A 56,169-nucleotide genomic window follows, 5' to 3' on the forward strand; every position below is an offset into this window, starting at 1 on the left:
GCCCCGACTCCCCCGGTCCCTCCCCGGACGCACCGCACGGCGAGAGCGTGCCCCAGCCCGACGGCGCGGCACCCACCGAGGGCGAGGCGCCGGGGCCCCGCTTCGGCTTCTTCGCCTGGATGCGCGGCATCGGACTGGTGCGCAGCGACGAGCGCTGGATCGCCGGCGTGTGCGGCGCCGTCTCCGAGCGCACGGGCCTGGACCCCCTGCTGGTGCGCGGGATCGCGATCGTCGTCGCGCTCCTCGGCGGACCCGTGCTCATCGCCTACGCGATCGGCTGGGCGCTGCTCCCCGACGGCCGGGACGAGATCGTGCTCGAGGATCTCTTCGCCGGGATCTTCGCCCCCGCGCAGATCGCGATCGGGGTGCTGTTCGTCCTGGGCCTCACCCCCTACGGTCAGGGCCTGTGGTGGCGGGGGGCGCCGGACTGGTGGAGCATGCCGGGCTGGCTCGAGACCACCATGCGCACCGCCTGGGCCCTCGTGCTCGTCGGCATCCTGTTCTGGCTCGTCGTGCTCATCGCACGCCGCACCGGCGACCACGCCGGCCAGGGCCCCGACCGTCCGCACGGGACACGCGGGACGCGCAGCGAGTCCGCCGGCACCGCGAGGACTGAAGGACCCTCGCAGGGTCGGCACTGGTCGTCCATCGGCTCATCCCTCGGCGGCGCGCCGCGCGCCGCGAGGGGCGCCGGGCACCACGGCTCATCCTTCCAGGAGAGGACGGCCGATCGGCGCGCCCACGAGGAGGATCTGCGGCACCGCCGCGAGGAGAGGCTCGCCGAGCGCGCGGCGAGATGGCGCAGACGCCAGCCCTCCGCCGGGTCCGTCGCGATCGGACTCGGCGCGGCCCTGGTGATCGGTGCGCTCGTCGCCCTCTCCGCCCAGGTTCTGCGGTGGTCCGACGCGCCGCTCATCGTGGGTCTCGCAGGTGCCCTCGCGATCCTCGCCATCGCCACCGTGGTGGCGGGGATCCGCGGACGGGAAAGCGGCGGCCTGGGACTGTTCTCCTTCCTCGCCGTGATCGCCCTGGTCGTCTTCGGGGTCGTCCCCGCCGGCACGCAGATCAGCCCCTTCGGCGATACCCAGTGGAGGGTGGACGGGCAGAGCACCGGCACGACCGAGCGCTTCGCGATGATCGCCGGGAGCCCCGGCCTGGACCTGCGCGACCTGTCGCCCGCTGATCGCGGAGGCGACGTGGAGATGTGGCTGGGAGCGGGGACCACCCAGGTGCTCCTGCCCGAGGACGCCCCCGTGCGCGTGGAGGTCGACGGCCTGGTCGCGGGGGTCCGCACCCCCGACGCTCGCGACTCACAACCCGACGGGACCCTGCTCGCCTCGACCGAGCTCGAGAACCCGGCGGCGCGCACCGCCGACGAGCAGGACATCACGACCGTGCACGTGCGCGTGCTGTTCGGCACCGCCGACATCGACATCCAGGAGACCCCGTGACCGAGCACCAGCCTTTCGACCCCGCACGAGCGCCCGACGCGAGCACCGAATCCGTCCAAGCTGCGCATCCCGAACCGGCTCCCGACGCGTCGGCCGAGACAGACCACTCGCCGTCGAGCGACGTCCCGCAGGATGCCGATCACGGGACCTCCGGCGCCGAGGACGTCGCATCACTCCCCCTTCGCGCCGACCATGACCCGGAGGAGACGAGGGATGGTCGCGACGCCGAAGGGACGGACGTTCGGGAACGGCGTGGACCCGTGTTCGGCACGATCTTCTGGGGAGCGCTGCTGCTGGTCATCGCGTTCATCGTCGGCATCCAAGCCGTCCCGGCCGTCTCCATAGATCCGACGGTGCTGCTGATCGGGGCGGTGGTGGCGCTGGGATGCCTGCTGGTGGTCGCCGGCGTCGCGGCTGCTCTGCGCCGGCCCCGCCGCTGACCGAAGTCGCCTGTGGTGCCCGGCTCGCGCACCCGAGCGCGCAGAGGTGACGGCCGGCCCCCGCGCTCATGCCACCGCGACGAACCCGCGGCCCGGTGCGGCGTTCCCGCGGGAAGGTCGCACCGGGCCGATCTCATGGTCGCGGCGGAGTCGGGGCTGCCGGGCGGGCCGCGCGCAGCGGCCCTTCACCGGCACCTGCGCAGTGGCCGCGCACTCAGTCCAACGGCCTCCGGGTCGCGCCGTATGTCGCCGAGCGCACCAGGTGCGCGTAGACCTTGAGCGCCTGGGTGACCTGGCGCTCGCGGCTCTCGGGACGCCAGGGCAGATCGCCCTTGGCCGCGCGGCGGCGGGTGAGCTCGTCCTCCGGCACGTCGAGCTGGAGCAGGCGCTTGTCGACATCGATGATGACCTTATCGCCGTCCTCGACCAGGCCGATGAGTCCGCCCTCGGCCGCCTCCGGGGAGATGTGGCCGATGGAGACGCCGCTGGTGCCGCCGGAGAAGCGCCCGTCGGTGATCAGGGCGCAGGCCTTGCCGAGCCCGCGTCCCTTGAGGAACGAGGTCGGGTAGAGCATCTCCTGCATGCCCGGCCCGCCCTGCGGGCCCTCGTAGCGGATGACGACGATGTCGCCCTCCTTGACCGTCTTGTCGAGGATCTTCTGGACGGCCTCCTCCTGCGAGTCGCACACCACGGCGCTGCCCTCGAAGTGGAAGAGGTCCTCGGTGATGCCGGCCGTCTTGATGACGGCGCCCTCGGTGGCGAGGTTGCCCTTGAGCACGCAGAGCCCGCCGTCCTTGGTGTAGGCGTGCGGGACCGCGCGGATGGCGCCGCCCTCGGCGTCGAGGTCGAGGTCGTCCCAGAGGTTCGCCTGGGAGAACGCCTGCGTGGTCCGCACCCCGCCGGGGGCCGCGCGGAAGAAGGTCTTGGCCTCCTCGCTGGTCTCGCCGCTGCGCACGTCCCACTCGGCGAGCCAGGACTGCAGGTCCGGCGAGTGCACGGAGTGGACCGAGTGGTCGAGCAGGCCGGCGCGGCTGAGCTCGCCCAGGATCGCGGGGATGCCGCCAGCCCGGTGGACGTCCTCGATGTGGTACTTCTGGCTGTTCGGGGCGACCTTGGAGACGCACGGCACGGACCGCGAGAGGCGGTCGATGTCCTCGAGGCCGAAGTCGATCCCGCCCTCGATCGCGGCGGCCAGGATGTGCAGCACGGTGTTCGTCGACCCGCCCATCGCGACGTCCAGGCTCATCGCGTTCGTGAACGCGGCCTTGGTGGCGATGTTGCGCGGGAGCACCGACTCGTCGTCGTCCCCGTAGTAGCGGCGGCACAGGTCCACGACGGTGCGGCCGGCGCGCAGGAACAGCTCCTTGCGCAGCGCATGGGTGGCGAGCGTGGTGCCGTTGCCCGGCAGCGAGAGGCCGAGCGCCTCGGTGAGGCAGTTCATCGAGTTCGCGGTGAACATTCCCGAGCACGACCCGCACGTGGGGCAGGCGTTCTCCTCGATCTCGGCGAGCTGGACGTCGGTGACGCTCTCGTCGGCCGAGATCGAGATCGCGTCCACGAGGTCCAGGCGGTGGTCGACGACGCCCTCGACGGGCTTGCCGGACTCCATCGGCCCGCCGGAGACGAACACGACCGGGATGTTCAGGCGCATGGCGGCCATGAGCATGCCGGGGGTGATCTTGTCGCAGTTCGAGATGCACACGATCGCGTCGGCGCAGTGGGCGTTGACCATGTACTCGACGCTGTCGGCGATCACGTCGCGGCTGGGCAGCGAGTAGAGCATGCCCCCGTGGCCCATGGCGATGCCGTCGTCCACGGCGATCGTGTTGAACTCCTTGGCGACGCCGCCGGCCTCCTTGATGGCGCCGGCGACGAGGTCGCCCATGTTCTTCAGGTGCACGTGGCCGGGCACGAACTGGGTGTACGAGTTCGCGATCGCGATGATCGGTTTGCCGAAGTCGGACTTCTCCATGCCGGTCGCGCGCCACAGGGCGCGGGCACCGGCCATGTTGCGGCCGTGGGTCGAGGTTCGAGAGCGCAGTTGGGGCATATGACCATTAGGCCACGGTGGTGCGGAACCCACCAAGACGCCAGCACTACTAGTGGTGGAACTGATAGTTTTCGGCGCGTGGACGAACCAGCACGCAAGGAGCTCGGTGCCCTCCTGCGCCGACGGCGCAACGAGGTCGAGCGCTCGGACTACGACTTGGGCCCCGTGGGCCGCGGGCGCACCACGGGTCTGCGGCGCGAGGAGATCGCCTTCCTCTCGGGCGTCTCCGTCACCTGGTACACGTGGCTCGAGCAGGGGCGCGACATCAACCCCTCCCGCCAGGTGATCGACGCGGTCGCGGTGAACCTGCACCTCAGCGAGGTCGAGCACGACTACGTGCTGGGCCTTGCGGGCTTCACCCCGCGCCCCCGCCCCGAGCTCGCCGAGCCCGAGCCGGTCCCCGCGCACGTCCAGCACCTGCTGGACGCCCTGGACCCGGCACCTTCTTTCGCGCTCACCGCGCACTGGGACGTAGCCGCCTGGAACCGCAGCTACGAGGGACTGTTCCCGGGCGTGCTCGATGCCGATCCCGCCCAGCGGAACCTCCTGCAGTTCATCTTCACCGACGAGCGCGTGCGGGCGATGCTGCCCGAATGGGAGCTCACCAGCAGGCAGTTCCTCGCCGAGTATCGCGCCGAAGCGGGCGGACGCGCCGGTGGTCCGCAGCATGTGCGCCTGGTCAAGCACCTGCGCGCGCTCTCCCCCGACTTCTCCCGCGCCTGGGACGCCCACGAGGTCGAGCGCTTCAGCTCGCGCGTGCGCATCTTCGAGCACCCGGTCGGCGGACGCCTGGTCTTCGAGCAGGTCAACATCGTCCCGCAGGACGCGCCCGACCTGCACATCGTCTCCTACCTGCCGCTGCCGGAGGGAGACACCCCCGCGGGCGTGCGCCGCCTCGTCGGCGAGGAGTGAGGGGCCGACGAGGCCCGCAGGCGGATCCGCTGCTCAGCGCCCGCCCGCGCGGAGGTCCTCCGCGCGATGGTCCTCAGCGCGGGGGTCCTCGAGGGTGATCGCGACGACGAAGGGGTCGCCGGGCAGGTAGCGCACGGCGACCCGGCGGCCGGGCACCAGGTGGCGCAGGCTGCCGGGATGCAGGAACGCACGGGTGTCCGCGTCCCACGGGGTGCGGACGCCGCTGGGCTGCACGCGCACGCTCACGGCGACCTCGACCTGGTCGTCCAGGCTCGTGCCCGTCGGCTGCGAGCGGATCACGCGGGCGGGGGCGAGCACGCCGTGCAGCCGCGCCGCCGCGACCTCCGGCGGGATCAGGCCCAGGGCGATCCGCCGGCGCAGCAGCAGCTCGCGCACCAGCGGGTCCGCCGCGTCCACGAGCTCCGGGAAGTCCCCTCCACCGGGGCCGAAGCGCACCGGGAACGGGACGCCGGGCACGAGCGCGGAGAGCTCGGCCGGGGTCAGGCGCACGCGCAGCGCGAGCAGCGAGGGCTCGCGGCCGTCGCCCTCGATGCGCAGACGCACCAGGTGCTCACGGGAGGGATCGGTGCGGGAGGAATCAGCCGGCGCGGTGCCGCCGACTCCCCCTTCGGTGCACCATAGGTCGAGCACGCTCGCGACCCCGATCGCGGACGACCGGGACGCGGAGGGTCCGGACGGCGCAGTTCTCGCGCGCCTCGCCCCGAGCAGTGCAGCGCCGAGGCTGAACCGTCCCATACCCGTCCGTCCTCTCCGCCGATCACGCGCCGCACCACGGTGCGGCGCGTGAACGCATGCTAGCGGCGGATCAGGCGACGGGCAGAGCCGGCTCGACCTCCGGGACGTCGGCGGTGCGCGCCACGGGATTGGGCATCGTCCCGGCGTAGAGCAGGGATTCGGCCTGGTTGCCGATGTCGACCATCTGCAGCGTGTTGCGCAGCTGCAGCCGGTTCAGGCACGAGTGCGCGAACTCCGCTGTGCGCAGATCCACGTCGCCCGCGAGCCCGCGAGCGAGCTCGGGGTGGCGCGCCTCATAGGCGTCCAGGGCCCCTGCGACCCGCTGCCAGAACACCTCGGCCGGCAGGACCCCGTCGGCCTCGAGGATCCCGGAGAGGTGGCGCAGCACGCCGTCGAAGACGTCCGTGAAGACGGACAGTGCCTTCTCGTCGCCCGGGACCACTGCGCGGATCCGCGCGATCCGCTCGGGCAGCTCGCGGTGGCCCAGCACGGCCGTCTCCTCGCCGATGTCCTTCATGAACGCGCCCACCACGCGCTGCTCGCGCACGCGCAGGATGAGGTTCTCGCCGTGCGGCATGAACACGAGGTCGTGGCCGAGGAGGGCGTGGACCAGCGGCTGCAGGTAGGCGGAGAGGTAGTCGTCGAGCCATTCCTCGGGGCTGAGGCCGGAGGCGCGGATCATCTGCGTCGCCAGGGCCGTGCCCTCGTGGTCGCGGTGCAGCAGCGCCGCCATGGTCATGGCCCGCTCGCCCTCGCCGAGCAGCGGCAGGGGGTTCTCGCGCCACAGGGCCGCGAGCATCTTGCGGTGGGGGTTGGTCGCGGGCGTGCGGTGGTAGACGTCGCCCGTGTACCCGAGCGCCGCGCGCTCGCGCAGCACGGAGAAGCCCTGCGCCGCGAACTCGGGGTCGCCCGTGACGACGCCGTGCACCCAGTCGTTGATGGCGGGCGTGTCGCGCATGTAGTGCGGGGAGAGTCCGCGCAGGAATCCCATGTTCTGGATCGCGAGCGCCGTCTTCACGTACGGGGCGCCGGGCCGGCTGAGGTCGAAGAAGGTGCGCAGGGACTGCTGCGCCTGGAACTCGTCGCCGCCCGCGCCGAGGGGCACGAGGTCCTGGCGGGCCATGTCCGCGGCGAAGGTGAGCGGCAGGCGGTGGTCGGCCTGCCAGGGATGCAGCGGCATGAGGTGATAGTCCGACGGGTCGAGCCCGCGCTCCCGGAGCCGGTCGGCGAAGGCCGCGCGCTCCTCGGCGCTGAGCGCCCCGGCCAGGTGATCCTCGAGGTCGCAGCCCTCGCCGAGGCTCAGATGGCTGAGCTCCCGGCGCACCGCGATCCACTGCAGGCGCGTGCGCCGGCCCTGCTCGGGCGCATAGGCGCGGTAGTCGCTGAGCGCGTAGCCGATGCGGCCGCTGCCCGCGAGGAAGCCCGGGTGCCCCTCGGTCATGGCGGACTCGATCTGCTGCAGATCGGCGTCGAGCAGCTGCCGGGCGGTGGGCCGACGGCCCTCGCGGGCGTCCTGCAGTTTCGCGCATGCCGCCGCGAAGGTCGAGGCGAGCTCCTCGAGGTAGGTCGAGAGCAGGTCGTCGGGGATGCCGAGCACGCTCTGGAAGGCGGCGACGAACTCGAGCACGTCGAGGCGGCCGTGGGCCGGGCGAGCGCCGCCGCCGGCCGACGTGCTGCCCGCCGGCGCGCCGTCCGTCGACGGGCCGTCCGCGGGCGTGCCGCCCGTCGACGGGCCGTCGGACGCGACCGGGTCCTGCGGCGTCTCGATCCGCACGATCGAGTCCTCGTCGACCAGCCAGTGCTCGAGCGGCAGCACGCGGGCGCGGAAGCGGTAGCTCGCCCCTGCGTCCGCGGGCTCGGCCAGCTCCCACCAGCCGTCCTCGAGATCGACGGGCGCCAGGATGCGCTCGTGCGAGAACTCGGAGATCGCCTTGGCGAGCAGGTGCCGGTGGACGGCCTCGGCGACGTCGGGCCGCAGGTGGGCGTGGGGATCCTCGGCATGCTCGCCGGAGTCGCCGCCGAGCGGGGAGGCCGCGAAGTCCTCCCGGGTGCAGACGCTGAGGGCGGCGCGCTTGCTGTGGCCGTCGACCGTGAGGTCGAGCTCGCGCAGCACGCGGAAGCCCGCGGCGGCGTTCTTGGCGAGGATGCGATCGTTGCGCACGTCGGGCTCGACGACGACGCGCTCGGCACGGCGCTCCGTGAAGCAGAAGCGCATAACGGCGGCCATGATCTCCGCCGTGAAGCCGTGGCGCCGCTCCCCCGCCGGCGGGCCGACGAGCACGTGCATGCCGAGGTCGCCCGCGCGGGTGCGCAGCACGTGCGACGGGATGAGGATCGCGGGGTCGTAGGTCTCGACGTAGACGACGTCGGCCCCGGCCCCGACCCCGGGCGCGTCCGCGCTCTCGAGGGAGCCGATCCAGCCGTCCTGGCGGGGATCGTCGGCGATCGCTCGGAGGTAGTCGAGGGTCTGGTCGCCGGTGTGCTCCGTCATCTCCCAGTAGCGGGCGCGGGGATCGGTGAGCCAGGTGTGGACGAGGGGCGCGTCGCGCGCGGGGTCGACGGGTCGGAAGGTGATCTGCACGGTGGTCTCCTGGTGGGTCAGGCGTCGTCGGCGGGGACGCCGAAGGTCTGGAAGGCGATGCGGCGCTCGATCGGGTAGGGCTCGCGGCCGGTGATCGCGTCGAGCACCACGGAGGCGCGCCAGGCGCCGAAGCCGAGGTCGGGGGCGGTGACGCCGTGCGTGTGCTCCTCGGCGTTCAGCACGTGGATCCGCTGCTGGTCGTCGATCGTGTAGTCGCGGGAGACGTCGAGCCGGCCGCGGGAGTCGCGGCGAATCCGCTCGCCCAGGGGCGCGAGGAGCGCGGGTGCGCTCGAGCGGTATCCGGTGGCGGCGACCACGGCACGGGTGCGGTGCTCGCGCCGGGTGCCCAGCTCGCCGTGCTCGAGGGTGAGCACGTGCTCGCCGGCCTCCGCGTCGTGGCGCGCGGCGGTCACGGCGGTGTCGGTGAGCAGCGTGGTGGGGACCTCGGCGCCGCCCTGGCTGAGCCGGTAGAGCAGCTCGTGGATGTCGTCGATCAGGTCGCCGCTGATGCCCTTGTACAGGGTCCTCTGCTCGCGGCCCAGGCTCTCGCGCCGCTCCTCGGACAGGGAGCGGAACAGGTCCGTGTACTCCGGGGACGTCATCTCGAGGGTGAGCTTCGTGTACTCCATCGGGAAGAACCGCGGCGAGCGGGTCACCCAGTCCACGCGGGTGCCGCGGGCGGCCGCGTCCTCGAGCAGATCGCGGTAGATCTCCGCGGCGCTCTGGCCGCTGCCCACGATCGTCACCGAGCCCGCGTCCAGCAGCTGCTCGCGCGCGGGCAGGTACTGCGAGCTGTGGATCACGGGCGGGGCCGACGCGTCCGCCGCCTCGGCGAGCTCGGCGAGGGCGGGAGGGAGCACGGGTCGGGTGCCGACGCCGAGCACCACGTGCCGGCCGCGATGCTCCTCGATGCCCACGACCGCGCCCTCCGCGTCGAGCACGTCGGCCACCACGAGGAGGTGCTCGTCCTCCTCCTGGACCGAGCGGACGCGGCGCCGCCAGCGCAGCGTGTCCAGCTGCTCGGCGACCCAGCGGCAGTAGCGGTCGTACTCGGAGCGCAGCGGGTAGAAGGACTCCCGGATGTAGAAGGGGTAGAGCCTGCCGGTCTCCTTGAGGAACTGCAGGAAGGAGAAGCGCGAGGTGGGGTCGGCCATCGTCACCAGGTCAGCGAGGAACGGCACCTGGATGGTGGCGCCGTCGAGCATCATCCCGGGGTGCCAGGAGAAGCCGGGAGCCTGGTCGAGGAAGATCGCGTCGACGTCCTCGAGCGGATCGCTGAGCGCGGCCATGCCGAGTCCGAAGGGGCCGATGCCGATGCCCACGAGGTCGTGGATGCGGGCGTCGTCCGCGTGGCTGGTCGCGGGGGCGGTCGAGGGGGCGGTCGTGCTCATCGCTCGCTCCCCTCGGCCGCGAGGCGGCTGCCGGCGAGCAGGCCGCGGCCCGTCGCCCGCACGAGGTCGAGCACGGCGGCGACGTCCGTGACGGTCGCCTCGGGGTTCAGCAGGGTGAGCTTGAGCCACGGGGTGCCGTCGATCGTGGTGCGGGCGACCATCGCGCGGCCGGACTGGAAGAGGATCCGACGGATGAGGGCGACGTGCCCGTTGGCCGTCCGGTCGTCCACGCCCTCGGGCTGGAACCGGAACAGCACGGTGCTGAGGTCGCTCGTGCCCAGCACGGTGAAGTCGCGGTCGGCGAGCAGCAGCGCGCGCACCTCGAGGGCGAGGTCGCAGACGGCGTCGACCATCTCGCCGAGCCGCGCGGGTCCGAGCGAGCGCAGGGTGGTCCAGAGCTTGAGGGCGTCGAAGCGGCGCGTGGTCTGCAGCGACTTGTCGACCTGGTTGGGCTCCGCCTCGGCCGACGCCGCCTCCGCCGCGGGGTTGAGGTAGTCCGCGTGCCAGGCCGCGGCGCGCAGGTCCGCAGGGTCGCGCACGAGGAGCGCGCTCGAGGAGACGGGCTGGAAGAAGGTCTTGTGGAAGTCGACCGTCACGGAGTCCGCGCGCTCGATGCCCGTGAGCAGGTGGCGGCGGCGCTCGGAGACGAGCAGGCCTCCCCCGTAGGCGGCGTCCACGTGCAGCCAGATGCCTGCCTCCTCGCACGCCTCGGCGACGGCCGGCAGCGGATCGATGATCCCGCGGTCGGTGGTGCCGGCGGTGACGGCGACGGCCATCGGGAGCTCCCCCGCCGCCTCGAGCGCGGTGAGGCGCTCGCGCAGGTCAGCGGGGTCCATGCGCCCGTCGGCGTCGGAGTCGACGGCGATGACGGCGTCGGCCGCGAGGCCCAGCAGGTGCGCGGAGCGGGCGACCGAGAAGTGGCTCGCGGCCGTGGTGAGCACGCGCAGGCGCGGCAGAGCGTCGGTCCTCTCTCGCAGGTCCGCACGCAGGGCCCGCTCCCGGGCCAGGAACAGCGCCTGCAGGTTGGACTGCGTCCCGCCCGAGGTGAAGACGCCGTCGCCGCTCTCGAATCCGACGAGGCCCGCGGCCCACCGCACCAGGCGCTGCTCCATGTGGGTCGCGACGAGCGACTGGTCGAAGGTGTCCACGGACGTGTTCACCGCGGCGAGCATCGCCTCGGCCGCGACCGCGGGGAGGACCACGGGGCAGTTCAGGTGCGCGAGGTACGAGGGGTGGTGGAACCAGACGGCGTTCCTCGCATAGAGCGCGTCGGCCTCGGCGAGGGCGGCGCGGTCGCCGATGCCCGAGCCGTCGAGGTCCACGTCCGCGACGAGACGCTCGAGGGTGTGCCGGTCGGGGCCGACGGAGGGGGCGTCGACGGTGCGGAAGCGCTCCGCGAGGGTGTCGACGACCTCGTGGAGGAGCTCCGCGTAGGCGTCGGCGGAGGAGCCGTTCAGCAGCGCGGTCGTCGTAGCGGTGGTCGCGGTGGCCGTCGAGGCTGTGGTCGCGGTGGCCGACGATCCGGAGGGCTCGGCGGCGGACGCGTCGGTGCCGGCAGAGGCCGGGAGCTCGTGCGCAGTGGTCTGCGGGAGCAGCTGGGACATGAGGGTCGGAACCTTCCTGCCGGTGGGGCGGAAGCTCGCCCCACGGTCGTTGAGGGTTGCCTACCCTAAGCGTGCTCGAGCGACTCTGCGCAAGCAGGCTCCCGGCCCGGATGAGATAGCCGACAGTTCCCGCGCATCGCTCGCCTGGCGAGGCGAACGCGCAGGCAGAGCGGATATTCGCGGTGCCCAATCACGGCGGGTCGTTGCCGACCAGCCCGTCGATCGCTTCGCGGACGATGGACGTCTGCCCTGTGTGCAGGAGGTTCTCCTCGAGGATGTCCACGAGCCGTCGCCGACGACTGACCCGGTACTCCGGGTCGTCCTGGACGAGCTCGTCGAGGCCGTCGTCCCGGACCAGCTCGCTCCACTCCTTGCGGCAGCATCCGATCGTCTCGTACCAGAGGGCGTAGAGCTCCTCGGGCGGACTCTCGGCGGCCGTGGCCCATTCCGCGTCGTAGGCCGTCCACGGCTCGGGGCCGGTGGTGGGCGGGCCGGGGGCGCGTCCGGCGGCCGAGGCGGTCCACATCTCCTCGACCTTCGCGAGGTGGATGATCGTGCCGGCGATCGTCACCCCCGAGGGCGGGTGGCGCGTGCCGAGCTGCTCCTGCGTGAGACCGCCGGACTTCCAGGCGAAATGGCGGTGCACGCGATCCAGGGCGAAGAGGAGCATCTCCCCCTCGCCGCCGCGCAGGCAGTCCTCGATGGGTACGTCGTTGTAGTCCATGCCGCGAGAGTAGACCTCACGAGAATGGCGATCTGGTCGACACCGGATTCGTGCGCGTTCTCCGAGTGCCACAGGCCCGCGCTCACAGATGCCGCCCCGGATTCATCCGCTGGTGGAGGATACGGATCACGTCGATGCGATCTCCGCGCTGGACGTAGAAGACGAGGTGGCTGCCGATCCCGTATCGACGGTAGCCCTGGCGGATGTCGTCGACGGGGCGACCCCGATCCGGGTCTGCGGCGAGGCGCTCGATGGCGTTCTGGATGTCGCGCAGGTAGGACTCCGCCTGCGAGGCGCTCCAGCGGTCTTCCGTGAAGTCCCAGATCTCGGAGAGATCCCTCTGCGCTGCCGGAGTGAGGCGGAAGCGTTTCATGCCTGCTTCGACGCGATGAAGGCGTCGAAGTCGAACGGCTGGGCCTCACCGCTCTCCTCGCCGACGACGAGGGCCTCGCGCAGGGCTGCCAGCTGCGTCTCCCGATCCTCGAGGAGGCGCAGCCCGGCACGGATCACCTCGCTGGACGATCGATAGCGACCCGAGGCGACCTGCTCTGCAAGGAAGCCGGAGTAGTGGTCATCAAGGCTGATCGACGTGTTCTGAGCCATGGCGTCACGATACCAAGAATGGGTAATTCTACGCCTCGACCTTGACATCGACCGTCCCGTGGTGCGCTCCAAGGGGCCCGTGAGAACAGGAGCGCCGCACCCCACGTGGGGTGCGGCGCTCCGGCGCAGAGCTGCGAGGGACGATCAGCCCTGGACGCCCAGCTTCTCCATGATGATCTCGCGCACGCGACCGGCATCGGCCTGACCGCGGGTGGCCTTCATGATGGGGCCGATCAGCGCGCCGATCGCCTGGACCTTGCCGCCCTGGATCTTGGCGACCACGTCGGGGTTGTCGGCGATCGCCTGGTCCACGGCACCGGTGAGCACCGAGTCGTCGGAGACGACCGCGAGGCCCTCCTTCTCGACGATCGCACCGGGATCACCCTCGCCCGCGAGCACCTTGCCGAGCACCTGACGGGCGATCTTGTCGTTGATCTTCTTGTCGTCGATGAGCTTCTGGAGCTCGGCGACCTGCGCCGGGGTGGCTGCCAGCTCCTCGAGCTCCACACCCTGTTCGCCGGCGGTGCGGGCCAGTTCGCCCATCCACCACTTGCGGGCGGACTGCGCGCTCGCGCCCGCGACCACGGTCGCCTCGATGGCCTCGAGAGCACCGGCGTTGATCACGTCGCGCATCTCGAGATCGCTGAAGCCCCACTCCTCGCGCAGACGCCGTCGGCGCGCCGCCGGCAGCTCGGGCAGGTTCGCCTGCAGCTCCTCGACCCACTCGCGGCTCGGCGCGACGGGCACCAGATCGGGCTCGGGGAAGTAGCGGTAGTCCTCGGCGTCGGACTTCACGCGCCCGGCGCTCGTGTGGCCGTCCTCCTCGTGGAAGTGACGGGTCTCCTGGACCACCGACTCGCCGGCGTCGAGGATCCCCGCCTGGCGGGAGATCTCGTAGCGCACCGTGCGGTCGATCGAGCGGAACGAGTTCACGTTCTTCGTCTCGGTCCGGGTGCCCAGCGGCGCATCGGCCGTCGGGCGCAGGGAGACGTTCACGTCGGCCCGGACGTTGCCGCGCTCCATGCGCGCCTCGGACACGTCGAGGGCGCGGAAGATGTCCCGCAGGGTCCGCACGTAGGCGGCGGCGACCTCGGGGGCCCGCTTGCCCACGTTCGGGATCGGACGGGTCACGATCTCCACGAGCGGCACGCCCGCGCGGTTGTAGTCCACGAGGGAGTGGGTCGCGCCCTGGATGCGGCCGCTGCCGCCCACGTGCGTGGACTTGCCGGCGTCCTCCTCCATGTGGGCGCGCTCGATCTCGACGCGCACGATCTCGCCGTCCTCGAGCTCCACGTCCACCCAGCCGTCGTGCGCGATCGGCTCGTCGTACTGGGAGGTCTGGAAGTTCTTCGTGAGGTCGGGGTAGAAGTACTGCTTGCGCGCGAAGCGGCAGGACTCGGCGATCTCGCAGTTCAGCGCAAGGCCGATGGTGATCGCGTACTCGACGGCCTTCTCGTTGACCACGGGCAGAGTGCCGGGCAGGCCCAGGCTCACCGGGGTGATCGCCGTGTTCGGGTCGGCGGCGAAGATGTTCGGCGCACCGTCGAACATCTTGGTCGCGGTTCCCAGCTCCACGTGCACCTCGATGCCCAGCACCGGGTCGTAGCGGTCGGTCGCGTCCTCGAAGTCGACGAGGTCGGTATCGATGGTCGTCATCACTTCACCTCTCCGGTCCGAGCGCCGGTCGGCGCACCGGTCAGCGCGGGGGCGCGGTCCAGGAGCGGGCCGCCCCAGGACTCCTCGAGCAGCGCCTCGAGCGCGCCGCCCACGCGGTACAGCCGCTCGTCGGCCCGTGCGGGGGCGAGGAACTGGATGCCCGCGGGCAGTCCGTCCTCCGCGAGCCCGCTGGGCAGGGACAGCCCGGGCACGCCCGCGAGGTTCGCGGGGATCGTGGCGATGTCGTTCATGTACATCGCCAGCGGGTCGTCGGTCTTCTCGCCGAGGCGGAAGGCGACGGTGGGCGACGTCGGCGAGGCCAGCACGTCGACCTGCTCGAAGGCGCCGGCGAAGTCGTTCTGCACGAGCGTGCGGACCTTCTGGGCGCTCCCGTAGTAGGCGTCGTAGTAGCCCGCGGAGAGCGCGTAGGTGCCCAGCAGGATGCGGCGCTTGACCTCGTCGCCGAAGCCGGCGCCGCGGCTGGCCTTCATGACCGACTCGGCCGTCGGATGATCCTCGGGCACTACGCGCAGCCCGTAGCGCATGCCGTCGAACTTCGCGAGGTTCGAGGATGCCTCCGAGGGCATGATCAGGTAGTACGCGCCGAGGGCGTACTCGAAGTTCGGGCAGGAGACGCGGATGATCTCCGCGCCGGCCCGTTCGAGGGCCGCGAGGGACTCCTCGAAGCGGGCGCGCACCTCGGGGGCGAAGCCGTCGCCCTCGAGCTCCTCGATGACACCCACGCGCAGGCCCGTGACGTCCTTGCGGCGAGCGGCCTCGCCGAAGGCCGGGACGGCCTCCGGCAGCGAGGTCGAGTCGCGCGCGTCGTGCCCCGCGATGAGCTCGTGCAGCAGCGCGGCGTCCTCGACGGTGCGGGTCACCGGACCGGCCTGGTCGAGCGAGCTCGCCATCGCGATGAGCCCGTAGCGGGAGACGGAGCCGTAGGTCGGCTTCACGCCGACGGTCCCGGTGACCGATGCCGGCTGGCGGATCGAGCCGCCGGTGTCGGTGCCGATCGCGAGCGGCGCCTCGTAGGCGCCGACGGCCGCGGCGCTGCCGCCGCCCGAGCCGCCCGGGATCCGCTCGCGGTCCCAGGGGTTGCGCGTCGGCCCGAAGGCGCTGTTCTCGGTCGAGGACCCCATGGCGAACTCGTCCATGTTGGTCTTGCCCAGGATCGGCAGGCGCGCAGCGCGCAGCTTCTCCACGAGCGTCGCGTCGTACGGGGGCACCCAGCCCTCGAGGATCTTCGAGGCGGCCGTGGTGGGCGTGCCCTTGGTGACCACGACGTCCTTGACGGCGATCGGCACGCCGGCGAGCGCGTGCAGCTGCTCGCCCGCCGCGCGCCGCTCATCCACGTCGCGCGCGACCTCGAGGGCCGCGTCCTCGCTCACGTGCAGGAAGGCGTTGAGGTCGCCGTCCACGGCCGCGATGCGGTCGAGGTGGGCGCGGGTGAGCTCCTCGGAGGAGAAGTCGCCGGAGGCGAGGCCCTGGGCCTGCGCGGCGGCGGAGAGGCGCGTGGGATCCGCGCTCGGGTGGCTCTCGGTGCTGCTCATGCTCACTCCTCCCCCAGGATCTGCGGGACCTCGAAACGACCGTCCTCCGCCTCGGGGGCGCCGGAGAGCGCCTCCTCCTGGGTGAGGGTCGCGGTGACGACGTCCTCGCGGAACACGTTCGTCATGGGGATTGGGTGGCTGGTCGCGGGCACGTCCTCCGTGGCGACCTCGGAGACGGATGCGACAGCGTCCATGATGGCGTCGAACTCGCCCGCATAGCGGGTGATCTCGTCATCAGTGAGCTGGATCCGTGCGAGGTCGGCGAGGCGTGCGACGTCTTCTCGTCCGATCGCTGGCATGCCATCCATCCTAGAGGCGATCGCGGGATGGGTGGACCGGCTGGAACCGGCGGCGCGCTTGCGGCGCCGGCGCTCAGCCACGGACTCGGTAGTGGTAGCCGCCCAGGCGCCGGAACCCGAGCTTCCGGTAGAGGGCGAGCGCCGCGGGATTGTCGGACTCGACCTCGAGGAGCGCGCGCTCTGCGCCCTGCACCTGCGAGGCCGCGAGCAGCGTGCGCACCACGGCCGTCCCCAGGCCCTCGCGGCGGTGCGCGGGATCGGTCGCGATCTGGTTGAGCACGGCGGACCGGGTGCGGCCGTGGTCGACGAGAGCCGCCCTACCCACCGCTGTGGGCTCCGCGAGTCCCTCCCCGTCCGCGGGACCGTCGGCCGGGATCCCGACGTGCACGGCCGGGGTCCCGGCGAGGATGTCGTGCATCGTCTCGCGCGCACCCTCCCCGCTGCGCGGGGAGAGTCGCCATGAGGCGGCGAACCAGTCGTCGGGCAGCGGGCCCGTGCTGATCGTCGCGCGCGGGTCGGGGGCGTGGGGCTTCGCGCCGAGCGGCAGCTCGAGCACCTCGCAGGGCGCCTCGACGGAGAATCCGCGATCGGCGAGCGCCTGGTCGACGGCGGCGTGGCCGCTGTCGGGATAGAGCCGGACGAGCACGGGATCGTCGGAGGCACTGGCGAGGCCGAGCACGCGATCGAGGGCCTCCGCGAGCGCCCCCGGATCCGTGGACGGGTCGACGGGGACGATGCTGTTCGCGCGACGGGTGACGCCGCGCGAGCGCAGGATGGCGAAGCCGTCCACGTCCAGCCTCGACAGCGGGCGCCAGCCGCCCACCAGGGTCTCCACGAGGGCCGTCGGCCCCAGGGGCTTCGGACCCGCACCTGCCGTGCCGGAGCCCTTCGCGGACCGGTTCTTCGCACTCTTCCTGGCCATCGATCGATCGTATCGAGGGCGTGCCGGTCCACGTGCACCGGGGCGTGATCCAGGACGTTCGCGCGAGCGTGTGCGTAGGATCAGGCATCTCGCCCCCGAGAGCCCGATACCTCTTCAGCGCTGAAGGTGATCGCATGTCCGTGGACCCCCACATCGACTTCCACTCCCATGATCCGGAGGACGGCGAGGAGCTGTCCGACAACCCCGCGATCCGGGAGGCCCAGATCCTCGAGGCACGCATGCGCAAGGCCCTCGCCACCAAGGAGGACCCGCTGCGCGAGGGCGAGAGCACGTCGGACCGCATGCACCGGGGCGAGTGATCCGAACGGCCGCCCAGACGAGCGCGAGACGCGGGGCGGGCGCCCCATGTGCCGCCGTTCCTCCCCAACGCCCCTTCGCGCACATCGCCGCTGATCTCCCACCGGGATGTCATGGCCCGATGACACACTGACGCCCATGACCGCGACCGCCGCCGAGACCCATCCGCAGCTGCACGCCGAGGCCCTCGAGGCCCTGCGCGACCTCACCGGCAGGGCCGACGCCGCCTTCCATCCCGGCCAGTTCGACGCGATCGCCGCGCTCGTGGACGAGCATCGCCGAGCGCTCGTGGTCCAGCGCACCGGCTGGGGCAAGTCCGCCGTCTACTTCCTTGCCGCCCTGCTGCAGCGCCGGCGCGGTGCGGGCCCGGCGCTCATCGTCTCCCCGCTCATCGCCCTCATGCGCGACCAGGTCGCAGCCGCCGCGCGCGCCGGCGTGCGCGCCGAGGCGATCAGCTCGGCGAACCCGACGGCCTGGACCCAGATCGAGCAGTCCCTCGCGGCCGACGAGATCGACGTGCTCCTGGTCTCCCCCGAGCGTCTGGTCAACCCCCGCTTCCGCGACGAGCAGCTCCCCCGCCTGATCGACCGCTGCGGCCTGCTGGTGATCGACGAAGCGCACTGCATCTCCGACTGGGGACACGACTTCCGTCCCGACTACCGGCGGCTGCGCGATCTCGTCGCCCAGCTCGGCCCGCAGGTGCCCGTGCTCGCCACGACCGCGACGGCGAACTCCCGCGTGGTCGCCGATGTCGAGGAGCAGCTGGGGGTCGTGGCGCAGGGCACTTCGGGAGAGCCGGGGACTCCGGGGCCGACGGATGGGACGACGGGCGTGCTCACTCTGCGCGGCCCCCTCACCCGCGACTCACTGCGCCTGGGCTCCCTCACCCTGCCCGACGACCGCGCCCGCCTGGACTACCTGGCGCGCCACCTCGACGCCTTCGAGGGCTCCGGCATCATCTACACGCTCACGGTCTCCGCGGCCGAGGACCTCGCCGCCCTGCTGAACACCCCCGAGAGGCCCGTGCGCGCCTACACGGGGCGCACCGACGCCGAGGACCGGGCACAGCTCGAGGCGGACCTCAAGGACAACCGGATCAAGGCACTCGCCGCGACCAGCGCCCTGGGCATGGGCTTCGACAAGCCGGACCTCGGCTTCGTCATCCACCTGGGCGCCCCGAGCTCCCCCGTCGCCTACTACCAGCAGGTGGGACGCGCGGGCCGCGCCACGGACAGCGCGGACGTCCTGCTGCTCCCCGGCCGCGAGGACCGCGCGATCTGGGAATACTTCGCGACCGCCTCCATGCCCTCGCAGGACTCCGCCTCCCAGGTCCTCACCGCTCTCGCCCAGGCCGGCTCCCCGCTCAGCACCGCGGCGATCGAGGCGCGCGTCGACGTGCGCCGCGCCGCCCTCGAACTGCTCCTGAAGGTGCTCGCGGTCGACGGCGCCGTCGAGGCGGTCAAGGGCGGCTGGATCGCGACGGGCCAGCCCTGGGAGTACGACGCCGAGCGCTACGAGAACGTGGCACGCACCCGCCGCGAGGAGCAGCAGGCGATGCTCGCCTACGAGCGACTGGGCTCCGAGGGGACGGGCCCCGACGTCGTCGCCTCCGACCCCGCGAAGTGCCGCATGGTGTTCCTCGCCCGCCAGCTCGACGACACCACGGCGGTCCCCTGCGGCCGGTGCGACGTGTGCGCGGGGTCCTGGTACCCGTCGGCCGACGCCCCGGTGGGGGCGGCCGATGCCCAGGTCTCCGCCCTCCTGGACCGCGTCGGCGTGCCCGTCGAGCCGCGCAAGCAGTGGCCCCAGGGCCTCGACCAGCTGCACATGCGCGGGCTCCAGGGCGCCGCCCCCAAGGGGAAGATCGCGGAGGGTGACCGCTGCGAGGAGGGCCGCGTGATCGCCCGCATGTCCGACCTGGGCTGGGCGGTCCCGCTGCGCAGCCTCCTGCGCACCGACGAGGACGGCCGGCGCCTCGACTCCCCCGTCCCCCGGAACATCGGCTCGCGGATCATCGAGGTGCTCAAGGAGTGGGACTGGCAGCAGCGCCCCGTGGGCGTCGTCGCCATCCCCTCGACCACGCGCCCGGAGCTCGTGAGCTCGCTGGCCTCGGGCATCGCCTCCATCGGCAGACTGCAGGACCTCGGCCCCCTCGGTCTCGCCGCCGACGCCGCGCCCCTCAGCGGTGCCCGCAACAGCGCCTTCCGCGTCGCCGCCCTCTGGGACCGCTTCGTGATCACCCCCGAGCTGCAGCAGCAGATCGACGCACTGGCCGGTGCCCCGATCCTGCTCGTGGACGACGTGATCGACACGCGCTGGACGATGACGATCGCCGCTCGACTGCTGCGCCGTGCGGGCTCCGGGCCGGTGCTGCCGCTCGCGCTCGCACAGGAGGCGTGACGCCCGCCCCGCGTACGGCGAGTCCGGACCGCGTGTGACGCTCGCTCAGATCAGCCTGAGAAGGGCGGCGCTGACGCCGGCGACCAGAACGACCACCACGAGGGGCAGGCGCAGGAGAGCGGCCGTCCCGCCCAGCACGACACCCGCCACCCGCGCGGGGTCCGCGAGATCGCGCCCGTCGAACAGGGCCGACGTCGCGGAGATGGCCGCGAGCAGGATGATCACGCCGAGATCCATCTGACGCGCGAGTCCCTCCGTACCCTGCAGCACCTCGGAAGCGCGCAGGCCGGCGTAGCGGATGGCGTAGGTCGCGATCGCGAGCACCGCGGCCGCAGCGAGGATCGGAGTGCTCATCGCCGCCGCCTCCTCCACGCTCCGCGGAGCATCCCGGGCACGAGCACGGACAGCGCCACGAGCGGCGCGATGCCCGTCGCGACCACGGGCGTCACCGCCACGGCGGCCGCTGCGCCGCCCAATGCGAGACCGCCCGTCCGCAGGTCCCGGACCACCCCGATCAGCATCGCCAGCAGGATGGCGGGGAACACCGCATCCAGACCGAGCGACGAGGGGTCGGGGACGCTGCGGCCCAGCAGCACCCCGAGCGCCGCGCCGGCGGGCCACGCGACAGCGATCGCTACGCCCAGCACACGGAAGGCACGTCGACCCGTCCCTGCATCCGGTTGCGCGAGCCCGTACGCCGCCGTCTCGTCGTTGACGAGGTGGGCGTCCAGCAGCCGCGTCGCCCCGCGCGGCAGGAACCGCGCGACCGAGACCCCGTAGAGAGCATTGCGAAGATTCAGCAGCAGCGCCCCGACCACGGCGAGCACGGGCGACGCACCGCCCGCGATCGCCCCCACGAAGACCTGCTCGCTCGAGGCGCCCAGCACCGTGCACGCGAGCAGGAGCACGAACCACAGCGGCAGGTGCGCACCGTCGGCCAGAGCGCCGTACGAGACCCCGACGAGCAGCACCGAGCCGGCGATCGATGCGATCTCCCCGGCACGACGGGAGCGCGTCGGATCCGCGACCACCTCGGGGACTGTGGTGACAGCCGTCGTTCGATTCATCGGACTCATGTTCACTACACTGAACGCCCGTGTCGGGTTCGTCAAGATGGACGATGGGTCAGTATGGTGAACGCATGGTCGAGTCCCAGCTGCGGAACCGCATCGGTGCATCCGTGCGCCGCGAACGCACCCGGAGAACATGGAGCGCCGCCGAGCTGGCCCGCCGGGCCGGCATCTCGAAGGCAGGGCTCTCGCAGCTCGAGAGCGGCAGCGGGAACCCGAGCGTGGAGACCCTGTGGGCCATCGCCACGGCCCTCGAGGTCCCCTTCGCCGCACTCGTGGATCAGGGGGACAAGGGACCGACGGTGATCCGCGCCGGTGACGCACCGGAGGTCGTCGCCGGCTCCGCCCGCTACAGCGCCGCCCTGCTCTCGGCGTGCCCGCCCGGCGCCCGGCGCGACCTGTACGTGGTGCGCGCGGAGCCCGGGCAGCCGCGCCTGTCCGATCCGCACCAGGCGGGAACCATCGAGCACGTGGTGCTCATGTCCGGCAGCGCGCTGGCGGGTCCGGTCGACGACACCCAGGAGCTCGGCCCGGGCGACTACGTCGTCTACCGGGGCGACCTCCCGCACACCTTCGAGGCCCGGTCCGCGGGCACCAGTGCCCTTCTGATCTCCGAACTGTCCTGACGCCGAGGGGGAACCCGGACATGAACGATCATCAGCCCATGGACGACCACCGATCCGGCAGCGGCGAGGAGATCGAGGACGGCTCCATCGAGGTCAGTGCGCTCGCGATCAACGTGGCGGTCCCCGAAGCGCTGCAGTGGACGGACACCCGTCGCGGCCAGGAGTTCCGGCTCACGAGCATCACCGTGCGCCTGCTCCCCGACTCATCCCTCGCCGCCAAGGCCTACGGACGCCCCGTCGAGGGAGGTCGCGGGGGCTACGTGTCGTTCCCCGTGCCCGAGACACCGGAGATCCGCGCGCTGATCGAGGCCGGTGCCCGTGAGGCGGCTGTGCGATGGTCGGGTCAGAGGGGACTGGGCTGAGGTTTTCCTGCACATGGTGAAATGTGGGAATGACCCCGATCCCACGCCCCGCGCTCTCCGATGGCGTGATCCGATTGCGCGCCGAGAACGCACGCGATGCGGGTGCACACGCGGCCGCCTTCGCTGATCCGGAGTTCCTCCGATTCTCCGACTGGCACCCGCTGACCCATGACGCCATCGTGGACCGTATCCGTACCCAAGAAGTTCTGCGTGAAGAGGGGGTCGGCATCGCCTTCTCGGTCACGGATGCCGCGGAGAGCACCGCTCTGGGCGAGGTCACGGTGAACGGCATCGATCACACCACCTCCGTCGCCAGCATCGGCTACTGGCTCACACCCACCGCGCGAGGGCGGGGAACATCCACACGGGCGGTCCGTCTGGTCGCGAGGTGGGCGCTCGGTGACCTCGGTCTCGAGCGGCTGGAGATCACGTGCGGCCCGGACAATGACGCATCCCGGCGGGTGGCCGAACGTAGTGGCTTCCACTTCGAGGGCAGGCTCCGCTCGCACGTCCCGTTCAAGGGGCATCGCCGCGACAGTCTCCTGTTCAGCCTGACCCGGCCCGACCTCCCGGCCGACTGACCCCTAGCCCGGCAAGCACCTCCGCCACGTCACCTTGCAACACAGGATCCAGAGGCAGCAGAGGACGCGGGAGCACCGGACGCTGCACCAGCCCGAGCTGAGCGGCGATCTCCGCGACCACGCGAATGCTTCCGCCGCAGCGGGCGAAGAGATCCCAGAGTCCCTGCAGACGGTCCGAGAGTGCGGTCGCCAACGCGGCGTCGCCGGACTGAGCCGCCCGACCGATCGCGAGCACGTGCTCGGGCAGTGTTCCCGCGAGAGCGGAGAACCAGAGGTCGCAGCCCGCCAGCAGCCCGATGGCTCCCGCTCCGTCCCCGGACACGCCGATCCGAACGTTCGCGGGCACCGCCTCCCGGATCCGCTGCAGGTGCGCCCGCGCAGCAGCCGCATCCAGCGGAACCGGAGGGATCTTCACCGCAGCCACCCTGGGCAGCGAGGCCACGCGCGCATAGGTCTCGAGCGAGAGCTCGACGTGGGTGGTCGCCGGGTTGTCGTACACGACCAGCGGCACCGAGAGCTCGCGCACGGCGTCTTCGTACAGCGCGACGATCTCGTCATCGGTGAGGGGCTGATAGGCCACGGGCGCGAGCAGGACGCCACGAGCCCCGGCCTGCTGCGCATCCTGTGCGAGCGCCGCGACCTCGCTGCTCGCGCAGTGCCCCACACCCACGAGCACCGGGACGCCGTCGCTCTCCGCTGCGGCGATCCGCGCGACCTGACGTCGCTGCTCCCTGGTCAGGTACGTGTACGCGCCCGTGGAGCCGAGAACGCCGATCGACTCGACGCCCGCCCCGACGAGCCGGTGCACGAGGCCGGCCAACGCCGCCTCATCGACCCGACCGTCCCGCAGCGGTGTCAGGGGGAAGGCACTCACCCCGGTCAGCCAGTCGTCGCCCACGTCGTCCCCTCTCCAGGTCGCGCCAGTCGCCAGCGGCCCACATCCATCTGTCCCCACGCATCATCCCCCGCCGCGAGCACGCTGCCGTCCGCGCGCAGCGCCAGGGAGTGCTGCGGGCCGGCGGCGAGGGCGATGACGTCGTCCCATGTCTCGATCTCCGCCCGGCCCGGCGTTCCGTCCCCGGTGACCAGCACCTGACCGTCGGCCCGCAGTCCGAGGACGTGGTGACTGCCGGAGGAGATCGCGACGATGTCCGTCCACCCGCTGACGGCGTGCCGACCATCGCCCGTGTCGCCAGCGACGAGCACGTGGCCGGTCGAGGTCAGGCCCACGGTGTGCAGGTGGCCGGCGTCGACAGCGACGAGGTCGTGCCAGCCGCCCACGGCGCACTGGCCCCTGACATCGTTGCCCGTCGCCCGCGCGGTGCCGTCGACCCTGACGCCCACCGTGTGCCAGTCCCCGCAGGCGGCATCGACGATGCCGCGCCATGCGCCCACGTCGCACGCGCCCTCGTCCCGGCGTCCGACGGCGAGCACCGTGCCGTCCTCCCGCACGCCCACGGTCCTGCGCCAGCCCGCGGCGATCGCCGAGACGGCGCCCCAGTCCGAGACCTCGCACTGGCCATGGGCGTTCCATCCGACCGCCGCGACGGTGCCGTCCGACCGGAGCGCGACGGAGTGCGCGCGGCCGGTGTTCGCGGCGACGTGGACGCTCCCCACCGCGACCGAGACGATGCCCGTCCAGTCCTGCACGCGCTCGGCGCCCGACGGGTCCCGACCGGCGGTGACCACGGTCCCGTCGGCCCGGAGCCCGAGGGAGTGCCGGGGCCCCGCGGCCAGGACGCGGCGCGCCGCGCGCGGGGGCGCGGTCACGGGGTCACCCCTTCTGGTCTGCTGCGGAGGCGTCGGAGGAGTCCTCGGCGTCCGCGCCGTCGGACCCTTCCTCGTCGGACGAGCCGTCGTCCGCCGGACCGTTCTCCAGCAGGTCCTTGAACCCCGCCTCGTCGAGGATGGTGAGGCCGAGGTCGCGGGCCTTGTCCTCCTTGGATCCGGCGTTCTCGCCCACCACCACGAAGTCCGTCTTCTTGGAGACCGAACCGGAGGCCTTGCCGCCGCGGGAGATGATCGCCTCCTTGGCGCCGTCGCGCGTGAAGTCCTCGAGGCCGCCGGTGACCACGACCGTGAGCCCCTCGAGGGTCTTCACGAAGCCCTCCTCGACGTCGTCGGCCATGCGCACACCGGAGGCCGCCCACGCCTCGACGAGCTCGCGGTGCCAGTCCACGTCGAACCACTCGTGGACGCTCTCGGCGATGATGCCGCCCACGCCGTCGGTCTCGGTGAGCTGCGCCAGGTCGGCCTCGCGGATCGCGTCCATGGACCCGTAGGCGGTCGCCAGGGAGCGCGCGGCCGTCGGCCCCACGTGTCGGACGGAGAGGGCGACGAGCACCCGCCACAGCGGCTGGGACCTGGCCTTCTCGAGCTCGTCGGCCAGCAGCTCCGTGTTCTTCAGGACGGTCGAGGGCTTCTGCTGCTTCCACGCGTTCTCGCGCTTGTAGTGGCGGAACGTGGGCCGCGACCAGAACGTCGGCTGCACGCGCCAGTCCCCCGTCACCTCCCCGTCGCGCCGCTCGGGCTGCCACACGAACACCTCGCGCAGGTCCTCGGCGGTGAGGTCGAAGAGGTTCGTCCCCGTCGTCACCACGGGCGTCTGCAGCGCCGGCAGCAGAGGGTCGTCCTCGCGTGTGATCCGCAGCAGCGGCACGCCGTCGGCCCCCTGCACCTCCTGCCCGTTCTTGAGCACGACGAAGTTCTCGAGCTCGGCGTCCTCGGCCGAGCGGATCGGCAGGTAGACCACGTGGCCGCCGCGCAGGGCGGCGAGCGCCTCGGCCCGCCGCTTGTCCGGGTCCGTGAGCGCGATCGCGCTCTCCTCCCCGAGGGACTCGATGTCGAAGGCGCCGCGCGACGCGGCGTGCTCGATGCGGCCCGTGACCTGGCTGGGGCACGACTTCGTGTTCGGGCAGCGCCAGTCCTTGTCGCCCTCCTTCATCGGGCCGATGGGCGTGCCGCAGGCGGGACACTCCTTCGGCATCTCGAATGCGCGCTCGCTGCCGTCGCGCAGCGCCTCGACCGGCCCCAGGATCTCGGGGATCACGTCTCCGGCCTTGCGCAGCACCACGGTGTCGCCGATGAGCACGCCCTTGCGCTCGACCTCGAACTGGTTGTGCAGCGTCGCCATCTGCACGGTCGACCCGGCGACCTTCACCGGCTCCATGACGCCGAAGGGCGTCACGCGCCCGGTCCGCCCCACGTTGACCTGGATGTCCAGGAGCTTCGTGGTGACCTCCTCCGGCGGGTACTTGAAGGCGATGGCCCATCGCGGCGCGCGCGAGGTCGACCCCAGCCTGCGCTGCTGCGCGAAGGAGTCGATCTTCAGCACGATCCCGTCGATCTCATGCTCGACGTCGTGGCGGTGCTCGCCGTGGTGCTCGATGAACTCGTGGACGTCGGCGAGCGCGTCCAGCACCCGCCAGTGCGGGGAGGTCGGCAGGCCCCACGCCTTCAGCTGCTCGTACACCTCGGACTGCGAGGCGAGGGTGACGCCCTCGTGCACGCCGATCCCGTGCACGTAGACGGCGAGATCGCGCGAGGCCGTCACGCTCGGGTCCTTCTGGCGCAGCGAGCCCGCCGCCGTGTTCCTCGGGTTCGCGAACTCCGGCAGCCCCGCCTCGCGCCGCTGCTCGTTGAGCTCCTCGAACGCGGCCGTCGGGTAGAAGACCTCTCCCCTGACCTCGAGCACCGCGGGCGGATCGTCGGTGTCCAGACGATCGGGCACGTTGTCGATCGTGCGGACGTTCGCCGTGACGTCCTCCCCGACGCGGCCGTCGCCGCGGGTGACGCCGCGGGTCAGCACACCGTCCTCGTAGATCAGGTCGATCGCGAGCCCGTCGATCTTCAGCTCGCTCAGGTACTGGACGTCGGCGCCCGATCCCAGACCCTCGCCGGCGCGGACCGCCCAGGCGTCGACCTCCTCGAGGCTGAACGCGTTGTCCAGGCTCAGCATCCGCTCGAGGTGCTCGACGGGCGCGAAGCCCGCCGCGACGTCGCCGTGCACGGTCTGCGTGGGCGAGTCCGCCTTCGCGAGCTGCGGGTTCTTCGCCTCGAGCTCCTTGAGCTCCCGCTCGAGCTCGTCGTACTGCGCATCGGCCATCGTGGGCGCGTCGTGGACGTAGTAGTCCTCGATCGCCTGCTCGATCTGCGCTGTCAGCTCCGCGATGCGCTCCTGCGCGGCGCGGGGATCCTCGACGCGCTCGGTCGAGTCCTCCGGGGTCGAGGTCGGATCTGCGGGGGTGTCGTGTCCACTCACCCGTCCATTCTCCCCCATGGGTCCGACGGTCCGAAGTCCGGAGCCGACTCATCGACATCTCGGGAAAGGGCGTGGCGCGTCGGGGCACGGGCTCCTATGGTGCGGCCATGGACGACCTGGTGAGGCTCCGCGAAGCCACGGCCGAGGATCTCGACTCGCTCGAGGCGATCGAGGCGGAGGGCGATGCGCTCTTCGCCGACGTCTTCGGGCCCGCGCCCTTCGGGCCGGACTCCACGCAGAGCGGCGCGTCACGGGCGGCGGAGCCGGGGATCGTGCTGGTCGCGGTGGTCGACGACGGTACGGCACGGGCCGACGGAACGCGACACGGCGAGGCGTCGACCGAGAGTGTTGTCGGCTTCGCGCACGTGCGCGAAGTCGAGAAGCGCCCTTCGGACGAGGACCCGCCGGAGGCGCATCTCGAGCAGCTGGCCGTGCTCCCCGCTCATGGACGGCGAGGCATAGGCCGCTCCCTCGTCGAGGCCGCGTGCGCGTGGGCCGCTGCGCGCGGGCATGCTCGCATCTCGCTGCGCACGTATGCCGAGGTGCCCTGGAACGCACCCTTCTATGTGCGCTGCGGGTTCAGAGTGAGCGAGGACGACGCGCCAGGCGGTGCGCTCGACACCGCGTTGCAGAGGGGTCTCGTCGCGGCCGAGCGCGAGGCGGGGCTCGTGCGGCTCGGCCGACGAGTGCTCATGCTCCGGGATCTGCGCGCCGTGCGGCGCGATCCGCCCTCGCCTTCTTCCTGATCCCGTACCCGCCGACGCCGATGACGCCCGCGGTCAGCGCCAGCACGCTCCAGGGCAGCCAGCGACCCGAGGCCGAATCCTTCTCGGTGCTCCGGTAGAAGCCCGAGCCGGAGCGGTAGACGGTGATCTCCTCGCCGACCTGGGCCTTCTTCGCCGGCCCCTTCGCCGGGATGGTCTGCTCCCGGCCGTCCGGATCGAGGAACGAGACCTGCGGGTCGTGTCCGAACCGTCCTCCGTTCCCGGGATGGACCGCGGTGACCTCCACGTGCAACGTGGCCGTCGGCGTCGCGCGATCGGTCGACTGCTGCTGCATCGCGAGCACGGCGACAAGCACGAGGAATCCCCCGGCGACGCACAGGGTGAGGATCGAGAGGGCGGTGCGCACGAGCTCGAAGCCTAGCGGGCCGCTCGGTGCCGGCCGCGCCGAGAATCCCGCCGCCGGGGGCTCGAGCTCTCCTCCTCGGCGGCTGCGGCCCTGAGATGCGGCGCGCTGCGGCGCCGCCGGCGCGCGCGGGACGCTCCGATGCTCCCGCGCACCTGGGTCGCGCCCGCCACCGCCACCACCGCTGCCAACGCGAACATCGGCACGGAGATCCAGCGGATGAACCACGACTGCGTCGACTTCCACTCGTAGTCGCCGGAGCCGTAGCGGTAGACGGTGATCCGCTCCCCGACGGTCGACGTCCTCCCCTCGACGGCGCCGCTCTCGCCGTCATCCGTGCGGAAGCGCGCGATGGGGATCGATCCGCCCCCGCGGCCGGGGGCAGGACGCGAGGTCGTGCCCGTGACGGTTCCATGGACCTCGACGACGGGGACGGCATCGTCCTCGGCCTGTTCGGACAGGGCCATGAGGCCGATCAGGCCGAACATCGCCACGCACACCGTGAAGGTGACGATGAGGAAGGCGGTGCGCACGGATCGGAGCGTAGCGGATGCGGCGCCGGCGCACATGGCCCGCTCGGCGGCGGGACCGACGACGTCAGCGACTCCGGTGCCGCCTCGACCTCCGCATGCTCCTGCGGACCTGATCGGCACCGATGACGACCATGGACAGCGACAGCACGCCCGCACCGACCGCGAACCACAGGGGCTCCGCGCCGGGGCGGGCCTTCCATCCGTACTCCCCGGACCCGTACCGATAGACGGTGATGTGCTCGCCGACATCGGCTGAACCGCTGATGGTGCCCTCGACGCCCTCATCCGTTCGGAACTGTGCGGACGCGGCACTCCCCCTGCCGCCGCGGCTCGACGCCGTCACCGTGGCATGGACCTCGACGGGATCGGCCCTGCCGTTCTCATCGTTCGTCGTGAACGCCACGATGGCTCCCATCCCGAACGCCAGAGCGGCGACTGCGAAGAGGACGGCGAGGAGAGCGGTGCGCACGGTTCCGAAGCGTAACCGGACACCGCCCGAGGGCCTCGTCCATCTGCATCACCGCGGCCCGACATTCCCGCGCCCCCACCACCCCGTCGCCGCAGAGTTCTCCACAGTGTCTGATTCGTACTGGTTTTCGATGCGATGTCCGACTAGACTCGAGCCATCGAACGACCGTTCGATCGTGGGTCCCGAGAGAGGGTGGCCACAGCACTCATGACCACGAGGGGGTGAGCATGATGACCATGACACACCCTGGCACTCACCAGGGGATTCTAGGCGGCGCCGATTTCTTCGGGTCCGAGTCCCGGGGCGACGCCGTCGTGCTCGAGCCGCTCCTCTCGGCACGGACCAGGACCCCGGTGAACCGGGAGAACGCCTCCCGCCACGTCCAGGTCAGCCCCACCCTCGAGGTCGACGAACTGGTGCACACGACGTGGGACCAGGGCGTCCACGAAGCTCGCGAGCTGGCGCGCTCCCTGCTCCTCCTCGCACCGGCATGGGAGGGCCGCCATCTCCCGGATGCGGATCGCGACAGGGTCCGCGTCGCCGACCTCGCGGTCGCGACCGCTCTGCGCTGCACCATCGATGCGGCGCAGCGCCGCATCCGCGATGCCCACCGCGCCGTCGATCTCCTCCCCCACGTGCTTGCCCTCCTCGAGACGGGCGCCTTCCCGGCGTCCTGGTTCAGCGAACTCCTCTCCCGCACCAGCGGCCTCACGGACGACGAGATGGCGGTCGTCGACCTCACCGTGCGCTTCTGGGACGCCGGCATCGCGCCCGAGCAGTTCACGCGCAGCCTGAGCTCGGTGATCGCCCGGCTGCTCTCCCGGCGCGAGCTGCCACCGCATCTCGCGCCCGAGAACCGACGGCGCGTCGAACTCCTCCCGGACGACACCCCGGGGATCGCCCGCATCGAAGTCCAGGGACCGGCGCACGAAGTCGTCTCCTTCGCTCGCCGCCTGGACGCGAGCGCCCGCGCGGTCCAGCAGGCACAGCGCCACGCCCTCGAGGACGGTTCTCCGATCCCATGGGATCCCGAGGGCGAGGTCCTCTCCACCGGCATGCCCCTCTCCCTCGGTCACATCCGCTATCTCCTCACCACCCTCACCACACCCGACACCCAAGGTGTGCACGTGCCTGCGGAGCGCTTCCGGCTCGGCGTGCTGGTGCCGATGATGACGATGCTCGGCCAGGACAACGCCCCCGGCATCCTCGACGGGCGCATCCCCATCCCGGCGGACATGGCCCGTGACATCGCCGCCGCCCAGGAGGACTGGGTGCGGATCCTCACCGATCCCAGCAGCGGCGAGTTCCTTCCGCTGCCCGCAGACCGCTACCGCCCCACGCAGGCCATGCTCGAGCACCTGTGCGATCGCATGACCACGTGCGGCCTGCCCGGATGCACGCGCCCGGCGACCACGGCCACCGAGGCCGACCACATCGTCGAGTACGACCACGAGGACCCCGCGAGCGGCGGCGCGACCTCGGTCGACAACCTGCACATGCTGTGCTGGCAGCACCACGCGATGAAGACCGAGGGACTCATCGACCCCGTGCGCATCGGGCCCGAGGACTCCCCCAGCGGCCGACGAGGCACGCTCTGGGACGTGGCGGACAGGTTCCGCGTCTTCCTCGAGGACAACGCGGACATGGCCACGGCCGAGACCGTCGCCGATCTCGAAGAGGCCTGGGATCAGCTGTGCGACGCCCGCGCCAAGCATCGGCGGGCGCGTGACGGGCTCCCGTCGCTCACCGATCACCCGCCAGGTGCTGACCCGCCCACCGGGTTCGGCTCTCTGCCGCCGGCGGACCCACCGCCCGCGGAACCACGGGCCCCCTCGCCGCCTCCACCGTTCTGATCCGACGGCACCCGAGGCACAGCCCCTCATCCGACCGGCTGCGCCCCATCACCCGGTCACCGCACCACCGGCATCTCACCGACCGCACCCGGTCGCGCTGCACCCGCTGATTCGTCGGCGAAGGCATGCGCGCCGGGTACGAGTCGTGCCCGAGGCACGTGTGTCCTCGGCCTGCACCTCACACGCTCGGTGCACGAATCGCACGCACGTCTTATGCCGTCCACGCTCGACGCGCGTCACTCGCGCTCAGCCCCGTCGGCGATCAGTGCCTGGAGCGCGCCCTCGAGCCGCCCCGGCCTCACGCCCGACCACACGGCTCGCAGCGAGCGCTCCAACGCGACGCCCCGCACCGGCACCTCTACGAGACGCCCCTCGCGCAGATCCCCCGCGACCACCAGCCGGCTCAGCAGGGCGCAGCCCGCGCCGCCCGCCACGGCGGTGCGCACCGCGGCGTTCGAGTGCAGCTCGAGCGCGGGCGCCGCGACCTCTCGCGGCGCGAGCGCCCGGGTGAGCACGTCTCGCGTCCCCGAACCCTCCTCGCGCACCACCAGCGGTGTGCGCGCGAGCAGGTCCGCGTCGATCCCGTGCTCGAGCACGTCCCGATCCAGCGCCCACGGATGCCTCGGAGCGACCACGGCGACCAGCCGGTCCCGCGCGACCTCGAGCGTGGTGAGCTCGTGCGGCACCTCGAGGCCCTCCACGAACCCGAGATCCCCGCGGCCGCGCCGGAGCGCGGCGATCACCCCGGCCGTGTTCTCGACCTCGAAGGAGACCGGCACACCCGGCTGGTCCGCGGCGAGGGCGGCGAGGAACGTGGGCATCAGGTGCTCGGCGATCGTCTGCGAGGCGAGGATGCGGATCCGTCCGGCGCCCGCGGCCGAGCGCACCTGCTCGACCATCCCGTCGGCCGCGTCGAGCACGCGGCGGGCGTGCTCCACCGCGACCCGGCCTGCGGCCGTCGGCTCGGAGCCCCGCGCGCCCCGATCCACGAGGCGAGCGCCCAGGCGTCGCTCGAGACGGGAGAGCTGTCGCGAGGCGTTGGGCTGGGCGAGGCCCAGGGCCGAGGCCGCGGCGGAGACGCTGCCCAGGTCGACCACGGCGACCAGCAGTTCGAGGGAGGCCAGGTCGGGCCTCGACGCATCATGCAACGGCATATCCCCGATGATATGCGCCCGATCAGATCGGCCACTACCGGGGATCGCCCTCAGCCGTGAGGCTGGATCCCATGCCCGAACCCCGCCCAGATGTTTCCCCGCGCACCTCGACCGCGACGGCGACGACGCCCGCGCCGTCGACCGGCCCGACGACACCGTCCGACCCCACCCCGGGTTCCCCGCTCCTCCGCATCCTGCCCGGGCTGCTGCTGTCGTTCGCCGTCGCCGGTCTCGCCTACGGCCTGGGCATGCTCGTCCCCGTGGCGTCCCCGGCGCTCGCGGCGATCCTCGTCGGCGCGCTCGCGGCGAACCTGGGACTGCTGCCGCCGGCGCTGAAGCCAGGACTGGACCTGGCCGCGAAGCCCGTGCTGAGGATCGGGATCGTACTGCTCGGCCTGCAGCTCGCGATCGGCGACGTGATCGCCCTCGGACCGCTGACCATCGTGGTGATCGTGGCGATCGTCGGCATCGGGATGGCGAGCGGCCTGCTCATCGGCCGGGCTCTGCACCTCCCGCCCACGCAGGCGCTGCTCATCGCCTGCGGGTTCTCGATCTGCGGCGCCGCCGCCGTGGCGGCGGCCGGCGGGGCGATCACGCCGCGGCGTCGCGAGGGCGAGAACGCCGAGGAGGCGACCGAGCGCCTGGAGACGCAGATCGCCACGGCCGTCGCACTCGTCGTCGTGTTCGGGACGCTGATGATCCCGCTGCTGCCGCTCGCGGCCCGCGCCCTGGGCCTGGGCACGGACGCATCCGGGACCTGGGCCGGGGCGTCGATCCACGAGGTCGCGCAGGTCGTCGCCGCCGGCAGCATCCTGGGCGGCGGGGCGCTCGGCATCGCCGTGCTGGTGAAGCTGGGCCGGGTGCTGATGCTCGCTCCGGTGATCGCGATCCTCACCGCCGTGGAGCGTCGACAGGCGGAGACCGACCGGACGTCTGCCGACTCCCCCGCCGGCGCCTCTTCGCCCGCCGCCAAGCGCCCGCCTCTGGTCCCCTTCTTCGTGCTCGCCTTCATCGTCGCGGTGTGCATCCGTTCGACCGGTCTGCTGCCCGAGGCGGTTGTCGACATCTCGAAGCCCGTGCAGGCGCTGTGCCTGGCAGCGGCGATGTTCGCGCTCGGCACCGGGGTGCGTGTGCGGCTGCTCAAGCAGGTCGGGGGACGACCCGTGGTGCAGGCCGCGCTGGTCACGCTCGTGGTCGCGGCCGTCGGCCTCGGCGGGGCGCTCCTGGCCGCCTGATCCGCCTGCCCCGGACGGTCCGGCCCTCCCGCTCGGTCGTCCTGCTTGGCGATCCCGCCCAGCCATCCCGCATACCCTGACTCCATGGAGGATCCGACTCGCCGCGAGGGCACGCGCCCGTGAACCCGCTGCTGCGGGCGGTGCTGCGTCTGTTCGCCGCGCCGCGCATCGACATGCGCCAGGACTATGCGAAGGTGCGCCGGCTGCAGCGACAGCTGGCCGCGCGGCCGATCCCCCGGTTCCGGTCGCTGGATCGGCAGATCATGTCCGCCGACGGAGAGCACCAGATCCCCGTGCGCGTGTTCTCGCCCAAGGAGCGTCGGCGCGAGGACGTGCTGCTGTTCTTCCACGGCGGCGGCTGGGTCACGGGCGACATCGAGAGCTACACCCCGGCGTGCGCGACGATGGCGGACCTCACCGGCTGCGTCGTCGCGTCGGTCGACTACCGCCTCGCGCCGGAGCATCCCTTCCCGGCGGGGCTCGAGGACTGTGCGCGCGTCGCGCGGCTGCTGCTCGAGGATCCGCAGCGCGCGGGCATCAGCGACCCGCGACGCATCGTGCTGGTGGGCGATTCGGCGGGCGGGAACCTCGCCGCCGTGCTCTCGCTGATGCTGAGGGACGAGGGAGGGCCCGTGCCCTCGCGCCAGATCCTGCTGTACCCGGTGACGCACTGGGACCACGACCCCGAGACATCGCCGTTCGCCTCGGTGCGTCGGCACGGCAGCGAGTACCGTCTCACCGACACCGAGGTCCAGGACTACATGGAGCTCTACGTCCCGGATCGGGAGCGTCGGCAGGACCCGCTGGTCGCGCCGCTGATGGCGACGGATCTGAGCGCCCAGCCCGAGACGCTGCTGATCACGGCCGAGCTGGATCTGCTGTGCGACGAGGGCGAGGCCTTCGGCGCCGCTCTCGCGGAGGCGGGGAGCCACGCGGAGGTGCACAGGGTCGACGGCGCCCTGCACGGCTTCATCACCCTGCCCCGCTTCGCACGCCCGCTGCGCGAGGCTTACCAGCACATCGACGCGTTCCTCGAGCGGACCTCTCCCACATGAGCCGCCGGACCTGGGTGCGGCTCGACAACGCCTCCAACATCTTCCTCGCTGCGCGCACCGAGTCGGACACCAAGGTGTTCCGGCTGAGCGCCGAGATGGATGCCGAGGTGGATCCGGGCGTGCTCCAGGAGGCCCTCGACGCGGTCTTCGCGCGCTATCCCCTCTACCGCGCGGTGCTGCGCCGCGGCGTGTTCTGGTACTACCTGCAGGACAGCGACCTGCGCCCCGTGGTCGAGCCCGAGCGCCGCCCCAGCTGCGCGCCGATCTACCAGGACGGCAGGCGCACCCTGCTGTTCCGGGTGATCCACCATCGCCGGCGGATCTCCCTGGAGGTCTTCCACGCGCTCTCCGACGGGACCGGGGCGATGTGGTTCCTCACCGACCTGCTCGTCGAGTACGCGCGGCGGCGCTACCCCGCGGATGCGGCGGGCGCGCCAGGGACGACGGGCGCGCCGGGGACGACGGGCGACGCGGAGCAGCCGCGCGCGCCGGCTACGGCCGCGGCGGGCGATTCCCCGTCTTCCCATGCGCTGGAGACGGACAGCTTCGCCCACTACTTCCGACGCCGTCCCCGCCGGGCCTGCCCGACGCACCCGCATCCACCGCGTCCGCGGCACCCGCACGCCGGACGACCGCACCCGCGCCGTCGAGCTGACGATGCCGACCGCCCAGCTGCTCGCCCTCGCGAAGGCCGCCGGAGCGAGCCCGACCATGTATCTCACGGCGCTGTTCATGGACGCGGTGCGCGAGTCCTCGGGCGGCCTGGGCAGGTCCCGCACGCTGAGCGCCTCGGTGCCAGTGAACCTGCGGCAGTTCTTCCCTTCCACGAGCGCCCGCAACTTCTTCGCGACCATCCGCGTCGAGCACACCTTCTCCCCCGACGACAGCGACGGCAGCGACGGCAGTGATGGCTCAGTAGGCTCAGACGACCCAGACGCCACCGACTCCCCCGAGGCGGTCGCCCGCGCCCTGGAGGCCGAGTTCCGCCCGCAGGCGTCGGCCGCGGCGCTCGCGCCGAAGGTCGCGCGGTTCATCCGCGTGGAGCGCTCCCCGCTGCTGCGGATCGTGCCGCGTCCCCTCAAGGACCTCATCCTGGGCTGGCTGAACGCCGCCTCGAACCGGCACCTGAGCCTCGCGGTCTCGAACCTGGGGCGGCTGCGCCTGCCGGAGCCGGCGGCCTCGCACGTGGGCCGGGTGCTCTTCCAGGTCTCGGCCGCGCGCCCGCAGTTCTGCGCGATCTCCCACGGCGAGCACATGACCGTCACCTTCACCTCGCCGTTCACGCAGACCGGGCACGTGCGCGCCTTCGCCCGCTCGCTCAGCGCGCGCGGGATCGACGTGTCCGTGACGGCCGCCCGGGTCACCGAGGCCGAGCTCGCGGAGGTCGCGCCATGAGGCGGTGCACCGAGTGCGCGGTGCGGATCGAGGGCGACTGGCCGCGCTGCCCGCTGTGCGGATCGCACCTGGTGGGCCATCCCTCCCCCGATCCGCTGCCGAGCGTGCCCCTGCGCTTCTCGCGCCGTCGCCTGCTGCGGATCCTCACGGTGATCTCGCTCGTGCTGGTCGCGATCTCGTTCGTCGTCCAGCTGTGGCTGGGGCATCGGCCGGCCGAGTTCGGGGCGGTCCGCTCGGTGTGGCTCGGTGTGTGCACCATGTGGCTGGTCGCGCTGATGGCCCTGCGCGGCCGACGCGACCTCGCCCGGTCCACCCTGACGCTGCTGGTCCTGGCAGCGCTCGTGTGCACGTACTGGGACTATCTGACCGGCTGGCACCGCTGGTCGCTGACCTTCGCGGTGCCGATCATGTGCGGATGCGCGATCATCGCGCTGGTGATCCTCGAGCACGTCATGCGCCTCGAGGTCGGCGAGCACGCCCTCTACAGCGCGCTCACCGTGCTGCTGGGGATCGTGCCGATCCTCTTCCTGCTGCTGGGCTGGGTGACCACGCCCGTGCCGTCGGCGATCTGCGTGGTGCTCGCGCTGCTCTCGCTCGCGCTGCTGCAGCTCGAGCGCGCGGCGGACGTCCGCGACGAGCTCGCGAAGAAGCTCCACGTCTGAGCGGTTCCTCGGGACGGCGATAACCCCTTCAGCCCGCGCACAGAGCCCCGTACGCAGAGCCCGGTGCGCTCAGACCGCGATGCGCTCGGCCCAGGCCGGCGCCGCGCGCAGCAGGGTCTTCACGTCGGTCTCGTCCAGGAGGGACGCGCGGGAGGGCTCGGCCGACGGGTCTGTGCCGCCGCCGGGCAGGGCGGGGCCGACGGTCCGATCCGGCCGATGGGCGAGCCACGTGAAGCCGGCGAGGTCGCGCGGACCGAAGCCGAGCTCCCGCCAGCTGCGGGTGACGGACCCGAGCTGCGCCTCGAGGCGCTGCGGGCCGGCGGGATCCACGACGAGCTCGATGCCGACTCCGGCCTCGCGCAGCTCGGCGAGCAGCTCCCAGGAGGAGAAGCCCGCCGGGGAGAGCGCGAGCCGGGTGGCGCCGGCGGTGCGGGCGGCGCGCAGCAGTGCCGTGTCGCTGCTGGGCGCGAGGGTCACGTCCTGGGCATCGAGCCCGGCTCCGGACCGGAGGTCCTCGAGCAGGGTGCGCCAGACCTCGCCGATGTCGGGAACGGGCAGCGCCGGGTAGCGGCGGTACTCCGAGGGCGTGGGGATCGCGCCGTATGCCAGCGCGAGGGCGGCGCCGTCGCGGATCAGCAGGCGCGGCCGGGCGCCAGGCACGTGGCTGCGCACCGCGTCGAGGTGCTCGGCGATGCCCTCGGCGAGCAGGTGCGGGAGGTCGCGCTGGGCGCCGCGGTCGGCGAGGGTGCGCTCGCCCGAGCCGAGGAAGGTCGCGGCGGCGAGGGTGAGCGGGCCCAGCGTGGTGACGACGAGGTCGCCCTCGTACCCGTGCAGGGCGATGCGGGCGGCCTCGAGGAGGCGCTCGCGCAGCTCCTGGGCGCGACGCCAGGTGCGCGAGCTGCCCGGCCCGATCCGCCATCCGTAGCTCGCGAGGTCGCCCGTGGTGCCGGCGAGCAGGGTGAGCGATTGCGGGAGCAGCTGGTCGGCGCCCTCGGTGCCGAGCGCCGCGGGCAGGAACAGGCGCGTGGCGATCTGCTCCTCGAGGTCGTCGCCGAGCAGGCCCCGCAGACGGGTGAGGGCGAGCAGGCGGTCCGCATCGCCATCCGCGAGATCGGAGGCGCCGCCGGACGTGCGCGCGTCCCGGCTGCCGGTCGCCCCGGTCAGCACCTGCCCGGTCAGCATCTGCCCGGTCGTCTCCTGGCCGGTCGGCACCTGCCACGTCCCGTCGCCCGTGATCGTCACGAGCGGATCGGCGCCCGTGGTGCCGTCGCCCGCCGCGCGCTGTTCCGTCATGCGGCCCTCACTCATGCAGCCCTCCGTCATGCGGCGCGGCGCTCGAGGGTCGCCGAGGCGATCACGCGGTCCCCGTCGTACAGCACGAGGGTCTGCCCGGGGGCGACGCCGCGCACCGGGGAGCTGAGGCGCACGCTGAGCATGTCGTCGGCCCGCTCGATGATGCCGGGCAGGGCCTCGCCGTGGGCGCGGATCTGGGCGCTCACCTCGCGGCCGGGGGCGAGCGGCTCGAAGGGGATCGGCGCGGAGGCCTCGAGCAGGGTGGTCGAGAGCAGCTCGGCCGCGCCGACCACGACCTGCCGGGTCTCGGGCTTCACGTCGAGGACGTAGCGCGGGGCACCGTCGGCCGCGGGGCGGTCCAGGCCCAGTCCCTTGCGCTGGCCCACGGTGAACCCGAAGGTGCCGCGGTGGGTGCCCAGCACGGTGCCGTCGGCGTCGACCACCTCGCCCGGGGCCTCGCCGAGGCTGCGCTCGAGGAAGCCGCGGGTGTCGCCGTCGGCGATGAAGCAGATGTCGTAGCTGTCGGGCTTCGTGGACACGCCCAGTCGGCGCGCACGGGCCTCGGCGCGCACGGCCTCCTTGTCCTCGAACGCTCCGAGGGGGAACACGGCGCGGGAGACGGCCTCGGGGCCCATGACGGCGAGCACGTAGGACTGGTCCTTGGGGAGGTTGCGGGCGCGGTGCAGCGAGGGGGCGCCGTCCGGGCCGTCCGCGCGCACGTCCGCGTAGTGGCCGGTGCACACGGCGTCGAAGCCGAGGGCGCGGGCGCGCTCCATGAGGGTCGCGAACTTGATGTGCTCGTTGCAGCGCACGCACGGGTTCGGGGTGCGGCCGGCCGCGTACTCGGCCAGGAAGTCCGAGACGACCAGGTCGTGGAAGTCGTCGGAGAGGTCCCAGACGTAGAAGGGGATGCCGATGCGCTCGGCGGCGCGGCGGGCGTCGGCCGCGTCCTCGACGGTGCAGCATCCGCGCGATCCGGTGCGGGTCTCGGCCCGGTTCTTGGACAGCGCCATGTGGACGCCGACCACGTCGTGGCCCGCCTCGTGGGCGCGCGCGGCCGCGACGGCGGAATCGACGCCGCCGCTCATCGCTGCCAGCACCTTCATGGGGACCTCGCCTCCTGCTCGGATGCCGCGCGGATCCGGGACGCGCGGCCGCACCAGTCTACGAAGCGCCGGATGCGGACAGGGAATCGCTCGACGAGCGCTTGCTCACCGCACGAGCGCGCCGACGGCCCGCGCCCGCTCGATGGCCTCGGGCAGGGCGGCGAGCACGCGGTCCACGTCGTCCTCGCGGCTCGACCAGCCCAGCGAGAGCCGCAGGGCGCCGCGTGCGAGATCGGGCTCGACGCCCATCGCGGTCAGCACATGGCTGGCCTGGGTCACACCCGCTGAGCACGCGGAGCCCGCCGAGGCGTCGATCCCCTGCTGGTCGAGCATGAGCAGCAGGGCGTCCTGGTCGCATCCGGGCAGCAGCACGTGCACCACGTGCGGGCTGCGCGGGGCGGCCTCGGCGGTGAGCACGGCGTCCGGAGCGATCTCCCGGATGCCCGTGCGCAGGCGCTGCGCCATCTCCCCCAGTCGCGCCGACTCCGCCTCCCGGTCCGCGAGGGTGCGTGCGAGCGCGGCGGCGAGCGATGCGGTGTGCGGGGCGTCGAGCGTGCCCGGGCGCACGCCGCGCTGCTGCCCGCCGCCGGTGAGGCCCGCGACGAAGGGGATGTCGGGGCGCACCACCAGCAGGCCCACGCCCACGGGGGCGCCGATCTTGTGGCCGGTCAGGCTCAGCATGTCCACCGTGCGCACGGGCAGCTCGACATGACTCGTGGCCTGCACGGCGTCGGTGTGGACGAGGGCGCCGGCGGCGTGGGCGATCCCGGTGACCGCCGCGAGGTCCTGGACCACGCCGGTCTCGTTGTTCACGAGGGCGACGCTCACCACGCTCACGTCGCCCGGGGCGAGGGCTTCCCGCAGCGCCTCGAGGTCCAGCAGGCCGTCGCGGTCCACGGGGATCTCGCGGGCCTCGATGCCGGGGGCCAGGGAGCGGGCGGTCTCGAGCACCGCGGGATGGTCGGTCGCGCAGACCGCGACGGCCCGGCGGGACGGATCGGCCGCCTGGGCGGCGAGGGCCGCGCCGCGCACGGCGAGGTTGTCGGCCTCGGTCCCGCCGGAGGTCAGGGTCAGCCAGGACACCGGGACGTCGAGCGAGGTCGCGAGGGAGTCGAGGGCGTCGTCGAGGACGCCGCGGGCGTGGCGGCCGGAGCCGTGGCGGGAGGTCGGGTTCCCCGGCAGGGCGGAGGCGTCCAGGAAGGCGTCGCGGGCCTCGGGCCGGAGGGGCGCCGTGGCCGCGTGGTCGATGTAGACGCGCGGCGGCGTGCCGTGCTCACCAGGGCTGGCTGGGGTCACTGCTCGCTCCGTCGTCCGAATCCTCGCCGTCGCCCGAGTTCGCGTCTCCGTTGCGCTTCTCGAGGTCCTCGGCCTTCTTCTGGTCCTCCGCGTCGCCCTGCGTGGGGGCCTCCTCGTCGGGACCGTCGCCCTTCGGGTCCTCCTTCTTGGGGTCGCCCGGGTCCTTGGGCGCACTGCCCTGCCCGTCCTGATCGCCCTGGTCCTCGCCCTGGCCCTGGTCGTCACCCTCCTGGCCCTTGTCGCGGGCGTCCGGGTCGTTGCCGGCCTCCTTGTCGGACGAGCGACGCTCGTCCTCGATGCGCTTGCCGTTGTCGCCGGTGGTGCCCTTGTCCTCGTTGCCCGAGCCCTCGCCCTCGCCCTGCTGGTCCTCGCCCTGGCCTCCGCCGCCCTGGCCCTCGCCGTCGCCGCCTCCTCCGCCGCCGGCGCAGGGGGCGAGCAGCTGCTCGGCCTCGTAGAGGCGGTCGGCGCGGTCGCCGGCGTCATCGATCTCGTTCGCCTGGCGCTCGATGGAGATCGCGAGGTTGTTGAGGATCTTGCACTGGGCGTGGGGCGGCTGGTTGAGGTCCTTGCCCGCCTGCCAGTCCTTCAGCGCCAGGCGCAGCTCGGTCTCGGCCTCGGCGTTCTTGTCCTGCTGGAGCAGGTCCGTGCCCTTGGTGAGGTGCGGGAGGTAGGGCTCGAACCAGTTGGCCTTCTGCACGGGCCACAGCCGCTCGCTCGCCCGGGCGAAGGACCCGTCGCCGTAGGCGCCGTCGTGCCATGCCTGGGTGAGAGGCATGGAGACGAAGCGGACGGCGAGCAGCGCGAGGATCAGCAGCGGGATGCCGAGGATCGCGAAGGCGATGAGCCGGATCCGGCGCAGCAGCCGCACGTCGAGCCCGAAGTCCTGGGGCCGACGGGGCTCGGCCTCGGCGAGCGGCCGCGCGCCGTCATCGGCCGCCCCGTCCTGCGGGGACGGGCTCGCGGCCGAGGGTCCGGTGGGGTCGGAGGGACCCGACGGGCCCGACGGACCGGAGGCGCCGGGCGGCGCGGGCGGAGGAGGGGTGAGGGTCGAGCTCATGACCTGCCTCCTTCTCCCGGGGGATCGCCCGGACCGGCGGATCCCGCACCGGTCGCGGCGAGCAGCTCACTGTGATCGCGCCGACGCGGCAGACGATACGTCATCTCCCCCAGCTCCCAGATGAACAGGGCGGCCAGCGGTATCGCCGCCACCCAGTACCAGTCGCGGAAGCTCGCCACGTCACGGCGGGACTCGATGGGGATGGGCTTGAGGGTGATGCCCTCCATCGTGCCCTCGATCGGGGCCTCGGGATCGGTGCGGTGCAGGTACGGGACGCCCATCTGCTGCGCGATGGTCTTCAGCTGGTCCTCGTCGATGCGGGAGATGCCCTTCGCGCCCGAGGAGTCGGTGATGTACTCGCCGTGCGTGCCGGCGCCCGAGGCCTTCATCGGCCCGCCCTCGCTGGTGCCGTAGCCGAGCACCGCGCCGCCGTCGATCATCGGCTTCAGCTGGTCGAAGGGCTCCGCGTCGCGGTCGTCGGTGTTCTCGCCGTCGCTGAGGAAGTAGACGAGGGAGTACGAGTCCGGGTCGTCGGTCTGCGCGTCGGAGAGGGCCTTCGTGAGGGTCGCGAGCGGGCGGTCCACGTTCGAGCCCTTGGACTGGGCGGTGGACTCGGTGGCGAGGGTGTTGATCCAGGCCTTCGCGGCGCCCGCATCGGTGGTCAGCGGCAGCTGGGAGGCGGCGGTCGAGTCGAAGGAGATGATCGAGTAGCGGGACCCCTGGGTCTCGGACATGATCTGCTCCATGTCGTGCTTGACGCCGTCGAGACGGGGCTGGCCCTCCGCGTAGTCCTCGGCGTTCATGGAGCCGGTGCGGTCCACGACGAAGAACACGTTCGCGTTCATGCGCTGGGTCTGCTCGGCCTCCGTGTACGTCGCGGGGCGCAGGGCGACCACCGCGAGCAGCGCGACCATCAGCGCGCGCCGCAGCCACGCCCAGCGCTGTCGCGGGCGGCGCACCATCATCACGACCGCGAGCGCGAGCAGCGGGACGAAGACGAGGATCGTGGCCCACAGCGGGATCAGATGCTCCAGATGCATGCTCTCCTCCGTCTCTCAGCGGTTGCGCCAGCCCACGATCAGCACCCCGGCGAGGGCGATGAGCGTGAGCACGAAGGCGAACAGCGGATGATCGGTGCGGATGAGGGTGGGCTCGGCTCCCATCTTCTGGGCCTGGGTCTGCTGGATCTCCCGGATGATCGAGGGGATCGCGTTCGGGTCCGAGGACTGGTAGAGCGTGCCGCCGTGGTCCTCGGTGACCTTCTGGAGCTCGTCGAAGCACTCCTCGGAGCACTCGTAGGCGCCCGGGTAGAACGTGTACAGATCGATGTCGCGGTCCTCGATGGTCTTGGCGGCCTCGTCGAGGGAGTAGATCGGGTCGCCGTTGACCTCGTTGTCGGTCGCGAAGATGATCGAGCGGCTGCGGTCCGTCTCGGCATGGTCGAACAGCTGACCGCACGAGGCGAGGCCGTCGGGCACGATCGAGGCCTGGTCGTCGAGGCCGCGCGTGCCCTCGACGAAGTCCGCGTACTTCTCGACCTTGTCCTGCGGGTAGTCGCGGCTGCCCAGGCGGTAGCCGAACTCGTCGAAGTCGATCGCCTCGGCCCCCTCGCTGAGCTCGCGCTCGACGAGGTCGTAGTCGTCGGTGAGCGGGAAGACGGTGCGGGACGTCGAGTTGAAGATCGACAGCGCGATCCGCTCGCCGTGGAAGTCGTCGACCATCGAGGCGAAGGTCTGCAGGATCTCCGTGTCGTACTCGTACATCGAGCCGGAGACGTCCAGGCACAGCACGATGTCGCGATCGGCGAACTCGGGGGTCTGCACGCGCTCGGTGGCGATCCGGCCGGAGAGCAGGGCGGCGGCGAGCAGGCCCAGCACGGCGACGCCCACCTGCACCACGCGCAGCACGCGTGCGAGGCGCTGGCTGCGCACGAAGCTCGGGATCCGCTCGAGGAACGAGGAGTTCGCGACGAGCACGGGCGCCCGGTGCATCGAGCGGCGGTTCCAGAAGGTGATCGCCCAGACCACGATCCCGGCGACCAGGAGCAGGCAGGCCACCCACCACAGCGTCATGACCATCGGCGGATCACCTCCCGCGCGCGGTGCACGGAGCCCTCGAGGTCGACGTCGCTCGACGGCGCGAAGTCCGGCTCGTAGAGGCGGGCGATGAGCTCGCCGACGTCCCGTGTCCGGGGGTCGGCGATGAGGGTGGCGACGTCCTGGCTGGTGACGTCGTGCCCGGTGGTGCGGCGCACGAAACGGCGCATCACGGCGGTGAGCTCGAGGTGGCCGGTGCGCTCGTCGATCGCGCCGTCCTCGTGGCGCGCCGCGATGTCGTTGACGGAGCGCAGGAACTCGGCCTTGAGCGATTCGGGCTCGTCGGGCCGCCGGCGGTAGGCGCGGCGGGAGACGACGGCGCGGGAGATCCGCAGCACGCCCACGATGATCGCGACGATGACGATCACGCACAGCACGGCCAGGATCAGCCAGGCGATCGAGTACTGGGGCGGATCGATGATCGTCGCGGGCGACGGGCTCGGCGTGGGATCGGCGAGCACCGTGAGGTCATGCGCGGGCATGGCGGTACTCCCTCTCCCGTAGCATGGCGATCATGTCGTCCACGACGGTGCTGTCGCCGGCCGTGAGCAAGTGGGTGAGGTGCAGGCTGTCGAGCATCTCGGTGGTCGCCTCGCGGCGGGCGCGGCGGTAGCTCTCGACGTCCCGGGCCACCTTCGTGGAGACGCGGGCGAGCTCGGAGATCTCCCGGGGCGATTCGACGTCGACGACCTCGTGGTCGAGGTCGCCCGCCTGCAGCGGGTCGGCGTCGCCGATGCGGATGACCATGACGTCGTGCCGGGTGGACAGGCGCCGCAGCAGGGAGTGGTCCTCGGGGCCGGGGTGCGCCTCGTCGGTGATGATCGTCATCAGGGTCGAGCGGCGGGTGACGCGGAAGGCCCGCTCGAGCAGCCAGGAGACGTCCGACGGGCGGGATCCGGCGGTCGTGGACTGCTGGACGGTGCGCAGGAGCAGTTCGAGGTGCCCGTCGCTCGAGCGGGAGGGCAGCTGCACCGGCCGGGACTCGGAGCCGCCGACGAGGCCCACGAGGTCGCCGTTGTTCTGGGCGAGGAAGCACACGAGGCCCGCGGCGGTCACCATGGCGTCGCGCTTGGAGGTGCCGTCGGCCGCGAGGGTCGCCATCGCCGAGGAGGTGTCGGCGACGATCGAGAGGTGCCGCACCCGCTCCTCGTTGAACTGGCGGATCAGCGGCTCTCCCGAGCGCGCCGTCGCCTTCCAGTCGATGTCGGAGATGCGATCGCCCGGCTGGTAGTACTTCAGGTCGTCGAAGTCCTCGCCGCTGCCCTTGAACACCGAGCGGCCGCGCCCCTGGACGATGCCGCGGGCGCGGCGTCCGGTGTGCAGGTCCACGCGCGCCTTGACGCGGGTGAGCAGGGAGGTCGCCATCAGCGGATCCCGCTCAGGGCATCGGCACGGCGTGGAAGACCGCGTCGATGATCTGCTCGGGGGTCACGCCGCCCGCGAGGGCGTCGAAGGTGAGCACGAGGCGGTGGCGCAGCACCGCGTAGCGCATGGCGCGCACGTCGTCCGGGGTGACGTAGTCGCGCCCGTGGAGGAGGGCGTTCGCCTGGGCGACGCGCATCAGCGCGAGGGAGCCGCGGGGGCTCGCCCCCACCCGCACGCTCTGGGTGAGGTTCGCGACCGGGCGCGGGCCGGAGCCGCGGGTCGTGAAGACGAGGTCGATGATGTAGCGCTTGACGCTCTGGTCGACGTACACCTGGTCGACCATCTCCTGGAGGAACCGGATGTCCTCGAGGCCGACGGTCTGCGCCGCCTGGCGGGGCGCGGTGAGGGTGCCGCTCGTGGAGCGGTCGAGGATCTCGTGCTCCTCTGCGGGGCGCGGGTAGGTGAGGACCTCCTTCATGAGGAAGCGGTCCATCTGCGCCTCGGGGAGGACGTAGGTGCCCTCCTCCTCGATGGGGTTCTGGGTCGCGAGCACCATGAACGGCTCGGGCAGCGGGTAGACCTCGCCGCCGATGGAGGTCTGGCGCTCCTGCATCGCCTCGAGCATCGCCGACTGGGTCTTGGCGCTCGAGCGGTTGATCTCGTCCAGCAGGACGACGTTCGCGTGGACCGGACCCAGCTGGGTGGTGAAGGTGCCCGATCCGTAGTTGAAGATCTGGGTGCCGATGATGTCGTTGGGCATCAGGTCCGGCGTGCACTGGATGCGGGAGAAGGAGCCCGAGATGCCGGAGGCGAGCGCGGAGGCCGCGGTCGTCTTCGCGAGGCCCGGCACGGACTCGAGCAGCACGTGGCCGCCCGCGGCGAGCGCCGCCAGCAGGGTGCGGCGCAGGTTCTCCTGGCCCACCACGCGGGACTGGAAGACCTGGGTGATGCTGCGGACGATGCTCCCCGCACGCTCCATGCTCGCCGGAGGGATCGCGGGCTGCGCAGGGGCGAAGGCGGCGCCTGAGCGGCCGGGGGCGGGACGCCCGGGGGATTCCTGAGGCTGCTGGGTCATCTGCGGGGGTGCTCCCGTCGCGTGGTGCTGCGTGCGGATCGTGCGGCAGTCGGCACGCCCGGTGCGGCCGACGCGCTGCTGGTGCTGCCTGGGGACGACGGGCCGTGCCCGGCGCCCCGACGATCCTAACCTCTCCGGGCCCCGCGCCCCGGTCCTGTTCGCGGGGCGCCCCGGACGGGTGCGCAGGCCGCTCGTGTCGTGCTCGGGGCGGTGTGCCCGCGGTGGAAGAATGCGACGATGCCCCATCCCCCGCTCACCGGTCCCGGCGGTCCCGGCGCCGTCCGCGCGCCGCGCCGTGCCCCGTCCCCGCCCACGCGGCCCGGCCTGCAGGTCGATGCCGGAGGGCACGGGACCTTCGCCGTGGTCGCGCCGCGCGCCGAGAGGGTCGAGCTGTGCGTGCGCCGCGATCTGGGCGGCGGACGCTTCCGCGAGGAGCGCACGACGCTGCGCCACATCGACGGCGGACTGCACTGGGACGAGGTCGCGGCCATGGTGCCCGGCACTCTCTATGGCCTGCGCGCGCACGGGCCGTGGGATCCCGAGCGCGGCGCCTGGTTCAATCCCGCGAAGCTGCTCCTGGATCCGCGCGCCCGCGCCGTCTCGCACGCCTCCCCGCTCGCCTCCGGGATGTTCCCCCACGAGGTCGACGCGATGCTCGACCCGATCTCGCCCCTGCGGCGCAACGAGACCGACGATGCCGACGTGGCCGTGTGGTCCGTCGTCGCGGGCGGCCCGGAGCAGAGGGCCGCCGACGGCCCCCGCCCATCGGCCGGTTCCGACCCGTCGGCAGATTCCGACCCGTCGGCCGCGCCGCCCCGCACCCCCTGGTCGGACACGGTGGTCTGCGAGCTGCACGTCAAAGGGTTCACCCAGCTGCACCCCGACGTCCCGCCCGAGCTGCGCGGCACCTACGCGGGTCTCGCGCATCCCGCCGTCACCTCGTACCTCAGCGGGCTGGGCGTCACCGCGGTGGAGCTGCTGCCGATCCACGCGGCCATGGACGAGCCGCACCTCACGCGGCGCGGCCTCACCAACTACTGGGGCTACTCGACGCTCTCCTACCTCGCGCCGAATCCCGCGTACGCGAGCGCCGCCGCCCGTCACCAGGGGCCGCTCGCCGTGCTCGAGGAGGTGCGCGCGATGGTCCGCGCCCTCCACGCCGCGGGCCTCGAGGTCATCCTCGACGTCGTCTTCAACCACACCGCCGAGGGCGGCTTCGGCGGGCCCTCCCTGAGCCTGCGCGGGCTCGATGCGAGCGAGCACTACTGGATGGACGGCGGCGCCTTCGTGGACGTCACCGGCACCGGTGCGACCCTCGACCCGCGCTCCCCCGCCGTCGTGGACCTCGTGCTCGAGTCCCTCCGCCACTGGATCCTCGACATGGGGGTCGACGGCTTCCGCTTCGACCTCGCGGCGACCCTGGGGCGCGACTCCTCCGGTTTCCGACCCGACCACGCCCTGCTGCGGGCGATCACCCTGGATCCGGTGCTGCGCGGCACCAAGCTCATCGCCGAGCCCTGGGACGTGGGAGGAGGCGGATGGCAGACCGGCGCCTTCCCCGCCCCCTTCGCCGAATGGAACGACGCCTTCCGCGACGACCTGCGGTCCTTCTGGCTCACGGACAGGGCGGCGCGCGAGCGCGAGGGCGAGGCCGGGGGCAGCGGCGTGCGCGATCTCGCGAGCCGCCTGGCCGGCTCCCGCGACGTGATGGCCGCCCGGGACCCCGCCGATCTGCCCGCGGGCCGCAGCCTGCGCGCTCCCTGGGCCTCGGTCAATTTCGTCACCGCGCACGACGGCTTCACCCTCCAGGACCTCGTGAGCTACGACGAGAGGCACAACGAGGCCAACGGCGAGGCCGGACGCGACGGCACCGCCGACAACCGCTCGTGGAACCACGGCCACGAGGGTCCGCCGCCCGCGGACGACCCCGGCGCCGCGGCCCTCGAGGCGCGTCGCGAACGCAGTGCACGCGCGCTGCTCGCGAGCCTGCTGCTGGCCGCGGGCACGCCCATGCTCACCGCGGGCGACGAGTTCGGACGCACCCAGCGCGGCAACAACAACGCCTACTGCCAGGACAACGAGATCTCCTGGGTCGACTGGTCCCTGGTCGCGCAGCGCCCGGGGCGGATCGAGGCGGTCCGCGCTCTCCTCGCGATCCGCGCCCGCTTCCCGCAGCTGCGAGCGGCCCGCTACCTGCGCCCGCTCGACCCCCGCCGTCCGGGACCCGGGCAGGCCGGCTGGTACGACGAGCACGGCGAGGGCATGGACCACGAGCCCTGGCAGGATCCCGGCCGGCACGTGCTGCAGATGCTGCTCCCCGGCGGGACGGACGACGCGGGCGGGACCGGCGGGATCGACGCGGGCGACGGAGCCCATCGGGCCGACGGGACCGCTCGCGCCGACCATCTGCTCGTGATCCTCTCCGCCGACGAGGCGGACCTCGAGGTGGCCCTGCCCCGTGAGCCGTGGCTGGACGGCGACGTCCGCGTGCTGTTCGACAGCGCGGTCGAGGACCCCGCCGCGCTGCTCGCGGGCGGCGAGGAGGGACGGGTGCGCGAGGGCCGCACGCACGTGCGCGGGGCCTCCGTCCTCGTCCTCGCGATCGCGGGAGACGGGCATCCCGACGAGCGGCTATCGTGAGTCCACCGGCGGCCCTGTGAGACCGTCGTCACCTCGCGAGACCCCGTGCACGACCGAGCGATCAGGAGCGTCCATGGCTTCCCTCCCCCCGTCCTCCGCCGCCTCGCAGCCGACGGGCCTCGACGCGGGCATCGGCCGGATCCCGGTGATGGCCGCCGGGCCCGTGGTGGACGCGGGCCGCTTCCCCGCCTCGTGCGCCGAGGGCGAGAGCGTCTGCATCACCGCGAACGCCTTCCGCGAGGGGCACGACGCGATGGGCGTGCAGGTGGTCCTCCGCGACCCTGAGGGGAACGAGACCCGGCAGTCCCTGGTCAGCACGAACCCCGGGCTCGACCTCTGGGAGACCCGCATCCGCCCCCGCGCGACCGGGCACTGGCAGTTCACGATCGAGGCCTTCGGCGACGTCTACGCGACGTGGGCGCACGTCGCCGAGGTGAAGATCCCCGCCGAGATCGACGTCGACCTCGTCATCGCCGAGGGCGCCGAGGTGCTGGGCCGCGTGCTCGCCGAGATCGAGGACGACGAGCGCCCCGCCTCCGACGGGCCCGTCGTCCGCGCCGCGATCGACGCCCTGCGCAACCATTCCCTCTCCCCGTCGGCCCGGGTCGCCCCGGCGCTCGCCGCCGACCTGCGGGCGATCCTCGCCGCGCGGCCGCTGCGCGAGGGCGTCACGCCCGACGGGCCGCACGAGCTCGTCGTCCACCGGCGCCTCGCGCTGTTCGGCTCCTGGTACGAGTTCTTCCCCCGCTCGATCGGCGCGCGCTTCAGCGCCGAGGAGGGCGGCTGGAGGAGCGGCACCCTGCGCAGCGCGGCCGGGGAGCTGGACCGGGTGGCCGCGATGGGCTTCGACGTCGCCTACCTGACCCCGATCCACCCGATCGGCGAGACCTTCCGCAAGGGCCGCAACAACACGCTGGAGACCCGGCCCGGCGACCCAGGTTCGCCCTACGCGATCGGCGGGGCCGAGGGCGGGCACGACGCGATCCACCCCGACCTGGGCACCATGGAGGACTTCGAGGCGTTCGTGGGCCGTGCCCACGAGCTCGGTCTCGAGGTCGCCCTCGACGTGGCGCTACAGTGCTCCCCCGACCACCCGTGGGTGCGGGAGCATCCCGAATGGTTCGTGGTGCGGCCCGACGGCACCATCGCCTATGCGGAGAACCCGCCCAAGAAGTACCAGGACATCTACCCGCTGAGCTTCGACACCGACTACGAGGGGCTCTACGCGGCGATCCGCGACGTCCTCGAGGGCTGGGTCGAGCGCGGGGTCACGCTGTTCCGCATCGACAACCCGCACACCAAGCCCGTGCGCTTCTGGCAGGAGCTGCTCGCCGAGTTCGACGAGAAGCATCCCGAGGTCATCTTCCTCGCCGAGGCATTCACCCGGCCCACGATGATGCACACGCTCGGAAAGGTCGGATTCCACCAGTCCTACACGTACTTCACGTGGCGCCACACCCCGGAGGAGCTCGAGGAGTACCTGCTCGAGCTCGTGGACTCGGCGCCGTACATGACGCCGAGCTTCTGGCCGACGACCCACGACATCCTCACGCCCTTCATGTCCCAGGGCGGCCGCCCCGCGTTCCGGCTGCGCGCGATCCTCGCCGCGACCCTCGTGCCCACCTGGGGCGTCTACTCGGGGTACGAGCTCGTCGAGGACGTGCCGCGCCCCGGCGCCGAGGAGCAGATCGACAACGAGAAGTACGAGTACCGGCCCCGCGACTTCGCGGGCGCGCTGCAGCGCGGCCAGAGCCTCGAGCCCCTGCTCACGCAGCTCAACCTCATCCGGCGCGAGCACCCCGCGCTGCAGACCCTCACCGAGATCGTCTTCCACGAGGCCGACGACCCCCAGGTGGTCGTCTTCTCCAAGCACCTGCCGGGCTCGCAGACCGACTCCGGCCGCGCCGACACCGTCATCGTGGTGTCCCTGACCCGGTACGACCAGGGCACGGGCTCCACCATCCACCTGGACACCGGGGCCCTCGACGTCGAGGGGAGCTTCGAGGTCGAGGACCTGCTGACCGGCGAGCGCTTCACATGGGACGAGAGCCCCTTCGTGATCCTCTCGCCCACCGACCGCCCCGCGCACGTGCTGCGCGTGGTCCGCAGCGAGGAGTGAGCACCATGGACGAGAACATGTCGAACACCGCGTCCACCGGCGGCACGCCGGCCCCGCGCGTGATGCCCGTGGGCACCCACGAGCTGGGGTCGGCGGCGACCGGCAGCTACCACGACCCGCACTCGGTGCTGGGCGTGCACTCCTACGACGGCGGCGTCACCGTGCGCACGCTCAAGCCCCTCGCGCACGAGGTCTCCCTCGTCCTGCCCGACGGCACCGTGCACCCCATGCGCCACGAGTACGACGGCATCTGGGTGGTCGCGGTCCCCCGCGCGCACCTGGATGCGTACCGCATCCGCGTGCAGTGGGCGCCCGAGGGCGGGAGCGTCGAGCTCGAGGAGCCCTACCGCTTCCTCCCCACGCTCGGCGAGCTCGACCTCCACCTCATCCGCGAGGGGCGCCACGAGGAGCTGTGGCAGGTGCTCGGCGCGCACGTGCGCGAGGTCGACGGCGTGCCCGGCACCTCCTTCGCCGTCTGGGCGCCGAACGCCCGGGCCGTCCAGGTCGTCGGCGACTTCAACGGCTGGGACGGCCGCGGGCACGCCCTGCGCTCCCTGGGATCCGCGGGGGTGTGGGAGATCTTCGTGCCCGGGGTCGGCGACGGGGCGGTGTACAAATTCCGCATCCTGGATGCGACCTCGCAGTGGCGCGACAAGGCCGACCCGATGGCGCGGCGCGCCGAGGTCCCGCCGGCGACCGGCTCGATCGTCACCACGAGCGACTACGAGTGGTCCGACGACGCCTGGCTCGCCGCGCGCGCCCAGCACGACGCGCTCGCCGGCCCGATGTCGGTCTACGAGGTCCACCTGGGCAGCTGGAAGCCGGGGCTCGGCTACCGCGAGCTCGCCACCGAGCTCGTCGAGTACGTGCAGGCCATGGGCTTCACGCACGTCGAGTTCATGCCCGTGGCAGAGCATCCCTTCGGCGGCTCCTGGGGCTACCAGGTCACCGGCTACTACGCGCCGACCTCGCGCTGGGGAACGCCCGACGACCTGCGGGCGCTGATCGACGCCCTGCACGCCGCCGGCATCGGCGTGATCATGGACTGGGTGCCCGCCCACTTCCCGAAGGACGAGTGGGCGCTCGCGCGCTTCGACGGCACCCCGCTGTACGAGCACGCGGACCCCCGCCGCGGCGAGCACCCCGACTGGGGCACGCTGATCTTCGACACCGGCCGCAGCGAGGTGCGCAACTTCCTGGTCGCCAACGCCTGCTATTGGCTCGAGGAGTTCCACGTCGACGGCCTGCGCGTGGACGCCGTCGCCTCGATGCTCTACCTCGACTACTCCCGGGACGACGGCGAATGGGTGCCCAACCGCGAGGGCGGCCGGGAGGACCTCGAGTCCATCGCCTTCCTCCAGGAGGCGAACGCCACCGCCTACAAGCGCGCGCCCGGCGTCGTCATGATCGCCGAGGAGTCCACGTCCTTCCCCGGCGTCACCCGTCCCACGGACGCGGGCGGCCTGGGCTTCGGCTTCAAATGGAACATGGGGTGGATGCACGACACCCTCCAGTACATCGGCGAGGACCCGATCAACCGCCAGTACCACCATGGCGAGCTGACGTTCTCGATGGTCTACCAGTACTCGGAGAACTTCGTGCTGCCGATCTCCCACGACGAGGTCGTCCACGGAAAGAAGCCCCTGCTGCGCAAGGCGCCGGGCGACGACTGGCAGCAGGCCGCGACGCTGCGCGCCTACCTCGCCCTGCAGTGGACCCATCCGGGCAAGCAGCTGCTGTTCATGGGCAGCGAGTTCGGGCAGTCCTCGGAGTGGAACGAGTCGACGGGCCTGGACTGGTGGCTGCTCGAGTTCGACCAGCACCAGGGCATCCAGCGCTTCGTCAGGGACCTCAACGCCCTGCTGCGCGAGCACCCGGCGCTCTCCGAGCTCGACCAGGACCCCGACGGCTTCGAGTGGCTGCTGGCCGACGACGCCTCGCACGACACCATCGCGTTCCTGCGCCGCGACCGCGCCGGCCGCGAGCTCGTAGTGGTCCTGAACTTCTCGCCCGAGCCCTGGCACGAGCACCGCATCCCCATGCCCTCGGGCGGCTCGTGGAGCGAGGTCCTGAACTCCGACGCCCCGGTGTACGGCGGCAGCGGGGTCGGGAACCTGGGCCGCGTGGACGTCGAGCAGGTCCCCGCCGGCGGGCGCCCCCACTCCGTGCGCCTCTCGGTGCCGCCGCTCGGGGCCCTGGTGCTCCGCCCCGACGGCCGCGGCTGACCGGGCGCCACCTGCGCCGGGCGCGGCGCGGGGTGACCCGCCCGGCCCGGCCGGCGCAGGTCAGAAGAGCAGGTTCGCCAGTCGCTTGCGGGCGGGGGCGACGCGCGGATCCTCGGGTCCGGCGACCTCGAAGAGGTCGAGCAGGCGCGCGCGCACGCGGTCCTTGGTGTCCTGGTCGGCGCCGCGCAGCAGGTCGAGCAGGCGGCCGAAGGCATCGTCGACGTGGCCGCCGAGCATGTCGAGGTCGGCGACGAGCAGCTGCGCGTCGAGGTCCTGCGGTGCGTCGGCCGCGGCCTTGCGGGCGGCGTCCAGCTGGGCGTCCCGGGTGCGGTCCATGAGATGCACGGTCGCCAGGCCCGCCTTGGCCTCGGCGTCGGCCGGGTTCTGGTTCAGGTGCTCCTCGAAGGCGGTCTGCGCGCCGGGGAGGTCGCCCGCCTCGATCGCGTCGTAGGCGGTCTGCAGGAGGGGCGGCAGCTCGGGCTGCGCGGGGCCAGCGCCGTCCGCGTCCTCCGCGCCGGAGCCGTCGGCCCCCTGCCCGTCGGCCGCACCGCTGACGTCGAGACCGGTCTGCTGGGCGACCTGCACGATCTGGTCGAGCAGCCCGGGGATCTGGTCGGCGGGGACCATGGACTCGGCGATCGGCTGGAGCTGCCCCTGCAGGAGCAGCATGAGGGTGGGCAGCTGCTGCACGCGCAGGGCGCCCGCCACGCGGGGCTGGGTGTCCGCGTCGACGACGGCGAGACGCAGCGCTCCGCCCTTCGCGTCGACGCCCGAGCGCAGCGCGCCCAGCAGCTCGTCGATGCCCGGGACGCGCGAGCTCGTGACGAGCAGGAGCGTCGCGACCCGCGCGGAGTCCTGGATCATCTGCTCGAGGTTCGCCTCGTCGACGGACACCTCGTGCTCGCCGACGGGCCCCGCGTTCTCGGAGCCCTCGGGCTTCTTGAGCGATGCGAGGTCGATGACGCCGTAGGGATCGGTCATGGGATGCTCCTTCGCGTTGCGGGACTGCTGGGAATCTCAGGGGCGGGGTCGCCCGGGCCGGTCGACCCGGCCGGTCACTCGCCGCTGGCTCCGATCACGGCGCGCGTCGCCCCGATGGGCTGGACCTTCGCGTCGGAGCCCTTCGGCGGGATGTAGAGGGCGACGGTCGTGCCGTACTCGCGCACGTACTCCTTGGTGAAGGTGCGGCTGCCGATGATCGTGGTGAAGATGTTGTCCTCGCCGTAGCTGACCTTCGAGCCGTCGGTGACCTTCAGGGTGCGCTTCGAGGTCATGGTGCCCAGCACGATCGCGCCGCCGTCCTCCGTGCGCAGGCCGGCGATCTCGTCCTTCACGGGCGTGTAGATCTCGCGGATCGTGCCCACCTCGTCCTTCTCGACGCCCTTGTTGAGCTGCTTGCGCTCCTCCTGGATGTCCTTGTGGGTCCGGGTGGTGAAGGGATCGCTCGCGAGCTGCTTCTCGGAGTCCTTGCCGCCGCCCCAGGCGAGCACCTCGGAGTAGAGGGTCATGGCGTCGGCAGGGGTCATCAGCAGGTCGTCGGCCTTGCCGTCGACCGCCTCGCTGCCCACCTTCGCCGAGGGCACGGTCGGCATGTCCACGCCCACGGCCTGCTGTGCCCAGCCCCAGGTCGCGTACGGGGAGTGCGCGTCCTTCTGCTGCAGGATCATGAAGTACGGGGCGGCGTCGTCGTCACCGTCGGCCTCGACGAGCGCGATCGCGGTGCGCGGGAAGTCCGAGGTGGTCGAGGTGATCGGGACGACGGCCTTCTCGCCGGGCCGATCGAGGGCACTGGTGCGGAAGTCCTCGGCGTTCTTCGCGATCCAGTCCTTGTTCTTGGTGAGGATCGAGTAGGTGTCCTTGCGGAAGGAGGCGGCCGAGCCGATCACGCGCGGCGCGAGGGCCTTCGCGTCGAGGTCGTCGTCCGCCTTCTCCACTGCGGAGTGGACCGCCTTGAGGTAGGCGGCCATCTGATCACTGGTCACCGCGGGGGTCGGCCCCTCGGCCTCGGGGCCCGTGGGCACCGCGGGCGGGGTCGAGTCATCGGATCCGCAGGCCGCCAGCAGACCGCCGACGGCGAGCACGCCGATGCCGCCCAGGAACCCGCGCCTGTTCCACGCGCTCATCGCTGCTCCTCCTCGGTGTCGGACCCGTGCTCGGGCCCCGCGTGCTGTGCGTCGTCCTGGGATCCCTCGCCGTGCTCCGGCTCCGGGGTCGCGGCGCGGTGGCGGTGCGAGCGCCGCGGCAGAGCGGCCGACGCGTCCTCGCCCGGTCCCGCGATCGGCTCCTCGATCCGGTCGATGACCTCCGTGGGCTCCTCGGATCCCTCGGCGTCGTCATGGCCGGCGCCCGTTCCGTCGGCACCGCCGACGGGGATCGGCGCGGTCACGGGGCGCCGCTCGCCCTGCGCGGACAGCTGCTCCGTCGCGGGCTCGTCGGTCGCGGGCTCGTCGGGTTCGAGCTCGGTGGTCGCGGGCTCGTCGGGTTCGAGCTCGGTGGTCGCGGGCTCGTCGGCCGCGTGTGCTCCTGCGCCGACGGGCTCCTGCTCGGCCGGGTCCGCATCGGCGGCGCCGTGCTCCTCGTCGACCCGATCGAGCGCGTCCGTCGGGGGCTCGGCCGACGGTGCGGCCTGCGCCTGCGCCTGCTGCTCGCCGAGCTGCCAGGCGTCGACGCTCTCGTGCTCGTGCGTCGGGGCCTCGTCGGCTGCGGGTGCCTCGTCGGTTGCGAGAGTCTCGTCGGCTGCGTGGGGCCCGTCGTCCTCGCGGGTCTCGTCGGCGTCGCCGGCGAGATGTGCCGCGCCCGCAGAGGACGAAGCAAGTGCGGACGCGGATGCCGATGCGGGCTCGAGATCCGATGCGGGCTCGAGATCCGGTGCGGGAGCGTCGTCCGCCCCGAGCTCCTCGGAGTCATCCCCGGCACCCACACGCTCGCGCTCGCGGCGCGAGGAGCCGAAGGAGACCACGAGCATCACGAGGCCCACGATGATGAGGGTCGCGCCCGCCGCGTACGCGAAGGGGACCCACTCGTTCTTCTCGTCGACGGGCCAGGTGATCGAGATGCTGTCGGCGCCGGGCTTGCTGCCGTCGGTGACGAGCAGGATCGCGCGGTAGGGCTGCGGATCCGTCGAGGTCTCCTCGGCGTAGAAGTCGGCGATGTCGATCGTCGTCGGGCTCTTCGAGGTCTTGACGCTGCGCCACAGGTCGGAGGACGTGGGATCGGAGATCGAGTCGTCATCGCCGTCGACCGTCTCAGTCTTCAGCGTGCTCCAGTCGCTCAGCCCCGTGACCTGCGTGTGCTTCACGCCGTCGAGGTACGCGTCGATGTCGTCGTTGGAGGCCGTGATCACGGAGACGTCGGAGTCCGCGGTGATCTTCACGTCCCCCTGGGTGCCGCCCACGTACAGCACGCCCGGGTCGATGACGACGGCCGGGCCGGGGTCGGACAGGTCCACGGTCGCGGTGCGCTCGGTCTCGGGAGCCCACGTGGTCTCCCCCAGGCGCCCGATGAGGAGCCCCACCAGTCCCAGCACCACCAGGACGGCTGCAATGATCTTGTAGATGATGACGATCTCCTCGTTCGCACCGAATCCCTGCCACGATACGAGAATCGAACGACGAGCACATCCCCTTCGCGCGCGAGCGTGAGAGGCCGCACGCGTGGCGCATGCCTCGCCTCGCCCGTGCGCGGGCGGGCACACGGCGGCGTGCGGCCCAGGGGGCGGCCGTCCTGCCGTACCCTGGCCGGGTGCGTCTCGTCGTTGCTCAGTGCTCGGTCGACTACACCGGTCGGCTCACCGCCCATCTGCCCCTGGCCACCCGTCTGCTCATCGTCAAGGCCGACGGCAGCGTGCTCGTCC

The 56,169-nt window shown here is 72.3% G+C and carries 51 protein-coding genes (1 of these 51 only partly in view); 18 read left to right on the top strand and 33 right to left on the bottom strand.

What is annotated here, in order from left to right; all coding sequences use genetic code 11:
- Together MHY49_RS00005 and MHY49_RS00010 are read left to right on the top strand one after the other, a co-directional pair.
- Positions 1–1,451, top strand: a 1,451-nt coding sequence (locus tag MHY49_RS00005) for a PspC domain-containing protein (RefSeq protein WP_239201404.1), incomplete at its 5' end; no start/stop codon positions are given.
- Between the two features lie 260 nt (positions 1,452–1,711).
- Positions 1,712–1,891 carry a hypothetical protein gene (locus MHY49_RS00010; RefSeq protein ID WP_239201405.1) on the top strand — a complete coding sequence of 60 codons (180 nt, stop codon included), beginning with the start codon at positions 1,712–1,714 and terminating at the stop codon, positions 1,889–1,891.
- A gap of 214 nt (positions 1,892–2,105) precedes the next feature.
- Here MHY49_RS00010 and ilvD read toward each other — a convergent pair whose 3' ends face one another.
- Positions 2,106–3,941 (bottom strand): dihydroxy-acid dehydratase, encoded by a 1,836-nt coding sequence (gene ilvD / locus MHY49_RS00015; RefSeq protein ID WP_228358235.1) that lies wholly within the window; start codon positions 3,939–3,941, stop codon positions 2,106–2,108.
- A gap of 78 nt (positions 3,942–4,019) precedes the next feature.
- Here ilvD and MHY49_RS00020 point away from each other — a divergent pair, with 78 nt between their 5' ends.
- Positions 4,020–4,853, top strand: a complete 834-nt coding sequence (locus MHY49_RS00020) for a helix-turn-helix transcriptional regulator (protein ID WP_239201406.1) — start codon at positions 4,020–4,022, stop codon at positions 4,851–4,853.
- A 33-nt stretch (positions 4,854–4,886) separates the two neighbouring features.
- Here the strand turns inward: MHY49_RS00020 and MHY49_RS00025 are convergent, their stop codons facing one another.
- The 11 genes from MHY49_RS00025 to MHY49_RS00075 form a co-directional block, all read right to left on the bottom strand.
- Positions 4,887–5,504 carry a hypothetical protein gene (locus tag MHY49_RS00025; protein WP_239201408.1) on the bottom strand — a complete coding sequence of 206 codons (618 nt, stop codon included), beginning with the start codon at positions 5,502–5,504 and terminating at the stop codon, positions 4,887–4,889.
- 175 nt (positions 5,505–5,679) lie between these two features.
- Entirely contained in the window at positions 5,680–8,190 is a 2,511-nt protein-coding gene (locus tag MHY49_RS00030) for a GNAT family N-acetyltransferase (RefSeq protein WP_239201411.1), read from the bottom strand.
- A gap of 17 nt (positions 8,191–8,207) precedes the next feature.
- Positions 8,208–9,581 carry a lysine N(6)-hydroxylase/L-ornithine N(5)-oxygenase family protein gene (locus tag MHY49_RS00035; RefSeq protein WP_239201415.1) on the bottom strand — a complete coding sequence of 458 codons (1,374 nt, stop codon included), beginning with the start codon at positions 9,579–9,581 and terminating at the stop codon, positions 8,208–8,210.
- Positions 9,578–11,185: an aminotransferase class V-fold PLP-dependent enzyme gene (locus MHY49_RS00040; protein WP_239201416.1), complete on the bottom strand. Its 1,608-nt coding sequence runs from the start codon at positions 11,183–11,185 to the stop codon at positions 9,578–9,580. Before MHY49_RS00040 ends, MHY49_RS00035 begins: the two co-directional genes overlap by 4 nt.
- Positions 11,186–11,375: 190 nt before the next feature.
- The gene (locus tag MHY49_RS00045; RefSeq protein ID WP_239201417.1) at positions 11,376–11,909 is read right to left on the bottom strand and encodes a DUF664 domain-containing protein; all 534 of its coding nucleotides are present in this window, start codon (positions 11,907–11,909) and stop codon (positions 11,376–11,378) included.
- A gap of 82 nt (positions 11,910–11,991) precedes the next feature.
- On the bottom strand, positions 11,992–12,282 hold the full coding sequence (locus MHY49_RS00050) for a type II toxin-antitoxin system RelE/ParE family toxin (protein WP_239201418.1): 291 nt from the start codon (positions 12,280–12,282) through the stop codon (positions 11,992–11,994).
- A complete protein-coding gene (locus MHY49_RS00055) occupies positions 12,279–12,512 on the bottom strand; it encodes a type II toxin-antitoxin system ParD family antitoxin (RefSeq protein ID WP_200500942.1) in 234 nt (77 codons plus the stop codon). The genes MHY49_RS00050 and MHY49_RS00055 overlap by 4 nt, the downstream gene beginning before the upstream one ends.
- 144 nt (positions 12,513–12,656) lie before the next feature.
- Positions 12,657–14,168 carry an Asp-tRNA(Asn)/Glu-tRNA(Gln) amidotransferase subunit GatB gene (gene gatB, locus MHY49_RS00060; protein ID WP_239201419.1) on the bottom strand — a complete coding sequence of 504 codons (1,512 nt, stop codon included), beginning with the start codon at positions 14,166–14,168 and terminating at the stop codon, positions 12,657–12,659.
- Positions 14,168–15,721: an Asp-tRNA(Asn)/Glu-tRNA(Gln) amidotransferase subunit GatA gene (gatA, locus tag MHY49_RS00065; RefSeq protein WP_239201420.1), complete on the bottom strand. Its 1,554-nt coding sequence runs from the start codon at positions 15,719–15,721 to the stop codon at positions 14,168–14,170. The genes gatB and gatA overlap by 1 nt, the downstream gene beginning before the upstream one ends.
- Before the next feature lie 2 nt (positions 15,722–15,723).
- Entirely contained in the window at positions 15,724–16,020 is a 297-nt protein-coding gene (gene gatC / locus MHY49_RS00070; protein ID WP_152352722.1) for an Asp-tRNA(Asn)/Glu-tRNA(Gln) amidotransferase subunit GatC, read from the bottom strand.
- A gap of 73 nt (positions 16,021–16,093) precedes the next feature.
- Positions 16,094–16,942 (bottom strand): N-acetyltransferase, encoded by an 849-nt coding sequence (locus MHY49_RS00075; protein WP_239201421.1) that lies wholly within the window; start codon positions 16,940–16,942, stop codon positions 16,094–16,096.
- 134 nt (positions 16,943–17,076) lie between these two features.
- Here MHY49_RS00075 and MHY49_RS00080 point away from each other — a divergent pair, with 134 nt between their 5' ends.
- Together MHY49_RS00080 and MHY49_RS00085 are read left to right on the top strand one after the other, a co-directional pair.
- Positions 17,077–17,262: a hypothetical protein gene (locus MHY49_RS00080; RefSeq protein ID WP_239201423.1), complete on the top strand. Its 186-nt coding sequence runs from the start codon at positions 17,077–17,079 to the stop codon at positions 17,260–17,262.
- A 136-nt stretch (positions 17,263–17,398) separates the two neighbouring features.
- Positions 17,399–19,660, top strand: coding sequence for a DEAD/DEAH box helicase (locus tag MHY49_RS00085; protein ID WP_239201427.1), 2,262 nt, complete (start codon positions 17,399–17,401; stop codon positions 19,658–19,660).
- A 45-nt stretch (positions 19,661–19,705) separates the two neighbouring features.
- On the opposite strand, the gene MHY49_RS00090 is transcribed toward MHY49_RS00085, so the two are convergent.
- The gene (locus MHY49_RS00090) at positions 19,706–20,014 is read right to left on the bottom strand and encodes an AzlD domain-containing protein (protein WP_239201429.1); all 309 of its coding nucleotides are present in this window, start codon (positions 20,012–20,014) and stop codon (positions 19,706–19,708) included.
- The gene (locus tag MHY49_RS00095; RefSeq protein WP_239201431.1) at positions 20,011–20,727 is read right to left on the bottom strand and encodes an AzlC family ABC transporter permease; all 717 of its coding nucleotides are present in this window, start codon (positions 20,725–20,727) and stop codon (positions 20,011–20,013) included. The genes MHY49_RS00090 and MHY49_RS00095 overlap by 4 nt, the downstream gene beginning before the upstream one ends.
- Before the next feature lie 74 nt (positions 20,728–20,801).
- Between MHY49_RS00095 and MHY49_RS00100 the strand changes: the two genes are divergently transcribed.
- The 3 genes from MHY49_RS00100 to MHY49_RS00110 are packed head-to-tail and all read left to right on the top strand — an operon-like array spanning position 20,802 to position 22,299.
- Positions 20,802–21,356 (top strand): helix-turn-helix domain-containing protein, encoded by a 555-nt coding sequence (locus MHY49_RS00100; protein WP_239201433.1) that lies wholly within the window; start codon positions 20,802–20,804, stop codon positions 21,354–21,356.
- A gap of 38 nt (positions 21,357–21,394) precedes the next feature.
- Positions 21,395–21,718 carry a hypothetical protein gene (locus MHY49_RS00105; RefSeq protein ID WP_239201435.1) on the top strand — a complete coding sequence of 108 codons (324 nt, stop codon included), beginning with the start codon at positions 21,395–21,397 and terminating at the stop codon, positions 21,716–21,718.
- Positions 21,719–21,747: 29 nt separating this feature from the next.
- The gene (locus tag MHY49_RS00110) at positions 21,748–22,299 is read left to right on the top strand and encodes a GNAT family N-acetyltransferase (protein ID WP_239201437.1); all 552 of its coding nucleotides are present in this window, start codon (positions 21,748–21,750) and stop codon (positions 22,297–22,299) included.
- Here the strand turns inward: MHY49_RS00110 and MHY49_RS00115 are convergent.
- The 3 genes from MHY49_RS00115 to ligA are packed head-to-tail and all read right to left on the bottom strand — an operon-like array spanning position 22,265 to position 26,578.
- A complete protein-coding gene (locus tag MHY49_RS00115; RefSeq protein WP_239201440.1) occupies positions 22,265–23,197 on the bottom strand; it encodes a dihydrodipicolinate synthase family protein in 933 nt (310 codons plus the stop codon). The two genes, MHY49_RS00110 and MHY49_RS00115, sit on opposite strands and share 35 nt — an antisense overlap.
- Entirely contained in the window at positions 23,179–24,069 is an 891-nt protein-coding gene (locus MHY49_RS00120; RefSeq protein WP_239201443.1) for a chromosome condensation regulator, read from the bottom strand. The genes MHY49_RS00115 and MHY49_RS00120 overlap by 19 nt, the downstream gene beginning before the upstream one ends.
- A 4-nt stretch (positions 24,070–24,073) precedes the next feature.
- On the bottom strand, positions 24,074–26,578 hold the full coding sequence (gene ligA, locus MHY49_RS00125; RefSeq protein WP_255719115.1) for an NAD-dependent DNA ligase LigA: 2,505 nt from the start codon (positions 26,576–26,578) through the stop codon (positions 24,074–24,076).
- 89 nt (positions 26,579–26,667) lie between these two features.
- Here ligA and MHY49_RS00130 point away from each other — a divergent pair, with 89 nt between their 5' ends.
- Positions 26,668–27,306: a GNAT family N-acetyltransferase gene (locus MHY49_RS00130; protein ID WP_239201446.1), complete on the top strand. Its 639-nt coding sequence runs from the start codon at positions 26,668–26,670 to the stop codon at positions 27,304–27,306.
- Here the strand turns inward: MHY49_RS00130 and MHY49_RS00135 are convergent.
- The 3 genes from MHY49_RS00135 to MHY49_RS00145 all read right to left on the bottom strand — a co-directional run bounded on the left by MHY49_RS00135 (position 27,251) and on the right by MHY49_RS00145 (position 28,690).
- Entirely contained in the window at positions 27,251–27,691 is a 441-nt protein-coding gene (locus MHY49_RS00135) for a hypothetical protein (protein ID WP_239201449.1), read from the bottom strand. The two genes, MHY49_RS00130 and MHY49_RS00135, sit on opposite strands and share 56 nt — an antisense overlap.
- Positions 27,692–27,702: 11 nt before the next feature.
- The gene (locus MHY49_RS00140; RefSeq protein WP_239201452.1) at positions 27,703–28,221 is read right to left on the bottom strand and encodes a hypothetical protein; all 519 of its coding nucleotides are present in this window, start codon (positions 28,219–28,221) and stop codon (positions 27,703–27,705) included.
- A 64-nt stretch (positions 28,222–28,285) separates the two neighbouring features.
- Positions 28,286–28,690 (bottom strand): hypothetical protein, encoded by a 405-nt coding sequence (locus MHY49_RS00145; protein ID WP_239201454.1) that lies wholly within the window; start codon positions 28,688–28,690, stop codon positions 28,286–28,288.
- A 236-nt stretch (positions 28,691–28,926) separates the two neighbouring features.
- Between MHY49_RS00145 and MHY49_RS00150 the strand changes: the two genes are divergently transcribed.
- Complete coding sequence (locus MHY49_RS00150) at positions 28,927–30,543, top strand: HNH endonuclease signature motif containing protein (RefSeq protein ID WP_239201456.1); 1,617 nt, start codon at positions 28,927–28,929, stop codon at positions 30,541–30,543.
- Positions 30,544–30,779: 236 nt separating this feature from the next.
- On the opposite strand, the gene MHY49_RS00155 is transcribed toward MHY49_RS00150, so the two are convergent.
- On the bottom strand, positions 30,780–31,697 hold the full coding sequence (locus tag MHY49_RS00155; protein WP_239201458.1) for a LysR family transcriptional regulator: 918 nt from the start codon (positions 31,695–31,697) through the stop codon (positions 30,780–30,782).
- 71 nt (positions 31,698–31,768) lie between these two features.
- Between MHY49_RS00155 and MHY49_RS00160 the strand changes: the two genes are divergently transcribed.
- The 4 genes from MHY49_RS00160 (at position 31,769) to MHY49_RS00175 (ending at position 36,044) form a co-directional block, all read left to right on the top strand.
- Positions 31,769–32,932, top strand: a complete 1,164-nt coding sequence (locus MHY49_RS00160) for a YeiH family protein (RefSeq protein WP_239201461.1) — start codon at positions 31,769–31,771, stop codon at positions 32,930–32,932.
- Positions 32,933–33,051: 119 nt separating this feature from the next.
- Positions 33,052–33,987, top strand: coding sequence for an alpha/beta hydrolase (locus MHY49_RS00165; protein WP_239201464.1), 936 nt, complete (start codon positions 33,052–33,054; stop codon positions 33,985–33,987).
- 657 nt (positions 33,988–34,644) lie between these two features.
- A complete protein-coding gene (locus tag MHY49_RS00170) occupies positions 34,645–35,382 on the top strand; it encodes a hypothetical protein (protein WP_239201468.1) in 738 nt (245 codons plus the stop codon).
- Positions 35,379–36,044: a DUF6320 domain-containing protein gene (locus MHY49_RS00175; protein ID WP_239201471.1), complete on the top strand. Its 666-nt coding sequence runs from the start codon at positions 35,379–35,381 to the stop codon at positions 36,042–36,044. The genes MHY49_RS00170 and MHY49_RS00175 overlap by 4 nt, the downstream gene beginning before the upstream one ends.
- 69 nt (positions 36,045–36,113) lie before the next feature.
- On the opposite strand, the gene MHY49_RS00180 is transcribed toward MHY49_RS00175, so the two are convergent.
- From MHY49_RS00180 to MHY49_RS00220, 9 genes are all read right to left on the bottom strand, one after another.
- Positions 36,114–37,337 (bottom strand): hypothetical protein, encoded by a 1,224-nt coding sequence (locus tag MHY49_RS00180; RefSeq protein WP_239201473.1) that lies wholly within the window; start codon positions 37,335–37,337, stop codon positions 36,114–36,116.
- Positions 37,338–37,363: 26 nt separating this feature from the next.
- Positions 37,364–38,443 (bottom strand): tRNA 2-thiouridine(34) synthase MnmA, encoded by a 1,080-nt coding sequence (mnmA, locus tag MHY49_RS00185; protein ID WP_239201475.1) that lies wholly within the window; start codon positions 38,441–38,443, stop codon positions 37,364–37,366.
- Between the two features lie 105 nt (positions 38,444–38,548).
- A complete protein-coding gene (locus tag MHY49_RS00190) occupies positions 38,549–39,739 on the bottom strand; it encodes a cysteine desulfurase family protein (RefSeq protein ID WP_239201486.1) in 1,191 nt (396 codons plus the stop codon).
- Positions 39,717–40,796 carry a hypothetical protein gene (locus tag MHY49_RS00195; RefSeq protein WP_239201490.1) on the bottom strand — a complete coding sequence of 360 codons (1,080 nt, stop codon included), beginning with the start codon at positions 40,794–40,796 and terminating at the stop codon, positions 39,717–39,719. The genes MHY49_RS00190 and MHY49_RS00195 overlap by 23 nt, the downstream gene beginning before the upstream one ends.
- Positions 40,793–41,836: a VWA domain-containing protein gene (locus tag MHY49_RS00200; protein WP_239201493.1), complete on the bottom strand. Its 1,044-nt coding sequence runs from the start codon at positions 41,834–41,836 to the stop codon at positions 40,793–40,795. Before MHY49_RS00200 ends, MHY49_RS00195 begins: the two co-directional genes overlap by 4 nt.
- Positions 41,837–41,851: 15 nt before the next feature.
- A complete protein-coding gene (locus MHY49_RS00205) occupies positions 41,852–42,874 on the bottom strand; it encodes a vWA domain-containing protein (protein ID WP_200500966.1) in 1,023 nt (340 codons plus the stop codon).
- The gene (locus tag MHY49_RS00210; protein WP_239201495.1) at positions 42,865–43,374 is read right to left on the bottom strand and encodes a hypothetical protein; all 510 of its coding nucleotides are present in this window, start codon (positions 43,372–43,374) and stop codon (positions 42,865–42,867) included. Before MHY49_RS00210 ends, MHY49_RS00205 begins: the two co-directional genes overlap by 10 nt.
- A complete protein-coding gene (locus tag MHY49_RS00215) occupies positions 43,361–44,257 on the bottom strand; it encodes a DUF58 domain-containing protein (protein ID WP_239201502.1) in 897 nt (298 codons plus the stop codon). Before MHY49_RS00215 ends, MHY49_RS00210 begins: the two co-directional genes overlap by 14 nt.
- Before the next feature lie 13 nt (positions 44,258–44,270).
- Complete coding sequence (locus tag MHY49_RS00220; RefSeq protein WP_370645920.1) at positions 44,271–45,332, bottom strand: AAA family ATPase; 1,062 nt, start codon at positions 45,330–45,332, stop codon at positions 44,271–44,273.
- Positions 45,333–45,569: 237 nt separating this feature from the next.
- On the opposite strand from MHY49_RS00220, the gene glgX reads away from it, so the two are divergent.
- The 3 genes from glgX to glgB all read left to right on the top strand — a co-directional run bounded on the left by glgX (position 45,570) and on the right by glgB (position 52,316).
- Positions 45,570–47,972 (top strand): glycogen debranching protein GlgX, encoded by a 2,403-nt coding sequence (gene glgX, locus MHY49_RS00225; RefSeq protein WP_239201507.1) that lies wholly within the window; start codon positions 45,570–45,572, stop codon positions 47,970–47,972.
- Positions 47,973–48,045: 73 nt separating this feature from the next.
- Positions 48,046–50,091 (top strand): alpha-1,4-glucan--maltose-1-phosphate maltosyltransferase, encoded by a 2,046-nt coding sequence (locus tag MHY49_RS00230; protein WP_239201508.1) that lies wholly within the window; start codon positions 48,046–48,048, stop codon positions 50,089–50,091.
- 5 nt (positions 50,092–50,096) lie between these two features.
- Complete coding sequence (gene glgB / locus MHY49_RS00235) at positions 50,097–52,316, top strand: 1,4-alpha-glucan branching protein GlgB (RefSeq protein ID WP_239201509.1); 2,220 nt, start codon at positions 50,097–50,099, stop codon at positions 52,314–52,316.
- 60 nt (positions 52,317–52,376) lie between these two features.
- Here glgB and MHY49_RS00240 read toward each other — a convergent pair whose 3' ends face one another.
- The 3 genes from MHY49_RS00240 to MHY49_RS00250 form a co-directional block, all read right to left on the bottom strand.
- Positions 52,377–53,297: a co-chaperone YbbN gene (locus MHY49_RS00240; RefSeq protein WP_239201510.1), complete on the bottom strand. Its 921-nt coding sequence runs from the start codon at positions 53,295–53,297 to the stop codon at positions 52,377–52,379.
- 74 nt (positions 53,298–53,371) lie between these two features.
- Positions 53,372–54,439, bottom strand: coding sequence for a twin-arginine translocation signal domain-containing protein (locus tag MHY49_RS00245; protein WP_239201513.1), 1,068 nt, complete (start codon positions 54,437–54,439; stop codon positions 53,372–53,374).
- Positions 54,436–55,845 carry a hypothetical protein gene (locus tag MHY49_RS00250; protein ID WP_239201517.1) on the bottom strand — a complete coding sequence of 470 codons (1,410 nt, stop codon included), beginning with the start codon at positions 55,843–55,845 and terminating at the stop codon, positions 54,436–54,438. Before MHY49_RS00250 ends, MHY49_RS00245 begins: the two co-directional genes overlap by 4 nt.
- 212 nt (positions 55,846–56,057) lie before the next feature.
- Here MHY49_RS00250 and nucS point away from each other — a divergent pair, with 212 nt between their 5' ends.
- Positions 56,058–56,169: the 5' portion of an endonuclease NucS gene (gene nucS / locus MHY49_RS00255; RefSeq protein ID WP_239201519.1), read on the top strand. Its footprint extends 623 nt past the window's final position; 112 of the gene's 735 nt are visible here — the first part of the coding sequence; the start codon lies at positions 56,058–56,060; its stop codon lies beyond the right edge, outside the window.

This window comes from Brachybacterium sp. ACRRE, from assembly GCF_022346485.1.
Classification (GTDB): Bacteria; Actinomycetota; Actinomycetes; order Actinomycetales; family Dermabacteraceae; genus Brachybacterium; species Brachybacterium halotolerans.

Coding starts and splice junctions, on each gene's coding strand:
- ilvD (WP_228358235.1), bottom strand. CDS start 3,941: ATGCCCCAACTGCGCTCTCGAACCTCGACCCACGGCCGCAACATGGCC.
- MHY49_RS00035 (WP_239201415.1), bottom strand. CDS start 9,581: ATGAGCACGACCGCCCCCTCGACCGCCCCCGCGACCAGCCACGCGGAC.
- MHY49_RS00040 (WP_239201416.1), bottom strand. CDS start 11,185: ATGTCCCAGCTGCTCCCGCAGACCACTGCGCACGAGCTCCCGGCCTCT.
- MHY49_RS00045 (WP_239201417.1), bottom strand. CDS start 11,909: ATGGACTACAACGACGTACCCATCGAGGACTGCCTGCGCGGCGGCGAG.
- MHY49_RS00050 (WP_239201418.1), bottom strand. CDS start 12,282: ATGAAACGCTTCCGCCTCACTCCGGCAGCGCAGAGGGATCTCTCCGAG.
- MHY49_RS00055 (WP_200500942.1), bottom strand. CDS start 12,512: ATGGCTCAGAACACGTCGATCAGCCTTGATGACCACTACTCCGGCTTC.
- gatB (WP_239201419.1), bottom strand. CDS start 14,168: ATGACGACCATCGATACCGACCTCGTCGACTTCGAGGACGCGACCGAC.
- gatA (WP_239201420.1), bottom strand. CDS start 15,721: ATGAGCAGCACCGAGAGCCACCCGAGCGCGGATCCCACGCGCCTCTCC.
- gatC (WP_152352722.1), bottom strand. CDS start 16,020: ATGCCAGCGATCGGACGAGAAGACGTCGCACGCCTCGCCGACCTCGCA.
- MHY49_RS00075 (WP_239201421.1), bottom strand. CDS start 16,942: ATGGCCAGGAAGAGTGCGAAGAACCGGTCCGCGAAGGGCTCCGGCACG.
- MHY49_RS00080 (WP_239201423.1), top strand. CDS start 17,077: ATGTCCGTGGACCCCCACATCGACTTCCACTCCCATGATCCGGAGGAC.
- MHY49_RS00085 (WP_239201427.1), top strand. CDS start 17,399: ATGACCGCGACCGCCGCCGAGACCCATCCGCAGCTGCACGCCGAGGCC.
- MHY49_RS00090 (WP_239201429.1), bottom strand. CDS start 20,014: ATGAGCACTCCGATCCTCGCTGCGGCCGCGGTGCTCGCGATCGCGACC.
- MHY49_RS00095 (WP_239201431.1), bottom strand. CDS start 20,727: ATGAATCGAACGACGGCTGTCACCACAGTCCCCGAGGTGGTCGCGGAT.
- MHY49_RS00100 (WP_239201433.1), top strand. CDS start 20,802: ATGGTCGAGTCCCAGCTGCGGAACCGCATCGGTGCATCCGTGCGCCGC.
- MHY49_RS00105 (WP_239201435.1), top strand. CDS start 21,395: ATGGACGACCACCGATCCGGCAGCGGCGAGGAGATCGAGGACGGCTCC.
- MHY49_RS00110 (WP_239201437.1), top strand. CDS start 21,748: ATGACCCCGATCCCACGCCCCGCGCTCTCCGATGGCGTGATCCGATTG.
- ligA (WP_255719115.1), bottom strand. CDS start 26,578: ATGGGGGAGAATGGACGGGTGAGTGGACACGACACCCCCGCAGATCCG.
- MHY49_RS00130 (WP_239201446.1), top strand. CDS start 26,668: ATGGACGACCTGGTGAGGCTCCGCGAAGCCACGGCCGAGGATCTCGAC.
- MHY49_RS00150 (WP_239201456.1), top strand. CDS start 28,927: ATGACACACCCTGGCACTCACCAGGGGATTCTAGGCGGCGCCGATTTC.
- MHY49_RS00155 (WP_239201458.1), bottom strand. CDS start 31,697: ATGCCGTTGCATGATGCGTCGAGGCCCGACCTGGCCTCCCTCGAACTG.
- MHY49_RS00160 (WP_239201461.1), top strand. CDS start 31,769: ATGCCCGAACCCCGCCCAGATGTTTCCCCGCGCACCTCGACCGCGACG.
- MHY49_RS00170 (WP_239201468.1), top strand. CDS start 34,645: ATGCCGACCGCCCAGCTGCTCGCCCTCGCGAAGGCCGCCGGAGCGAGC.
- MHY49_RS00175 (WP_239201471.1), top strand. CDS start 35,379: ATGAGGCGGTGCACCGAGTGCGCGGTGCGGATCGAGGGCGACTGGCCG.
- MHY49_RS00180 (WP_239201473.1), bottom strand. CDS start 37,337: ATGACGGAACAGCGCGCGGCGGGCGACGGCACCACGGGCGCCGATCCG.
- mnmA (WP_239201475.1), bottom strand. CDS start 38,443: ATGAAGGTGCTGGCAGCGATGAGCGGCGGCGTCGATTCCGCCGTCGCG.
- MHY49_RS00195 (WP_239201490.1), bottom strand. CDS start 40,796: ATGAGCTCGACCCTCACCCCTCCTCCGCCCGCGCCGCCCGGCGCCTCC.
- MHY49_RS00200 (WP_239201493.1), bottom strand. CDS start 41,836: ATGCATCTGGAGCATCTGATCCCGCTGTGGGCCACGATCCTCGTCTTC.
- MHY49_RS00205 (WP_200500966.1), bottom strand. CDS start 42,874: ATGGTCATGACGCTGTGGTGGGTGGCCTGCCTGCTCCTGGTCGCCGGG.
- MHY49_RS00210 (WP_239201495.1), bottom strand. CDS start 43,374: ATGCCCGCGCATGACCTCACGGTGCTCGCCGATCCCACGCCGAGCCCG.
- MHY49_RS00215 (WP_239201502.1), bottom strand. CDS start 44,257: ATGGCGACCTCCCTGCTCACCCGCGTCAAGGCGCGCGTGGACCTGCAC.
- MHY49_RS00220 (WP_370645920.1), bottom strand. CDS start 45,332: ATGACCCAGCAGCCTCAGGAATCCCCCGGGCGTCCCGCCCCCGGCCGC.
- glgX (WP_239201507.1), top strand. CDS start 45,570: ATGCCCCATCCCCCGCTCACCGGTCCCGGCGGTCCCGGCGCCGTCCGC.
- MHY49_RS00230 (WP_239201508.1), top strand. CDS start 48,046: ATGGCTTCCCTCCCCCCGTCCTCCGCCGCCTCGCAGCCGACGGGCCTC.
- glgB (WP_239201509.1), top strand. CDS start 50,097: ATGGACGAGAACATGTCGAACACCGCGTCCACCGGCGGCACGCCGGCC.
- MHY49_RS00240 (WP_239201510.1), bottom strand. CDS start 53,297: ATGACCGATCCCTACGGCGTCATCGACCTCGCATCGCTCAAGAAGCCC.
- MHY49_RS00245 (WP_239201513.1), bottom strand. CDS start 54,439: ATGAGCGCGTGGAACAGGCGCGGGTTCCTGGGCGGCATCGGCGTGCTC.